A 57,516-nucleotide genomic window follows, 5' to 3' on the forward strand; every position below is an offset into this window, starting at 1 on the left:
GCTCACCGTTCTGGGCGGCGGCGAGTCCTCCCGCCTCTACAACCGCCTGGTGCGCCGTGACCGCAGCGCCGTCGCGGCCGGCTTCGGGCTGCTGCGGCTGGCCGGCGCGCCGTCGCTCGGCTGGCTGGACGTCAAGACGTCCGGTGGGGTTGAGGTCCCGGACATCGAGCGTGCGGTCGACGAGGAGCTGGCCCGGTTCGCCGCCGAGGGGCCGACCCCGGAGGAGATGGAGCGTGCGCAGGCCCAGTTGGAGCGCGAGTGGCTGGACCGCCTCGCGACGGTCAGCGGCCGCGCCGACGAACTCTGCCGGTTCGCCGTCCTGTTCGGCGACCCGCAGCTCGCGCTGACCGCCGTGCAGCGCGTCCTGGAGATCACCCCGCAGGAAGTGCAGGCGGTGGCCAAGGCTCGGCTGCGTCCCGACAACCGCGCGGTGCTCGTGTACGAGCCCACCGAGCCGGCCGACGCGGCCGCCGGCACCGCTGAGAACGACGACGAGGAGGCGGCCCAGTGAGCGACGCCGTGACCAGCGCAGATTCCACCATGACCAGCATGGAGTTCCACCCCAGGCCGCAGGGTGGCGCGCCCCGGCCGTGGGCCTTCCCGGCACCGGACCGCGGCCAACTGCCCAACGGGCTCACCCTCCTGACCAGCCACCGCCCCGGTCAGCAGGTCGTCGCCGTCGAGATCAACCTCGTCGCGCCCCTGGAGGCCGAGCCCGAGGGCCTGGACGGCGTCGCCACGATCATGGCCCGCGCGCTGTCCGAGGGCACCGACAAGCACGACGCCGAGGAGTTCGCGGCCGAGCTGGAGCGCTGCGGCGCCACCATGGACGCGCACGCCGACCACCCCGGTCTGCGGGTCTCCCTCGAAGTGCCGGCGTCGCGGCTGGACCACGCCCTCGGCCTGCTCGCCGACGCGCTGCGCGCGCCCGCCTTCCCGGACAGCGAGATCGAGCGGCTGGTGCGCAACCGCCTCGACGAGATCCCGCACGAGCTCGCCAACCCCGCCCGGCGGGCCGCGATGGCCCTGTCCAAGGAACTGTTCCCGGCGACCTCCCGGATGTCGCGGCCCCGCCAGGGCACCGAGGAGACCGTCGAGCGGATCGACGCCGCGGCCGTGCGAGCCTTCTACGCGGCGCATGTACGGCCCGCGACGGCCACCGCCGTCATCGTCGGTGACTTCACCGGCATCGACCTGGACGCGTCGCTCGCCGGCACCCTCGGCGCCTGGACGGGTTCGACCGCCGAGCCGGTGAAGGCCTCGCCGATCACCGCGGACGACACCGGCCGCGTGGTGATCGTGGACCGCCCCGGCGCCGTCCAGACGCAGCTGCTCATCGGCCGCATCGGTGCCGACCGGCACGACCGGGTCTGGCCCGCGCAGGTCCTCGGCACGTACTGCCTGGGCGGCACCCTCACCTCCCGCCTGGACCGCGTCCTGCGCGAGGAGAAGGGCTACACGTACGGGGTGCGTGCGTTCGGCCAGGTGCTGCGCTCCACCGCGGACGGCAGCGGCGCCGCGATGCTCGCCATCAGCGGCTCGGTCGACACCGCCTCCACCGGCCCGGCGCTGGAGGACCTGTGGAAGGTGCTCCGCACCGTGGCGGCGGAGGGACTCACGGACGCCGAGCGCGATGTCGCCGTGCAGAACCTCGTGGGGGTCGCGCCGCTGAAGTACGAGACGGCTGCCGCCGTCGCGGGCACCCTCGCCGACCAGGTCGAGCAGCATCTGCCGGACGACTTCCAGGCGCAGCTGTACGCGCGGCTGGCCGAGACCGGCACGGTCGAGGCGACCGCCGCGGTGGTGAACGCCTTCCCCGGGGACCGGCTGGTGACGATCCTGGTGGGCGACGCCGCGCAGATCGCCGAGCCCGTCAAGGCACTGGGCATCGGTGAGGTGAAGGTCGTCGGCGGCTGACCTGCCGTTGGTGACACCGCGGCGGTCCGGCGGGGGCCGGTGACCGTCGCTCATATGGCATGAAAAGGGATCCCGTGACGCTCGCTCGTCACGGGATCACCTTTATGTCCGGATTGTTGTGGCTGGTTGCGTGGTGCCCCTGTGGCGTGCCGCACAAAGTGCCGGTTCTGTTTGCCGATTGAAAGATGTCCCGTTTAGCGTCAGTCCGGCTGTTCGTCAGAAGTACGCCGCAACCGTGGCACCGGGCAGTCATCGCCGAGTCCCCGTACGGCGCGAGCCAGGGGAGCCGGGGACCCACATGTCCCCTGGGGTGAATCGGATCCCTCCTCGGAGGGGGCCGTAGGAGACCTTCCTGCTCCGAACCCGTCAGCTAACCCGGTAGGCGAGAAGGAAGGAAAGGACAAGCCAGCACATGGCGTTCACCCGTGCCACCGGGAAGCATCGTGGTGCGAGCCGCACTGCTCGCACGACCCGCAAAATCGCCGGCATAGCCACCCTCACCGCCACCGGCGTCGTCGCCTCCGTGGCCTCGCCGGCGCTGGCCGCCACGGACGCGGCCCCCACCCAGGGCACCGGCCTGCAGCAGGCCGTCGTGGCCGGCGACCAACTCGCCGGCCGCATCGCCGCCCAGGCCGACGCCCAGCAGGCGGCCGCCGAGGCCGCCGCCGCGAAGGCCAAGGCCGAGGCCCTGGCCGAGAAGGTGGCCGAGGAGGCCAAGCAGCGCGCCGAGGAAGCCAAGAAGAAGGCCGAGGCGAAGGCCAAGGCGGAGCGCGAGGCCAAGGAGCGCGCCGCGCGCGAGGCGGAGCGCAAGCGCCTCAACGCCTTCGTCGCGCCCGTCGAGGGCTCCTACGTCTCCACCCCGTACAAAGCCACCAGCGGTCTGTGGTCCTCCGGCAGCCACTCCGGCATCGACTTCCACGCCGCCTCGGGCAGCTCGGTGCACGCCGTGGGCCGTGGCACCGTCGTCGAGGCCGGCTGGGGCGGCGCGTACGGCAACAACATCGTGATCAAGATGAACGACGGCACGTACACCCAGTACGGCCACTTGTCGTCGCTGGGCGTCTCGGTCGGCCAGACCGTCACCCCCGGCCAGCAGATCGGCCTCTCCGGCGCCACCGGCAACGTCACCGGGCCGCACCTGCACTTCGAGGCCCGCACCGGCCCCGACTACGGCTCGGACATCGACCCGATCGCCTACCTCCGCGGCCACGGCGTCAACGTCTGACGCGTACGGCACCGCAGCCTCTCCGAAGCCCCGGCCACGGCCGGGGCTTCGGCGTTATCGGTGCACGCCGCTCACCGGACAGGCCGATGGCCAAAAAATATCCATGAATACCCGAAGCCCGTCGGAAAACCCGTCCCGGTCGAATAGAGTCACGGAAATGTCGCCGATCGGCGGCGTTTCCAGGGGATTACGGCGGAGGCACGGACGATGCGAGGCCATATTTCCGCGCAGGCGGTATGCACGGCGATTCGCGACGACATCGTCTCCGGTGTGCTCGCGCCGGGGAGCAGGCTGATCGAGGACATCCTGGCGGCCCGTTACGGCGTCTCCAGGGTCCCCGTCCGGGAGGCGCTGCGGACCTTGCAGTCCGAGGGGTTCGTCACCACCCGGCATCATGCGGGCGCCTGCGTCGCCGAGCCGACCGAGCAGGAGGCCGCCGATCTGCTGGACATCCGCGCCCTGTTGGAGCCCCTGGGCGCCGCCCGCGCGGCCACCCGCCGCAGTCCCGCCCACCTCAAGGTGCTGCGCGGCCTCGTCCGGCTGGGCCGGGAGCGCGCCCGCCACGGCCACCCCGCGGACCTGCGTCAACTGGACGGCTGGTTCCACGAAACCCTCGCCCAGGCGGCCGGCAGCCCCAGCTTGACGGCGCTGCTCACACAGCTGCGGCGCAAGATCGAGTGGATGTACGTCGTGGAACTGCCCGTCCGAGTCGCCGAGTCGTGGGACGAGCACGGCGCGGTGTTGGACGCGGTGGCCCGGGGTGACGCCGAGCGCGCCCGCGTCTTGATGGCCGCTCATATCGAGCGGTCCCTGCCCGTGCACCGGCTGCGCAGGCCCGGCGCGGCCGAGGTGAGGAAGCCGAAACAGCCCGTCAACACGGCGCGCGCCCGACATTAACAAAGGCCCTGTATACAAAGAAGGCGCGTAATGCGTTGCGCACGGGGAAACGGCGGCCGGCATTCGGCTTGTTTTCTCACGGCCGGGCCCGGAATTCGGTGCACCGGATATTCGGCATGCCTGCGTGGCGGCGCCGAATTACCGTCGCAATGCCTTGGCATAATGCGCGGCGCTGATTATCCCGCGCCATTTTTCTGCCGGTTCCACCGAAGCTGACCGCCCGAACCTGGCCGCCGAGGCTCTTGGGTGCTTAACAGGGAACGCCCCGCTTCGCCGGGAGCTACGAGCTCCCGTCGGAGGCTTCGAGGCTTCTGCCGGCGCCGGCACGCCCCGGCAACGGGACTGTCCCGGAGACGGAACGGCCGAACGGCGAAAACGGCCCGGGCAACGAAAACGGCCCCGCCGTGGCGACCGTTGGCCGGTCGCCACGGCGGGGCCGTGGACGCTTGGGGTCCCCAGGGACTCAGACGGTCTCGGGGAGCTCCTCAAGGCCGTCCGCGACGAGCTTGGCCAGGCGGTCGAGCGCGGCGTCGGCGCCTTCGGCGTCGGAGGCCAGCACGATTTCCTCGCCACCCTCGGCGCCGAGGCCCAGGACCGCGAGCATGGAGGCGGCGTTGACCGGGTTGCCCTCGGCCTTGGCGATCGTCACCGGGACGCCGGCCGCGGTGGCGGCACGGACGAAGATCGACGCGGGACGGGCGTGCAGGCCCTCGGCCCATCCGACATTGACGCGGCGCTCAGCCATGGTGTTGCCCTTCAAGTCGTGACTGTTGTCTAGACCAGTCTCTCACGGTGCCGGGATGTCCCGGCGGCCCGTCGGCCTGGCCTTCCTGCGTGTGGCCCCTCCCCGGGGGAGGCACCGGCGAACGGGCCGTGGCCCGCGCCGGGCACGGTAGCCGTGCCTGTTCCGCTTCCAGAGGGTACGCATGCCGAGCCGGTTGTCGGTGCCCGGCCGTACCCTGGCCGCATGCAGACGCCGCCGGACCTCGCCTACCCGACCCACTGGGAAGCCGATGTGGTGCTGCGCGACGGCGGCACGGCGCGCATCCGCCCCATCGCCGCCGATGACGCCGAGCGGCTGACCTCCTTCTACGAGCAGGTCTCGGACGAGTCGAAGTACTACCGCTTCTTCGCGCCCTACCCGCGTCTGTCCGACCGCGATGTGCACCGCTTCACCCACCACGACTACGTCGACCGGGTCGGCCTGGCCGCCACCGTCGGCGGCGAGTTCATCGCCACCGTCCGCTACGACCGGATCGACGACCAGGGGCTGCCCGCCAAGGACCCCGAGGACGACCAGGCCGAGGTGGCCTTCCTGGTCCAGGACGCCCACCAGGGCCGCGGCGTCGCCTCCGCCCTCCTGGAACACATCGCCGCCGTCGCCCGCGAGCGCGGTATCCGCCGCTTCGCCGCCGAGGTGCTCCCCGCGAACACTAAAATGATCAAGGTGTTCACCGATGCCGGCTACACGCAGAAGCGCACCTTCGAGGACGGCGTGGTGCGCCTCGAATTCGACCTGGAACCGACCGAGCAGTCCATGGCCGTGATGCGCGGTCGTGAGCAGCGCGCCGAGGCCCGCTCCGCCCAGCGGCTGCTGGCCCCCGGCTCGGTGGCCGTCATCGGAGCCGGCCGCGCCCCCGGAGGCATCGGCCGCACCGCCCTGCGCAACGTCCTCGACGCCGGCTTCACGGGCCGTCTGCACGCCGTCAACCACGCCTTCGCCGACGGCACGGACCGGCTGGAGCCCGAGGGCGTGCCGGCCGTCCGCTCCCTGAGCGAGATCCCCGACCCGGTCGACCTCGCGGTCATCGCCGTCCCCGCCGCCCGCGTCCCCGAGGTGGTCCGCGACTGCGGTGAGCACGGAGTGCAGGGCGTCCTGATCCTCTCCTCCGGCTATGCGGAGGCCGGCCCCGAGGGCCGCGAGCGGCAGCGGGCGGTGCTCCAGCAGGCCCGCTCCTACGGCATGCGGCTGATCGGCCCCAACGCCTTCGGCCTGATCAACACCGCCCCCGACGCCCGGCTGAACGCCTCCCTGGCACCCCGGATGCCCGGCGCCGGCAACATCGGCCTGTTCACCCAGTCCGGCGCGATCGGCATCGCCCTGCTCAGCGGGCTGCACGCCCGCGGCCCCGGCGACGGCGGCATCGCCGGGATCTCCACCTTCCTCTCGGCGGGCAACCGCGCCGACGTCTCCGGCAACGACCTCCTCCAGTACTGGCACGACGATCCGCTCACCGACGTCGTGATCCTCTACCTGGAGTCCATCGGCAACCCGCGCAAGTTCACCCGGCTCGCCCGTCGCACCGCGCTCGTCAAACCGGTCGTGGTCGCCAAGGGCGCCCGCCATACCGGCGTCGCGCCCCAGGGCCACGCCGTACCCACCGTCCGCATCCCCGACAGCACCGTCGCCGCCCTGATGCGCCAGGCCGGCGTGATCCGCGTCGACACGGTCACCGAACTGATCGACGCCGGACTGCTGCTGGCGTCCCAGCCGCTGCCGGCCGGCCCGCGTATCGCCATCCTCGGCAATTCCGAGTCGCTCGCCCTGCTCGCCTACGACGCCTGCCTGACCGAGGGGCTGCGGCCGATGAGCCCCCGGGTGCTGGCGTCCGCGGCGACGCCCGACGACTTCCGCGCGGCCCTCGCCGAGGCGCTCGCGGCCGACAGCTGCGACGCCGTCGTCGTCACGGCCATCCCGTGGGTGGGGGAGGAGACACCCGGCTCCCCCGAAGAAGGGGAGGGCACCGCGCTCGCCGTCGCCCTGCGCGCGGCCGCCGAAGCGGCCCCGGACAAGCCGGTGACCGTCGTCCACCTCGCGATGGACGACCTGGCACGGACGCTGGCCGCCCCGGGCGAGCCGGCCTCAGAGCCGGTGGACGCGTCCCAGGCGGACGCACCGGCCGACTCCGAGAGCCAGGCCCCGCCCACACCACGCCCCCCGGCCCCGCCCTCGCCCCGGCCCCCGGCATCGCGGCACGCGACACACCCGCAGCGGCCCCAGGTCCCGCCGGGCCCTCCGCCCAGCCCGTTCGCCTCCCGGCCCCCGCAGGTCCAGGAGGACGCCGCGCCCGCCCCCGCCCGCCGCCCCGCTCCCGTCCGGATCCCCGCCTACCCGGCGGCCGAGCGCGCCGTGCGTTCGCTGGCCGAGGCCGTCCGGTACGCCGCCTGGCGCCGCGAGGCCGCCGAACCGGGCCGGGTGCCCGCATACGACGACATCGAGGAGGCAGCCGCCGGCGCCGACATCGACCGGCTGCTCGACCGCCTCGTCCCCGACACCGACGCCGGCCGGTCGGTCCCGCTGTCCCCGGATCACGCCGCGGACCTCCTCGCCCGGTACGGCATCCGTACCCACCCGGTCTTCCCGGCCCCCGATCCGGACACCGCGGTCCGAGCCGCCGCCCGGATCGGCTATCCGGTCGCCCTCAAGACCACCGCGCCCCACCTCCGGCACCGCGCCGACCTCGGCGGCGTCCGCCTCGACGTGGCCAACGAGACGGAACTGCGCCGGACATACGCGGAACTGACCGATTTCCTCGGCTCCGCGGAAGAGCTCCGCCCGGTCGTCCAGGCCATGGTCCCGCGCGGGGTGGACACCGTCATCCGCGCCGCCATCGACCCGGCCGCCGGTGCCGTCCTCTCCTTCGGCCTGGCCGGCGCCCCCTCCCAACTGCTCGGCGACGTCGCCCACCGCCTCATCCCCGCCACCGACCGCGACGTCGCCGACCAGATCCGGTCGATCCGCACCGCGCCCCTGCTCTTCGGCTGGCGCGGCTCCCAGCCCGTCGACACCGCCTCGCTCTCGGAGCTCCTGCTGCGGGTCTCCCGGCTCGTCGACGACCATCCCGAGGTCGTCGCCGTCGACCTCGAACCGGTCGTCGTCGCCCCGAGCGGCCTCTCCGTCCTGGGAGCCGCCGTCCGCCTCGCCCGCCCCCCTGTCACCACCGACCTCGGTCCCCGCCGTCTGCCCGTCTACTGAGGCTCTTCAAGCCCGGCACGCCCCGTAAGATGGACCCCATGGCTAAGACCGGTACGACGACCCAGGGGCTGCGCGCGGCGATCGAGCGCAGTGGCTACTACCCGACGCTCGTGGCCGAGGCGGTGCAGGCCGCGGTCGGCGGCGAGCCCGTGGTGTCGTACCTCGTGCACCAGGAGACGACCTTCGACGCCAACGAGGTCCGCCGTCACGTCACGGTCCTGGTCCTGACCGGCACCCGCTTCATCGTCAGCCACACCGACGAGCAGGCCGCCGACGCCACCTCCCCGTCGCCGTACGCCACCACCTCCACCGAGTCCGTGAAGCTCGGCCGGATCTCCTCGGTGGTACTCAGCCGGGTGGTCGCCAACCCCGAGTCCTACACCCCCGGGCAGCTGCCCCGCGAGGTCGTCCTCACCATCGGCTGGGGCGCCGTCGCCCGCCTGGACCTGGAGCCCGCCACCTGCGGCGACCCCAACTGCGAGGCGGACCACGGCTACACGGGCAGCTCCACCGCCGACGACCTCTCGCTGCGGGTCAGCGAGGCGGGCGACGGGCCGGACTCCGTGCGCGAGACGCTCACCTTCGCCCAGGCGCTCTCCGAGGCCACCGCGGCCACCACCAGCACCCGCTGATGGTGCACGCCGCCCCCGCCTGGCCGGAGCCGGAACCCCTCGACCCGCTCACCGCCCCGGTGCCCCGCTACGGCGCCGGGTCGCTCGCCGACCTGCTGCCCGCCATCGTCGCGGGCCAGGGGCTGGGAAACCCCGGCTCCCCGATGGAGCTGGCCCCCGCCGACCGCGCCTGCGTCTTCCTGATCGACGGCCTCGGCTGGGACCTGCTGCGCGCCCACCCCGACGAGGCGCCGTTCCTGACCTCCCTGCTGGGCACCTCGTTCAACGGCAGCGGACGTCCGCTCACGGCGGGCTTCCCCTCCACCACCGCCACCTCGCTCGCGTCGGTCGGCACCGGACTGCCGCCCGGCGCGCACGGCCTGCCCGGATACACCTGTGAGGACCCGGACACCGGCGCGCTGATGAACCAGTTGCGCTGGCACCCGTGGACGGATCCCCATGTCTGGCAGCCGTACCCCACGGTCTTCCAGCTGGCGGACGCCGCGGGCATCCACACCTGCCAGGTCTCCGCTCCGAACTTCCAGCACACCCCGCTCACCAAGGTGGCGCTCAGCGGCGGCACGTTCCACGGCCGGCTCTCCGGCGAGGAGCGGATGGACTTCGCCGCGTCGCAACTCGCCGCCGGTGACCGCTCGCTGGTCTACACGTACTACTCCGAGGTGGACGGCAAGGGGCACCGCTACGGCGTCGACTCCGATGCCTGGCGCGGCCAGCTGATGTATGTCGACCGGCTCGCGCAGCGGCTGGCCGAGCAGCTCCCGCCCCGCACGGCCCTCTACATCACCGCCGACCACGGCATGATCGACATCCCCTTCGACCCGGACTCCCGGGTCGACTTCGACGAGGACTGGGAACTGCGCGCCGGCGTGCGCCTGTTGGGCGGCGAGGGCCGGGCGCGGCATCTGTACGCCCACCCGGGCGCGGCCGCCGATGTGCTCGCCGTGTGGCGTGAGGTGGTCGGCGAGCAGATGTGGGTGGCGAGCCGTGAAGAGGCCATCGCCGCCGGGTGGTTCGGCCCGCGGGTCGACGACCGGGTCCGCGGCCGTATCGGCGATGTCGTCGCGGCCGCACACGCCGATATGGTGATCATCGCGACCGAACGCGAGCCCCGTGAGTCGGAGATGGTCGGGATGCACGGTTCCATGACCCCGGTGGAGCAGCTGGTGCCGCTCCTGGAAGTCCGTACCTGACGCACGGCGTTGCCCGCCCCGCCCGCCGCACACGAGCCCGAAAGGCCCGCAACTTCCCATGCCCGAGTTGGTGTTCTTCTCCGGAACGATGGACTGCGGAAAGTCGACACTCGCTCTGCAGATCGAGCACAATCGATCGGCCCGCGGCCTCCAGGGCATGATCTACAGCCGCAACGACCGGGCGGGGCACGGCAAGCTCTCCTCCCGTCTCGGGCTGGTGACCGAGGCCGTCGAGGCCGCGGACGACATGGACTTCTACGCGCACGTCGTCGGCCATCTCAGCTCCGGTGGCCGGGTCGACTACGCCATCGTCGACGAGGCCCAGTTCCTCGCCCCGCAGCAGGTCGACCAGCTCGCCAGGGTGGTGGACGACCTCGACCTGGACGTCTTCGCTTTCGGCATCACCACCGACTTCCGCAGCAAGCTCTTCCCGGGCTCCCAGCGGCTCGTGGAGCTGGCCGACCGCATAGAGGTCCTGCAGGTCGAGGCGCTGTGCTGGTGCGGCGCCCGCGCCACGCACAACGCCCGCACCGTCGACGGCCGGATGGTCGTCGAGGGGGAACAGGTCGTCGTCGGTGATGTCGTCGGCGACGTGGACAGCCCGCAGGCGGAGGTGGGCTACGAAGTGTTGTGCCGGCGCCATCACCGCCGTCAGCAGACCTCCGCCGCCGCTCGCGCGGCCGCGCTCTCGCCGGACGTCCTGCCGGTCGACGCCCCGAGGTAGCCGGCTCGCACACCGCGACGCCGGTGCAACTGCCCTGTCAGCGCGGCTGGATGACGGTGAAGACGGCGCCTTCGACGTCGGCGACCGTGGCGAGCCGTCCGTGTGCGGAGTCCCGTGCGGGCCGCAGCACATGTCCGCCGAGTTCGGTGACGCGGCGCGTGGCGGCGTCGGTGTCCGGGACGGCGAAGTACGTCATCCAGTGCGGGCCGCGGTCGCGTGGCAGGTCGGCGCCCACGCCGTGGATGCCCGCCACCGCCCGTCCCTTGAGGTGCAGCGTCAGGTAGTCGAAGCCGGGTGGGTCCGCGGCTTCGGCCTCGAAGGCAAAGACGTGCTCGTAGAACGTGCGGACGGAGTCGGTGTCCTGGGTGACCAGTTCGTTCCACACCGGGGTGCCGGGCTCTTCGCTGAGCGCGGTGCCCATCATCGTCCGGCCCTGCCAGATGCCGAAGATGGCGCCGTGCGGGTCGGAGGCGATCGCCATCCGACCGGCCGAGTCGGCGTCCAGGGGGCCGACGGCCACGGTGCCGCCGCAGGAACGGATCTGCTCGGCGGTGGTGTCAGCGTCGTCGCTCGCCAGGTAGGTGGTCCAGGCGACGGGAAGATGCCGGTCGGGCGCCAACTCGCCCAGGCCGGCCACTTCCCGGCCGTTGAGGAAGGCGCGGGCGTACGGACCGAAGTGCTGCGGCCCCGGGCGGAACTCCCAGCCGAAGAGCGCGCCGTAGAACTCCTGGGTCGCGGACAGGCTGTGCGCCAGGAGGCTCACCCAGCAGGGCGCACCGGGAATCCGCCGGGTCGCTGCCTCGGTCGTCATCGTTATTCTCCTCGGACCATCGGATGTGGCCATGTGCGGATACCGCGGGGGTCTGGAGCAGATGCTCGCACCCCGTGTCCTGGTGTATGCCTCGGCCGCGCCGACCGCGAGACGTTCGCGACGGAGAATGCCCGTTTTGATGTTTCGCATCCGTTTCGGCGGCGTTGCGCTTCGACATAACTCCGTCATACGGAGGGTGGGCACCCGCCTTCTGTGCGTAGCCGTCCCTACGCAAGGATGAGTCCCATGAATGCCATCATCACCGCTACCGAACTCGCGAGCGAGTTGGCGGGGTCCGCCACTCCGGTACTCCTGGACGTCCGTTGGCAGCTCGGCGGGCCCTCCAGCCGCCCCGACTACGAGGCCGCGCACCTGCCCGGCGCGGTCTTCGTCGACCTCGATACCGCCCTGGCCGGGACGGCCGGCCCGGCCGGCAGGCACCCGCTCCCCGACGTCGCCGTCTTCGGCGACGCCATGCGCGCGGCCGGTGTGCGCGCCGACCGCCCCGTGGTCGCCTACGACGGCGGGCTGGGCTGGGGTGCCGCCCGCGCCTGGTGGCTGCTGCGCTGGGCCGGTCACCCTGATGTGCGGGTCCTGGACGGCGGTCTTTCCGCCTGGCAGGCGGCGGGCGGGGAAGTGACCGACACGATCCCCGTCCCGCAACCCGGCGACTTCCGACCCGCGCCGGGCGCGCTGCCGCTGCTGACGGCGAAGGACGCCGCCGAGCTGGCCCGCCGCGGCGTCCTGCTCGACGCGCGGGCGGCCGCGCGGTACCGCGGGGACGTCGAGCCCATCGACCGGATCGGCGGGCACATCCCTGGTGCCGTGTCGGCACCGACGACGGAGAACGTCTCCCCGGACGGCACCACCTTCCGTGCCGCGCCGGAACTGGCTGAGCGGTTCGCGTCGCTGGGTGCCACCGCAGACGCCGAGGTCGGTGTCTACTGCGGCTCCGGCGTCTCCGGAGCCCACCAGGTCCTCGCGCTCGCCGTTGCCGGTGTCCCCGCCGCGCTCTACGTCGGCTCATGGAGCGAGTGGTCCGCGGACCCGGCCCGCCCGGTCGCCAGGGGCCCCCAGCCGGGCTGAGCAGCCCACAGAGGGCAACGCAACGCCCGCTGCCGGCCCCGGTACAGGGCCGACAGCGGGCGTTGCCACGCGATTGCCGCGAGCCGTTCGACCCGCTTGCGCTACTCCGGTTCTACTCCGGCTTCTTGCGCCGGGTGCCGAAGACGATCTCGTCCCAGCTCGGCACCGCGGCCCGGCGCCCGGGGCGTACGCCGTCGGCCTCGGCCTGGCGGTCCGTCGTCCCCGTCAGCCGGTCGCGGTGGCCGCCGACGGCCCTGGGCATCAGCACATCGGCGTACGCCGAGCCGGCGCCCGCGCTGGCCGCGGGCGGCTCCTCGACATCGGCCTCCGCCGCCGCCTCGTCGCTCTGCGGTGCCTTGGGTGTCTCCGGCACGATCATGTCGCCGCGGAAGCTCGGTACCGCCTCCAGCAGGCTGGTCAGCGAGTCGCGCTCGCGGTCCCGCTCGCCGACGGCCTCCTCCGCGTGCGGTGTCTCGGTCTCCTCGCCACCGGCCGGTGCGGCACGGTCACCGCGCTCGGACGACGACTGGCGGTCCAGGGCACGGTCGAGCGGCCGGTCGCGCGGCAGCCGCGCGATCCGGGGCACGAACGGGAAGCTCGGCTCGGGGGTGTCGTCGGTCTCGCCGATCAGCGCCCGCGCCTCGTCGTCCACGGCCTGCACGAGCCGCCGGGGCGGGTCGTAGGTCCAGCACGCGGAGTGCGGCTCGGTCGCGACGCGGTAGACCAGCAGCACCTCCCAGGTGCCGTCATCGCGGCGCCAGGAGTCCCACTGGACGCTTTCCTTGTCGGCGCCGCGCAGCAGCAGCCGCTCCGCGACCGCCTCGCCGAGCTGCGGGCCGGCGTTCTCGCCGGGCCGGCGCACCGGGGTCTTCCGGGCGCGCTCGGCCATGAACGCGCGTTCCGCCAGCACTGGGCCCTCGAAGCGGCGCACGCGGTCAACCGGGATGCCGGCGAACTGGGCGACCTCTTCCGCGGAGGACCCGGCACGTATGCGCGCCTGGATGTCCCGCGGGCGGAGGTGGCTCTCGACCTCGATCTCGATCTGGCCGAGCCGCGCACGGTCGTTGCGGACGGCGGCGCGCAGCCGCTCGTCGATCGGAAGCGTGTACTCGGTGCTGTCCGCAGCTTTGAGCACCAGCCGTGTGCCGTCGTTGGAGACGGCCACGACACGCAGTTCGGGCATGGGGACCTCCCGGGTGGTGCCTGCCGACGTCACGTGCGTCGCTGCTTCCGCTAGTCGAGTGTGACCTGCCCGGGTGCAGCCTGCCACAACATTGCCGAGTTGCCCGGCGTGTCCGGGCTTGGCCCGAAAACGCCGCTATGACACGGTTACCGGTTCACAACGCTCGGTCACCATGTCGTTGGTCCTGTCGCCGATCACCCGTTCCGAGCGGCGGCGCCCCAGGTCGGGTGCCGCCTCCAGGGCCCCTCCCGCGGGTCCGGGCAGCCGGACGGGAACCGGGGCCAGGGCTCGCCACAGTACTCCATTCGGGCCACCGAGGTGGACCGCCGCGCCGCTGAACTTCTGGTGGGGTAACGGAGTTGGTCGCCTTGTCGATCTCTCTACCGGTCTCGCGGGTGGCAAGATTCACAGATTCCCCGGAATCGGAACTATTGGCTCCGCCAAATGGTCCCTTCTCCATGCAAGATGGATCGAAGGGGCGATCAAAGGCTGGAGATGGACGAAGAAACCAAAACCGACACGAAGAAGAAGGAGAAGCGGATCGACCTGAGCCTGGCTCAGGTCGCGGGCAGTGCTCTCGCAGCGGCCGCCGCCGCATACCTCGCGGGCCGGCTGGGCGTCTACGGAACCATCATCGGCGCGGGTGTGGTCAGTGTCGTGGCCACCACCGGCGGCTCGATATTCCAGCATCTGTTCCGGCGCACCGGCGAGCAGCTCAAGGAAGCCACGGTCACCACTCGGCCGAAGCCGCGCCGCTTCTCCACCACCACTCGATCCACCACAGGGGAGGCGCATCGCGCCGACCCCACGATGGTGTTGCCCACCTTCGACAAGCAGGGCGCGGAGGACGACGTCACGTCCGTCGCGGCCAGGAAAACCGGTCCCGGCACGGACCGTACTCAGCTGATCCCGCGGGCCGAAGCGGTGCACCGCCGGGATCCGGCCGGCGCGCACCCCCTCCCGGACGCCGACGGCACGCGGCGGCTGCCGGGGCGCGCCGGCGCGGAGGGTCCGGTCCCATCCGCCGATGCCGACGGGTTTGCCGATGCCTACGGGTCGGTCGATTCCGTCGAGGCCGGCGGTTCCGACGAGACCCGTGTGCTGCGCCCGGCGTACGCGGGTGCTCAGGGGCGGCCCACCGACCGGACCCAGATGGTGCCGCGCCTCGATGCGCGGGCCGTCAGGCAGGGCGGGCCCGTGACACCTCCGGCGGACGCCACCGTGGCGATGCCGGGGGCGCACCCGGCCGAAGAGGTCAGCGCCGCGACGTACGGCACCCGGCTGCGCGGCTGGAAGCGGCCCGCGCTCGGCGCCCTCGCAGTCTTCGTACTGGCCATGGGCGCGGTGACGGCGACCGAGCTGATCACGGGGCAGACGCCGAGCGGCGACAAGGGCACCACGCTCTCCAACATCACCCACACCGGTGGCTCCGGCCGGCATCAGCCCGATCTCCCGCAGTCGCCCGATCCCGGCCACTCCACCGGCGACGGAACGCGCGGCGGCAGTGACGAGCCGTCGCCGGACCCCAGTACCTCCGGTAAGAGCGGCACCGACCCCGACCGCGGGACGAAGTCCCCGTCGCCGACCCCGACGGACGGCGGCAAGACCTCGCCCGACCCCGATTCCTCGCCGAGCACCGGCCAGTCCCCGGACGACCCCACCGGAACCGGTGGCGACACCGGAGACGGCTCGACCGGCGATCAGGACGGGGGAGCCCAGCAGAACCCCAACGACTCCGACGCACAGCAGGCCCCTGCTCCGGACGCCTCCTGACAAGGAGGGAACCGGCCGACGGCCGCGCCCCGGTGCCCCGCCCAGAGGCCTCCGGGGCGCGGCCGTCGTCGGTCAGTCGCCCAGTACGCGCCGCAGATAGCCGTTGGCGAAGCGGCGATCGGGGTCCAGCCGGTCGCGCAGCGCGGTGAACTCACCGAACCGCGGATAGGCGGCGGCGAGGTGCCCGGCATCCCGGGTGTGCAGCTTGCCCCAGTGCGGCCGCCCGTCGTGCGCCGTCATGATCCGCTCGGCGGCGGCGAAGTACGCCTCGTGCGGGGTGCCGCGGTACAAGTGCACCGCGATGTACGCGGTGTCGCGGCCCGAAGCCGTGGACAGGGGGATGTCGTCGGCCGGCGCGGTGCGCACCTCCACCGGGAAGCTGACCTTGAAATCCGCGCGCTCGACGAGCGTCCGCAGCTCGCCCAGCGCGGCGACGGCGGCCTCGCGCGGCACCGCGTACTCCATCTCCACGAAACGCACCCGCCGCGGCGAGGTGAACACCCGGTAGGGGATGTCGGTGTACGTGCGGGCCGACAGGGCGCGGCTGGAGATCTTGGCTATGCCCGGAATGGCTGCCGGTACGGCCCGGCCCACGCTGCAGGCGATCTGGAAGACGCCGTTGGACAGCAGCTCGTCCTCGATCCAGCCGCTGACCCTGCCGGGCGGCGCGGACGGGCCCTGGCTGCGGTTGTTGCGCTTGGTGTTGCAGCTGCCGGTGTGCGGGAACCAGTAGAACTCGAAGTGTTCGTTCTCGGTGACCATCTCGTCGAAGCGGCCGGTCACCTCGTCGTAGGACATCGGCTCCTCGCGGGCGGTCAGCAGGAACTCCGGCTCCACAGCGAAGGTCAGCTCGGTGATCACGCCCAGCGCGCCCAGGCCCAGCCGGGCCGCGGCGAAGACGTCCGGGTTCTCCTTCGCCGAGCAGGTGAGCACCGAGCCGTCGGCGGTGACCAGTTCGAGGCCGGTGACCTGGGCGGCGAGCGAGGCGGAGTCGCGGCCGGTGCCGTGGGTGCCGGTGCTGGTGGCCCCGGAGACCGTCTGCTCCATGATGTCGCCCATGTTGGTCAGCGACAGCCCGTGCGCGGCCAGGGTCTCGTTCAACACCTTGAGGGGGGTGCCGGCGGCCACCGTCACCGTCCCGGCCTCGCGGTCGATCTTCCGTACGCCGGTCAGCCGCTCGGGGCGGATCAGCAGTCCGTCGGTGGCGGCCGCGGCGGTGAAGGAGTGGCCGGTGCCGGCCGCCTTGACCGTCAGTCCGTCCGCGGCCGCGCCCCGCACGGCCGCCGCCAGTTCCTCGGCGGACGCCGGGGCCACGGTGCGGGCGGGACGGGCGGTGACGTTTCCCGCCCAGTTGCGCCACGGCCCTCCCGAGCCGCGCCCTCCCGAGCCGCCGTCGGCGTTGCTGGCTGCCATGGTGACGTCCCCTCCCCTCCGCGCGGGCAGCCCGCGTTCGGCCGCCGTTGGTGTGAGCGCATGATGTCAGTCACCGACGCGACATCCAGGCGGGGTGACGCGAATCACAGAGGTGCGGATCGGCTGCTGTCGCCCGGCTTCCGGACATGTCGCCTCGGGTGCCGGCCACGCGCCGCGGCCGGCCCTCCGTCGTGGCCGGTCGGTCGGAGATGCATACCGCCCGGGGCGTACGCCGGGACTAGCCGACGCGCTCGCCGTCCTGTTCCTCCGAGGCCAGGCGCGTTCCGAGAAGGGGAGCAGCGGACGCCGACGGCACGGCCGGTACGAGGGGCTGAGGACGGAGCCTGCGCCAACCCGCGAAGGCGACCAGTGCGGCAAGGGCCCCCGCCGCACCCGGCACGAGATAGCCACGCCCCGCCCCGGCGACGTCCACGACCCAGCCCGCCGCCGACGAACCGAGCGCGACACCCACGGCGAGGCCGGTGCCCGTCCAGGTCATCCCCTCGGTCAGCTTCGACCGCGGCACATGCTCCTCGACCAGGGCCATGGTGGTGACCATCGTCGGGGCGATGGACAGTCCCGCCACGAACAAGGCGACCGCCATCAGCGGGAGCGAGTTCACCAGTTGCAGCGGCACCATGCTGACGGCCATCGCGCAGACGCCCACCACCCACCGGCGTGAGGCGTGCCCCTTGAGGTGGAGCAGTCCGAAGACCGCGCCCGCCACGCACGAGCCGAGCGCGTAGACGGCCAGCACCAGGCTCGCGGCGGCCTTGTGGCCCCGTTCCTCCGCGAACGCGACGGTCACGACGTCGATCGCCCCGAAGATCGCGCCGGTCGCCACGAACGTCACCACCAGCACCTGCAGGCCCCGCGAGCGCAGGGCCGAGCCCGTGGAGTGCTGCTCGCGGGGATGCGGCACCGGCTCCGTCGCGCGCTGGGCGGTCAGCCAGAAGACGCCGACGCCGAGGAAGGCCGCGGCCAACAGCGGTCCGGCCTCCGGGAACCACGCCGTCGACAGCCCGATGGAGAGGATCGGGCCGAAGATGAAGCACGTCTCGTCGACGATCGACTCCCAGGAGTACGCGGTGTGCAGCTCCCGGGGGGAGCCGCGGTAGAGCTCAGCCCAGCGCGCCCGGATCATCGACCCGACGCTCGGCACACACCCCGCGCAGGCCGCGAACACGAACAGCGTCCAGTCCGGCCAGCGCTGCTGCGCGCTCAGCAGCAGACCGGCGACCGCGGCGATGGACACCAAGGTGGCCGGGCGCAGCACCCGGCGTTGGCCGTGCCGGTCGACCAGCCGGGAGATCTGCGGGCCGAGGACGGCCGCGGACAGCGCGACGGCGGCGGACAGCGCGCCCGCCAGGCCGTAGCGGCCGGTCAGTTGGGAAACCATCGTGACGATGCCGATGCCCATCATCGACAGCGGCATCCGGCCCAGCAGTCCGGCGGCGGAGAAGGACAGGGTGCCGGGGCGGCCGAAGATGGCGCGGTAGGGACTGGGCAACGGGGGCTCCGCCGGGTGAGGACCGAATCTCGGTAAGCAATGTCTGTGGCCGATACAGCTTACGGGCGCGAAGCCCCGCGCGCTGCCGGATTTCCGCCCGCTGGACGGCGGCCCCTGGGGGAGGGACAGCCGGCCCCGACGGCCCCCGACGGCCGCTCGGGGGCCTGCACGTCACAACCGCAGCCGGGGTGGCAGGATCGATGACATGCCCGAACAGTGCGATTCACGTCCTTACGACGCCCTGCTGCTGCTGTCCTTCGGAGGCCCCGAGGGCCCCGACGACGTCGTCCCGTTCCTGGAGAACGTCACCCGCGGCCGCGGCATCCCGCGAGAGCGCCTCAAGGAGGTGGGTCAGCACTACTTCCTGTTCGGCGGCGTCAGCCCCATCAACGCCCAGAACCGCGAGCTGCTGGACGCGCTGCGCAAGGACTTCGCCGAGCACGGCCTGGACCTGCCGGTCTACTGGGGCAATCGCAACTGGGCGCCCTACCTGGCCGACACCCTGCGCACGATGGCGGCCGACGGCCACCGCCGTATCGCCGTGCTGGCGACCAGCGCCTACGCGTCGTACTCCGGGTGCCGGCAGTACCGCGAGAACCTCGCGGACGCGCTCGCCGAACTCCGGGCCGAGGGCCTGCCGGTGCCCCGGGTCGACAAGCTCCGGCACTACTTCAACCACCCCGGGTTCGTCCGCCCGATGATCGACGGCGTGCTGGCCTCGCTGGCAGAACTGCCCCAGGACGTGCGGTCCGGCGCGCACCTCGCCTTCACCACGCACTCCATCCCCCTCGCCGCGGCCGACACCTCCGGGACGCCCGAGGACCACACCCGGGACGGCCACGGCGGCGCCTACGTCGCCCAGCACCTGGACGTGGCACGCACGATCGCGGACGCGGTGCGTGCCGAGACCGGTGTGGACCACCCCTGGCGGCTCGTCTACCAGTCCCGCAGCGGCGCACCGCACATCCCGTGGCTGGAGCCGGACATCTGCGACCACCTGGAGGAGGTGCACCGCGAGGGCGCCCCCGCCGTCGTCATGGCCCCCATCGGCTTCGTCTCGGACCACATGGAGGTCAAGTACGACCTCGACACCGAGGCCACCGCCAAGGCGGCCGAGCTGGGTCTGCCGGTCGCCCGATCGGCCACCGTCGGCGCCGACCCGCGGTTCGCCGCCGCCGTCCGCGACCTCCTCCTGGAGCGTGCGGCCACCGAACGGGGCCACGCTCCGGAGCGCTGCGCCCTGGGTGCCCTGGCGGCCTCCCACGACCTGTGCCCGGTCGGCTGCTGTCCCGCGCGGGCGCCCCGCCCGGCCGCGGCCGGCGCCGACCGGCAGGGCCCGGTCGCCGAAGCCCCCGCGTAGGGCGACGCCCGCCCACCCGACCACCGCTCGCCGAGCAAGGAGCATCGTGCCCGACCCGCTGCACTCCGACCCGTTGAACGACGAACTTCTGGAACTGGCACTGGAAGCCGCCCGCCGCGCCGGCACCCTGCTGCGCGACGGCCGCCCCGCCGACCTCGGCGTGGCCTCCACCAAGACCAGCCCCATCGATGTCGTCACCGAGATGGACATCGCCTCCGAGAAGCTGATCACCGGCTTCCTCGCGGAACACCGGCCGGACGACGGTTTCCTGGGGGAGGAGGGCGCCAGCGTCCCCGGCAGCAGCGGTGTGCGCTGGGTCATCGACCCGGTCGACGGCACCGTCAACTACCTCTACGGCCTGCCGTCCTGGTCGGTGTCCATCGCCGCGGAGCGGGACGGCGAGACGGTCGTCGGCGTCGTCGCCGCCCCGATGCGCGGCGAGACCTACCAGGCCGTCGTGGGCGGTGGCGCGTTCAACAACGGGGAGCGCCTGCACCACCGGCCCGCCCCACCGCTGTCCCAGGCGCTCGTCGCGACCGGCTTCGGCTACCTCGCCGAGCGCCGGGCCGGCCAGGCGGAGGTGCTGCGCACCCTGATCCCGCAGGTCCGCGACATCCGCCGGGGCGGCTCGGCCGCCATCGACCTGTGCGACGTGGCATGCGGCCGGGTCGACGCCTACTACGAGCGCGGCCTGAACCCCTGGGACCTGGCCGCCGGCGTGCTGATCGCCCGCGAGGCGGGCGCGCTCACCGGCGGACGCCCCGGGCAGCCCGCCTCCCACGAGCTGACCGTCGCCGCGGCCCCTGCGCTCTTCGAGCGGCTCCAGCCCCTGCTGGACGAACTCGGCGCCTGGCACGACTGACCGGACACGACAGCGCCCCGGCACCGTCCACTGGGTGCCGGGGCGCTGTGCGGCCGGAAGGTCAGGCGGGCGTCGCCGCGCCGACGTGTACTCCGTGCTCGGTCGCCAGGCGCTGCAGGTCCTCGAGCTCTGCCTGCTCGACCTCGGCGAGGAAGTCGTCGCCCGTCGCGCGGGCCCTGTCCAGATCAGCTTCGGTGTTCCGTATGCGCTGCAGAATGCCTGCGGTGAACGCGTCCATGGTGCGCCCCCTCGTCGTGGGTCGGTGGCACAGGGGAGTGCCGACGGGTGGGTCGATCACGGCGTGGTCCCTGTGGTGGATCGGTCGTGACAAAGCGCCGTACAGGGCGTGATCGCGGGTGTGCAATCGTCCTCCCCCTGTGCCACCTCAGGGAAACCTCAACGCGTAGAAGAAATCTGGCAATCGAGCGACGGGGGCCGCCCTCCACCCCCTCGCACCCCCCTTACCGCCGGTTTATGGCTCTTCGGGGCAGGATGGAAGGGCTCTGTGACATGACCTTTGGTTACACCTGCCCGAACGGGCTCTGAGGAAGGACTAGCGACGTGCGTGTTCTCGTCGTCGAGGACGAGCAGCTGCTCGCCGATGCTGTGGCCACCGGACTGCGCCGGGAGGCAATGGCCGTCGACGTGGTCTACGACGGCGCTGCCGCCCTGGAGCGGATCGAGGTGAACGACTACGACGTCGTGGTCCTCGACCGCGACCTCCCGCTGATCCACGGTGACGACGTCTGCCGCAAGATCGTCGAGCTGGGGATGCCGACCCGCGTGCTGATGCTGACCGCTTCCGGCGACGTCAGCGACCGCGTCGAGGGCCTGGAGATCGGCGCGGACGACTACCTCCCCAAGCCCTTCGCCTTCACCGAGCTGACCGCCCGGGTGCGCGCGCTGGGGCGGCGTACGACCGTCGCCCTGCCGCCCGTCCTGGAGCGGGCCGGTATCAAGCTCGACCCCAATCGCCGCGAGGTCTTCCGGGACGGCAAGGAGGTCCAGCTCGCGCCCAAGGAATTCGCGGTGCTGGAGGTGCTGATGCGCAGCGAGGGCACGGTCGTCTCAGCCGAGCAGCTCCTGGAGAAGGCGTGGGACGAGAACACCGACCCCTTCACCAACGTCGTCCGGGTCACGGTCATGACGCTCCGCCGCAAGCTCGGCGAACCCGCGGTGATCGTGACGGTCCCCGGGTCGGGATACCGGATCTGACCGGCGATGCCTTCCCTGCCCTCGTTCTCCAAGCCGTCCGCCCCGCCGCCCGGCACCCCGCCCAAGCCCACCTGGGACCCCAGGCCGATGCACGTCCGGCCGTTCCCCTGGCTGCGCCCGACCATCCGGATACGGCTCACCCTGCTGTACGGCGGCATGTTCCTGATGGCCGGCATCGTGCTGCTGACGATCATCTACATGCTGGCCGCGGACGCACTGCACGACGGCAGTGCGCTGCCGCTGAAGATTCTCGGGGGCAAGTTCCAGTCCACCAGTGACATCTGCGATCTGCCCACCGAGACCTCCGGGCAGATGCTTCAGGAGGCGGTCAACAGCTGCCTGGAGCACCAGCGGGCGGTGGCGCTCAACAGCCTCCTCAACCGCTCCCTGCTGGCCCTGCTCGGCCTGACCGTGGTCGCCTTCGCCTTCGGCTACGCCATGGCGGGGCGCGTGCTGTCGCCGCTGGGCCGCATCACGCGCACGGCCCAGCGGGTGGCCGGCTCCGATCTGCACCGCCGGATCGAGCTGGGCGGGCCCGACGACGAGCTCAAGGAGCTGGCCGACACCTTCGACGAGATGCTCGACCGCCTCGACAGGGCCTTCGAGTCGCAGCGGCGCTTCGTCGCCAACGCCTCGCACGAGCTGCGCACACCCCTGGCGATCAACCGCACCCTGCTGGAGGTCCAGCTCGCCGACCCGGACGCCTCTCCCGAGCTGTCGCAGCTCGGCAAGACGCTGCTGGCGACCAACGAGCGCAGTGAGCAGCTGGTGGAGGGCCTGCTGCTGCTCGCCCGCAGCGAGAACAAGATCGTCGACAAGAAGCCCGTCGACCTGGCCGAGGTCGCCTCGCAGGCCGTCGACCAGACCCGCGAGGAGGCGCAGGGCCGGGGCGTGGAGTTCCGCGGAGTGCGCCGGCAGGTGTTCGTCCAGGGCAATGGGGTGCTCCTGGAGCGGATCGCGCTGAACCTCGTGGAGAACGCCGTGCGCTACAACGTCCCCGAGGCGGGCTGGGTGGAGGTCACCACGGATCCGCAGCCCGGCTGCGCGGTCCTGGTCGTCGCCAATACCGGCCCGGTGGTCCCCGCCTACGAGGTGGAGAACCTCTTCGAGCCGTTCCGGCGCCTGCGTACGGAGCGCACCGGCAGCGACAAGGGCGTGGGGCTCGGGCTGTCCATCGTGCGCTCGGTGGTGCGGGCGCACGACGGCAGCATCACGGCCGAGCCGCGCGAGGGCGGCGGACTCGTGATGCGGGTCGTCCTGCCGCTTTGAGCGTGGGTTTCCCCGGGGGCTCCCGTTCCGGGAGCCTCGCGGGACAGCCCAGCAGGGGCCGCAGAGGGGCTGTGCGGCCCGTGGAGGCTCGGCGGGGGCGCGCGGGTGACCTCGGACATCTGTGCGTAGAGTCGCCCGCCGAACGCCCGTACATCACCTCGCCTCCCGGTTTGACGTGGCGGCGGGTGGGCGTGGATCCTTCGCCCAAGTTCGCTTTGCGCGGAATTCGGGTGGTCCACCCACCGGTCCGACCGTGTGTGATCCCTCACAGGTGCGCTTTTCCGGCCATCTACGCTCCGTGATCGAAACTCCCGGTGGAAAGCCGGGAAAATCCGGGTTTCCCGGGGCCCTGATCACGGGAAGTACACGGGATGGGCTGCGCGAGGTGCGACATTCGGACCGTGTACGGTCCTGATCGCATCCAAACCGATCGCCTCTTCAGAGGCGCGGTTGGGTGTCGATTGAGTAACAGACCTTGATGTGAGGCAAAATCTCCGCCTCAGGTCGGGCACAAGTCCGGCCTCTCACGCGTTACGAGCGCTGAGACACCGCAGACACCCAGAGGGGGAGAGCGACTAATGGCTACGGATTACGACACCCCACGCAAGACAGATGATGACCTCAACGAGGACAGCATCGAAGAGCTGAAGGCCCGGCGGAACGACAAGTCCACCTCGGCCGTCGACGTCGATGAGTTCGAGCAGGCCGAGGGCCTGGAACTCCCCGGCGCCGACCTGTCCAACGAAGAACTGGCCGTGCGCGTGCTGCCCAAGCAGCAGGACGAGTTCACGTGCATGAGCTGCTTCCTGGTGCACCACCGCAGCCAGCTCGCTGCCGAGGACAAGAACGGCCAGCCGATCTGCCGCGACTGCGCGGCCTGAGGAACGGTCGACGCCGTGGCAGGCGTGAACCCGTTCCGTAAGGGCCACAAGGGCGAGAAAGGCTCGGCGGCCGGCGCACGATCACGCGAGGAAACCGCGCCCGTGCCCGCCGACCCGACCGCCCTCCCCGCGGAGCGGACGACCGATCCACTGCAGGAGCGAGGCCGCACGGCCTCGCTCGCGGCTGCTTTCGGCCGTGGCGCCAAGAAGGGCGGAAGCGGCGCGCGCGCCGGTCTCGCCGCCATCGCCGACCGGATCATCGACGTCACCCCGCGGATCCCGGTCCGCGATCTCGCCACCCTGCGCGCGCAGTTCCCCGGTCTGACCCCCGAGGAACTCGCCGACAAGCTCGTCGCGGGCGCCCGGCGGGGCACCGGCACCGTCGGCGCGAGCATCGGCGCGGCAGCGATGCTGCCCACGCCTCCCGCCATGCCGGCCGAACTGGCCGCCGAGGTCGTCGGAGTCGCCTCGGTCGAGATCAAGCTGATCGCCGAGCTGCACGAGGTCTACGGCCTGAGGCCCGCAGGCAGTCGCACGCAGCGCGGGATGGCCTATCTGACGTCCTGGACCGAGGAACGCGGCATCGAGATCGCCAACCCCGCGTCGCTGAACATCGCGCTCGGCGGGCAGATGAAGCGGGAACTGCGCCAGCAGATCATGAAGCGCACCCTGCGCAACCTCCCCAGCCTCACCCCGTTCATGATCGGCGCCGCGGTCGGCGCGTTCATGAACCGCCGGGACACCGGCAAACTCGCGGAAAAGATCCGCAAGGACCTGCGCCCCCGGCAGATTCCCTGGGACGCCCTCCCCGACTCCGCGCCCCGCATCCTGCCGACCGGCAGACGGGCAGGGACGGACCTCCCCGCAGCGGGCAGCTGAGCCCCGCCCCCCGCGGGGCCCCTCCGGCGCGTGAAGCCGTCAGATCAGGCGCGTACGGCCGTCAGTGCCGCCACCAGACGCTCCGGCTCCCGCGTCGAGAGATACGCATACGGCGTCGGGTCCTGGGGATCCGTGATCTCCACCCGCACCGCGGTCCGCACATAGCCCCGCAGCAGCATGAACGCACGGGCGTCGGCCTTGTGCGTACGCCAGGCCAGCGCCTCGTCGGCGTCCAGAGCCCGTGCCTCGCCCAGCGCCGACGCCGGGATCTTCGCGTCGCCCGCGATCAGCGCGTCGCCCACCACCCTGACGCGCACCGAGCCGTACGCGCTCACCGCCACCGCGGCCGCAGCGGCCCCGGCGATCAGCCCGCCGAGCATCGGCAGCGTCCCCAGCGGGAGCAGCATCAGGGCACAGGCGACACCGATCAGGGCCGCGATCACCCACCAGGAGCGGGGCGCGGTGAGGCGTTCTTCGTACGACTGCATGGCTCCAGCTTGGCACGGCGGCGCGGGCCCCCTACGCGCGCGGGTAGGGTCTGCACTCGTGAGTGGAACTGACAGAACGAGGACGGAACCGCCGCGGCTGACGCCACCGAAGGACGCCGTCGCTCCGGTCCGGCATCCCGATGCGCCGGCGCCCGGAGAACTCCTCGGCGCGCACTACGACCGCTGCTTCGGTTGCGGCGACGGTCAGCCCCACGGCCTGCACCTGGAGGCGCGGGCCGGTGACGGTGTGAGCGTGAGCGCAGAGTTCACCGTCAAGGAGGCCCACCAGGGCGCTCCGGGCCTGGCGCACGGCGGTGTGCTGGCCACCGCGCTGGACGAGACGCTCGGCTCGCTGAACTGGCTGCTGCGGGTGATCGCGGTGACCGGCCGGCTGGAGACCGACTTCGTGCGACCGGTGCCGGTGGGCACGCTGCTGCGGCTGGACGCGCAGGTCACGGCGGTGCACGGCCGGAAGATCTACTCCACGGCCGTGGGGCGGATAGGCGGCGCCGACGGGCCGGTCGCGGTGCGTGCGGAGGCCGTCTTCATCGAGGTGAAGGTCGACCACTTCATCGACAACGGACGGCCCGAGGAGATCCAGGCGGCGATGGCCGACCCGGACCAGCTCAAGCGAGCGCGTGCTTTCGAGGTGAACCCGTGACCCAGGTACGCAATCCGGTGGACGTGCTGCTGCGGCGGCTGGACGCGGACGTGCCCGTCCCGTCCTACGGGCACCCGGGCGACGCCGGCGTGGATCTGGTGACCACGCAGGCCGCCGAACTGGCCCCGGGGGAGCGCGCCGTCCTCCCCACGGGAGTGTCGATCGCGCTCCCCGACGGCTACGCCGCATTCGTGCACCCCCGGTCGGGCCTCGCCGCCCGCTGCGGACTGGCACTGGTGAATGCCCCTGGGACGGTGGATGCCGGGTACCGTGGGGAGATCAAGGTGATCGTGGTCAATCTGGATCCGCGCGAGAGCGTGCGGTTCGAGAGGCTCGACCGGATCGCCCAACTGGTCGTCCAGCAGGTCGAGAAGGTGCGCTTCCACGAGGTGGCGGAACTTCCCGGCTCGGCGCGGGCCGAGGGGGGATTCGGTTCCACCGGCGGCCATGCGGCGGTGGGCGGCTCCACGGGCGGGAATGGATACGCATCGGTCGGTGCCGACCGGGAAGGACAGTGACGTGTTCGGACGTCGCAAGAAGAACGAGGCTCCTGAAGAGTCGGCGGAGGACACGACGCTCGCCGAGGAGGAAGCGGTGAGCGACGCCGACGAGGACGAGGCGACGGGTGAGCGGCTCAACCTCCCGCCCGCGCCGCGGCCGGACGGTCCCTGGGACGTGTCCGAGGTCAAGGACCCGGGCGAGGGCAGGGTCGACCTCGGTGGCATGTTCGTGCCCGGCGTCGAGGGCATGGAGCTGCGGGTGGAGGTCGCCGGTGACGCGATCGTCGCCGCGACCGTGGTGCTGCAGGACAGCGCCGTGCAGCTGCAGGCGTTCGCCGCCCCCAGGAACGAGGGGATCTGGGGCGAGGTCCGCGAGGAGATCGCCTCCGGCATCACCCAGCAGGGTGGGATCATCGACGAGGTCGAGGGCCCGCTGGGCTGGGAGCTGCGCGCGCAGGTGCCGGTACAGCTGCCGGACGGGACGAACGGCGTCCAGGTCGTGCGTTTCGTCGGCGTCGACGGTCCGCGGTGGTTCCTGCGCGGTGTGATCTCCGGGCAGGGGGCGGTGCAGCCGCAGGCTGCCGGGATCCTGGAACACATCTTCCTGGACACCGTCGTCATCCGCGGCGACGCCCCGATGGCGCCGCGTGACCCGATCGTCCTGAAGCTGCCGGACGACGCCCAGATGGTGCCGGACGGTGTGCAGCAGGAGCCGGCCGAGGGCTCGCGCTTCAGCGGTGGCGTGGAGAGGCTGGAGCGGGGACCGGAGATCACCGAGATCCGCTGACTCGACCCGCGAGGGCCGCGCGGGCGCACGGAGCGCCGGGCGACGGCTCGACGTGAGCATTACGAGGGGCCGTACTCCCTGAGGGGGTGCGGCCCTTTTCGGCTTTTTGCGGTCAGGCCGGGGCAGCGACGTCCTGTAGCAGGGGGCAGGGGGCAGGGGGCAGGCGGGCGCGTCTTCGGTTTCATGGGTGAACCGTGGGTCATGGGCGTGGAGTTGGCCGCCGGGCTGACGGAAGTCGCGCGCCGAACGGTGGCGGGCGGTGTGCCGGAACCAGGCGTCGATCGGGCGGCCCCCGGGAGATCTTCCCGGGGGCCGCCCGTTTTCGCCTTCCCAGCAGGTGGTGCGCGGGTTTGCGCAGCATGGATCGCGCCTCGGCCGCTCAACGGGCCCGCCGTGAAGGGTGGTTGTGGTCGCGCGACATTGACGCCGGGCCTTGACGGCGCGCGTGCTTGCCCTTACGTTCGCCAGCCATCGCAGGTGTTCATGTCAACGCTTGTCGTTCATGTACGAGAACAGCTCTCCTTCATCGAGCATCTCGACAGGAAGGCACACCCCCCATGCGCAGAAAGTTCACCCTGGTCGCCGGCGCGCTGCTCGGCGCCCTCACGGCCGGCCTCCTCATAGGCGGCCCGTCCTCCGCGGCCCCGGCCGCCTTCACCCACCCCGGAGTCCTCGTCGGGACCGCACAGCTCGACCTCACCCGCAGCAAGGTCAACTCCGGCGCCCAGCCCTGGAAGAGCGCCTACGACAGCATGATGGCGAGCAAGTACGCCTCGCTCTCCCGTACCCCCAAGCCGCGCGCCGTCGTCGAGTGCGGCTCCTACTCCGACCCCAACCACGGCTGCACCGACGAACGCGAGGACGCCCTCGCCGCGTACACCCTCTCGCTGGCCTGGTACATCACCCGCGACAGCAAGTACGCCGAGAAGGCCATCGCGCTCATGGACGCCTGGTCCGCCACCCTCAAGGACCACACCAACAGCAACGCCCCGCTGCAGACCGGCTGGGCCGGCTCCTCCTGGCCGCGGGCCGCCGAGATCATCCGGTACACCTACGACGGCTGGCCCGAGGACCGGGTGGACCGCTTCGCCGGGATGCTGCGCGATGTGTACCTGCCGGAGGTCATCAACGGCTCGCACAGCAACGGGAACTGGGAACTGAGCATGATGGAGGCGGCCGTCGGCATCTCGGTCTTCATCGAGGACAAGGCGTCCTACGACAAGGCCATCGCGAAGTTCCGCACCCGCGTGCCCGCGTACATCTATCTGAAGTCGGACGGCGCTCTGCCCAAGACCGCCCCGGGCAGCGGCCTCGACAGCCGGGACAAGATCATCAAGTACTGGCAGGGGCAGTCCACCTTCGTGGACGGACTCAGTCAGGAGACCTGCCGCGACTTCACCCACACCGGATACGGTCTGTCGGCCATCTCCCACATCGCCGAGACCACCCGCCTCCAGGGCCAGGACCTCTACCCCGAGGTCGCCGACCGGCTGCGCCACGCGCTCGGCTTCCATTCCACCTACCAGCTGGGCACCGCCCCGCCGTCCTGGCTGTGCGGCGGCAGCGTCAAGCGGGGCCTGGGGCCGGTCACCGAGGTCGGCTACAACGCCCTGCACAACCGGATGGGCCACGAGATGACCAACACGCAGAAGCTGACCGGGCAGCAGCGGCCCGCAGGCTCCAACAACCTCTTCGTCGCCTGGGAGACGCTCACGCACGCCGAAAACCCCAGCTGAGTCGCGCCGGGGACCTCATGCCCGCCCGCACGTGGGAGTGCCGGGCGGGTCGGGGCCGGACGGGACCGCGCAGAGGCGGGGCCGCTCGGCCCCACCTCCGCCGCCCCCGGCCGCAGTCGGGATCCATACCTCCGGCCGATTCCGCTACCAGACGTCGCCGTCGCGCCAGTCGCAGATGAGGTCGCCGTCGAGGTCGAGGGGTACGGCCCCCGGCAGGACGTAGAGGGAGCCGTCCTCGTCGGCCGTGCGGCGGATGCCATCGGGGGTGAACGCCCAGGACGGGCCGCGCCACACCTGCCAGCCACGTGCCGCGTAGAAGTCCGCGGCCTCGTCGGAGGCGCCCAGCGCGCCGAGCTCATAGGCACCGCGCACCACTCGCTCCAGGGCCGCCATCAGCGCCGCGCCGTGTCCGCGTCCACGCCGGTCCGCGCGGACCCCCACACCCTCCACGTACCCGCAACGCAGTGCCCGGCCGCCGTGCAGCAGTCGGCGCTGGACCACGGACGCGTGCCCGATCAGTTCGCCGCCCTCGTGGATCAGCGCGTGCACGCCGCCGAGCGCGTGGTCCCAGTCCTCCGCGGTCATGTCGTCGAAGACGTCGTAGAGCAGGGCGCGGGCCGCATCGAGGCCGGCGGCGTCCAGATCGGCGGTATGGGCGATGCGTACCTCGGTCATGCGCGTCATCCTCGCAGCCGAGGCGCGCCCTGACGACGGCGTTTCCGCGGGCGCGGCAGGGACTGCCCACCGGGCGGGCCGGGTGCGTGCGGCGGAAACCCGAAGCCCGCCCGGCCGTATCAGGGTCGCGTCAAGACCGGGGGCCCGGCCGCCGTTCACCCCATTCGTCCCGTTACCGGGTCGGTAGTGTCGGATCCGAGGCAGCCCGCCGGGGGAGGCGCTTCACCCAAGTCAACGCAGGACAACGTAAGACAATGGGGCCATGGCACGCGGCAAGCTACGGATCTACCTCGGTGCGGCACCGGGCGTCGGCAAGACCTACGCGATGCTGTCCGAGGCGCATCGGCGCGTGGAGCGCGGCACGGACGTCGTGGTGGCATTCGTCGAGCACCACGGCAGGACCCGTACCGAAGTGATGCTGGCCGGGCTCGAGGCGATCCCGCGACGGGAGCTGGAGCACCGCGGCACGACCTTCACCGAGATGGACGTGGACGCCGTCCTCGCGCGCGAGCCGGCCGTCGCGCTGGTGGACGAGCTGGCCCACACCAACGTCCCCGGATCGCGCAACGTCAAGCGCTGGCAGGACATCGAGGAGTTGCTCGCGGCCGGGATCGACGTGGTGTCCACGGTCAACATCCAGCATCTCGAATCGCTGGGCGACGTCGTCGAATCGATAACGGGCGTCCGCCAGCGGGAGACCGTCCCCGACGAGATCGTCCGCCGCGCGGACCAGATCGAACTGGTCGACATGTCGCCACAGGCGCTCCGCCGCCGGATGGCGCACGGCAACATCTACCGCTCCGACAAGGTCGACGCCGCGCTCTCCAACTACTTCCGGCCCGGCAACCTCACGGCGCTGCGCGAACTGGCGCTGCTGTGGGTCGCCGACCGGGTCGACGAGTATCTGCAGCAGTACCGCGCCGAGCACTCCATACGCTCCACCTGGCAGGCACGCGAGCGCATCGTCGTCGGGCTCACCGGCGGGCCCGAGGGACGTACGCTGATCCGCCGCGCCGCCCGGATGGCGGCCAAGGGCTCGGGCAGCGAGGTGCTCGCCGTGTACATCGCCCGCAGCGACGGGCTGACCTCCGCCTCGCCCAAGGAACTCGCCGTGCAGCGCACCCTGGTCGAGGACCTGGGCGGAACGTTCCACCACGTCATCGGCGACGACATCCCCCACGCCCTGCTGGAGTTCGCGCGCGGGGTGAACGCCACACAGATCGTGCTGGGCTCCAGCCGACGCAAGACCTGGCAGTACATCTTCGGGCCGGGCGTGGGAGCCACCGTCGCCCGGGATTCCGGGCCGGACCTCGATGTGCACATCGTGACCCACGAGGAGGTCGCCAAGGGCCGGGGGCTGCCGGTCGCCCGCGGGGCGCGGCTGAGCCGGGCGCGGACCGTCGCCGGATGGCTCGTCGGCGTGGCGGGCCCCGCGCTGCTCTCGGTGCTGCTCACCGGCGTCGAGAACGGCCCCGGCCTGGCCAACGACGTGCTGTTGTTCCTCTTCCTGACCGTGATCGCGGCGCTGCTCGGCGGGCGCTGGCCGGCGCTGGCCTCGGCCGCGGTCGGCTCCCTGCTCCTGAACTACTACTTCACGCCTCCCACCCGCACCCTCACCGTCAGCGACCCCCAGAACCTCGTCGCCATCGTGATCTTCTTCGCGGTGGGCGTGTCGGTCGCCTCCGTGGTCGATCTCGCCGCCCGCCGCACCCAGCAGGCGGCACGGCTGCGTGCCGAGTCGGAGATCCTCTCCTTCCTCGCGGGCAGTGTGCTGCGCGGCGAGACGACGCTGGACGCCCTGTTGGAGCGCGTCCGGGAGACCTTCGGGATGGACACGGTGGCCCTGCTGGAGCGCAGCAGCGACGTCACCCCGTGGACCTGCGCGGGCCGGGTGGGCGAGGCACCCGATGGCAATGCGTTGCTGCGTCCCGAGGACGCGGACGTCGACATGCCCGTCGGCGACCACATGGCGCTGGCCCTGTCCGGCCGGGTGCTGCCGGCAGAGGACCGCCGGGTGCTGGCCGCGTTCGCCGCGCAGGCCGCCGTCGTACTGGACCGGCAGCGGTTGGTGGGCGAGGCGGAGCGGGCGAGGGAGCTGGCCGAGGGCAACCGGATCAGGACCGCGTTGCTTGCCGCGGTCAGCCACGATCTGCGAACCCCCCTGGCGAGCATCAAGGCATCCGTCACCTCCTTGCGCTCCGACGACGTCGCCTGGTCCGAGGAGGACGAGAGCGAGCTGCTGGCAGGCATCGAGGCGGGCGCGGACCGGCTCGACCACCTCGTGGGCAACCTCCTGGACATGTCACGCCTGCAGACCGGCACGGTCACACCGCTGATCCGCGAAACGGACCTCGACGAGGTGGTGCCGATGGCGCTGGGCGGCGTCCCGGAAGGCAGTGTCACGCTCGACATCCCCGAGGAACTGCCGATCGTCGCGGTCGACCCGGGGCTCCTGGAGCGCGCGGTCGCCAATCTCGTCGAGAACGCCGTGAAGTACAGCCCGGAGGGCGCGGCGGTGCTGGTCGCGGCCAGTGCGCTGGGTGACCGCGTCGAGCTGCGGATCGCGGACCGCGGGCCGGGCGTCCCCGACAGCGCCAAGGACCGGATCTTCGAGCCGTTCCAGCGCTACGGTGACGCGCCTCGCGGGGCGGGTGTGGGCCTTGGCCTGGCCGTCGCCCGCGGTTTCGCGGAGGCGATGGGCGGCACCCTCGCCGCCGAGGACACCCCGGGCGGCGGGATGACGATGGTCCTGACGCTGCGCGCGGCGGCCGGCCCGTCGGCGGCCCCGGCCGCCCTTCCGGCGCAGGCCATCACATGATCCCGGCCGTCGTACCCGGCCCCACCCCACACCCCGCAGGCACCGACCGGCGGGAACCGACCCCACGAGGAGAACGCCAGTGAACCGGGTGCTTGTGGTCGATGACGAGCCGCAGATCGTCCGCGCCCTCGTGATCAACCTGAAGGCGCGCAAGTACGAGGTGGACGCGGCCCCGGACGGGGCCACCGCCCTCAAGCTGGCCGCCGCGCGCCATCCCGACGTCATCGTCCTCGACCTCGGTCTGCCGGACATGGACGGCGTCGAGGTGATCAAGGGGCTGCGGGGCTGGACACGGGTGCCGATCCTGGTGCTGTCCGCCCGGCAGACCTCCGACGAGAAGGTGGAGGCGCTGGACGCGGGGGCGGACGACTACGTCACCAAGCCCTTCGGGATGGACGAGCTGCTCGCGCGGCTGAGGGCGGCCGTACGCAGGGCCGAGCCGGCCGGGCCCGCCGGGGACGACGTGATCGTGGAGACCGAGGGGTTCACCGTCGACCTCGCCGCGAAGAAGGCCAACCGCGACGGCCGGGACATCCGGCTGACGCCCACCGAGTGGCATCTGCTGGAGGTCCTGGTGCGCAACGCGGGCCGCCTGGTCAGCCAGAAGCAGCTGCTCCAGGAGGTCTGGGGCCCCTCGTACGGCACCGAGACCAACTATCTGCGGGTCTACATGGCCCAGCTCCGCCGCAAACTGGAGAGCGACCCCTCGCACCCCCGGCACTTCCTCACCGAGCCGGGGATGGGCTACCGGTTCGAGCAGTGACGTCGCCGACGGGTGACGCCCGTGCGGAGGACGGGCGCGGCGCTGGGGAGGAGGTGTGCGGACAGTGATGGACCAGCGGGCGCACCGGTACGCTGGGGTTATGAGTGCTGGGACCCGATCCGAGAAGCCGGCCGGTCGCTTCCGCCGGATGCTCGACAGGCTGTCCTCCTCCGAGGAGGAGCTGCAGAGCGCTGAGCTGCAGCAGGACACGCAGGCGACGGGGTGTACCCGTATCTGCGACTGCGACGATCGCCAGATAGTCAAGGTCACCGGCACTCTGCGGCATGTGACGCTGCGGCCGCGCGCCGGTGTGCCCGCGCTGGAGGCGGAGCTGTTCGACGGCTCCGCCGCCCTCGACGTGGTGTGGCTCGGACGCCGCTCCATCGTCGGGATAGAGCCGGGACGTAAGCTCATCGCCTCGGGCCGGGTCTCCATGAGCCACGGGCGCCGGGTGCTTTTCAACCCGAAGTACGAACTCCGACCGCTCGGACAGGAGTAGCCGGTGACGTCTCACGACCGACCGACCACTGACGCTTCCGCAGATCATTCGTCCACTCCGCCCGCCTCCGGCGCGGGCGAGGACGCCGACGGCAGAGCCGTCACCGAGGCGGCGCTCTTCGAAGCGTTCGGTGGCGTACGCGGCATGGTGGAGACCGTTCTCCCCGGCCTGCTGTTCGTCACGATCTACACGATCAACAAGGACCTGCACCTCTCGGCGATCGCGGCGCTGGCCGTCGCGCTGGTGATGGCGGCGGTACGGCTGGTCCGCAAGGACACCGTCAAGCACGCCTTCAGCGGTGTTTTCGGGGTCGCCTTCGGCGTGGTCTTCGCGATGATGACCGGCAACGCCAAGGACTTCTACCTGCCGGGCATGCTCTACACGCTCGGCCTGGCCCTCGCCTACATACTGACCACGCTCGCGGGCGTCCCGCTGATCGGCCTGATCCTGGGCCCGGTCTTCAAGGAGAACCTCTCCTGGCGGACCCGCAATCCCGGCCGGAAGAAGGCGTACGCCAAGGCCAGCTGGGCGTGGGGCCTGATCCTCCTCGCCAAGTGCGCGATCCTCTTCCCGCTGTACTGGTGGGCGAACACCTCTCAGCTGGGCTGGGTGCTGATCGCGCTCAAGATTCCACCGTTCCTGCTCGCGGTGTACCTCACCTGGGTCTTCCTGGCGAAGGCGCCGCCGCCCATCGACGTGTTCGCGGAGATGGAGGCGAAGGAGAAGGAGGCGGAGCAGGCCGAGGAGGAGCGCAAGGTGCTGAGCCGGGTCGCTGACGACCTGTCGCAGGGCATCACGCCCGAGGCGGTCGCCGAGCGGCCGGCGGAGGGTCCGCGCCACCGCCGCTGAGGCGTCCGGCCACCGCCGGGCCGCCTTCGCCGCGCTCGTCGCCACGCACGAGGCCCCTGGGACCACTGGTCCCAGGGGCCTCGGCCGTTTCGGCGCGGACTCAGTCCGAGGCGTCCTCGCGGCGCATCGACAGCAGGTCCTCCAGCTGCTCCTCACGCGACTGGGCCGCGACGAACAGCAGCTCGTCGCCCGCCTCCAGCGCGTCCTCCTTGTTGGGCGTGAGCACCCGCGTACCACGGATGATCGTGACCAGCGAGGTGTCCACGGGCCACTCCACATCGCCGACGCGGGTCCCCGCCAGAGCCGCCTCAGGGGGCAGCGTGAGCTCGACGAGGTTGGCGTCGCCGTGGCTGAAGCGCAGCAGCCGGACGAGGTCGCCGACGCTCACCGCCTCCTCGACCAGGGCCGACATCAGGCGCGGCGTGGAGACCGCGACATCGACGCCCCAGGCCTCGTTGAACAGCCACTCGTTCTTCGGGTTGTTGACGCGGGCGACCACCCGCGGCACGCCGTACTCGGTCTTCGCCAGCAGCGAGACGACGAGGTTGACCTTGTCGTCGCCGGTCGCCGCGATGACGACGTTGCAGCGCTGCAAGGCCGCCTCGTCGAGCGAGGTGATCTCGCAGGCGTCGGCCAGCAGCCACTCCGCGAGCGGCACCCGCTCGACCGAGATGGCGGTCGGCGCCTTGTCGATGAGCAGGATCTCGTGACCGTTCTCCAGGAGCTCGCCGGCGATGGAACGACCCACCGCACCCGCGCCCGCAATCGCGACCCTCATGCGTGCGCCTCCTCAGGACCTTCGGCGAATGCCGCTTCGACCGTCTCGACGTCGTCGGTGCGCATCATCACGTGCACCAGATCGCCTTCCTGCAGCACCGTCTGCGAGGTGGGCAGCGTCGCCTCGCCCAGCCGGGTGAGGAAGGCGACGCGGACGCCGGTCTCCTCCTGCAGCGTGCTGATCTTGTGCCCGACCCAGGCCGGCGAGGTGTGCACCTCGGCGAGCTGGACGGCGCCGCTGGGGTCCCGCCACAGCGGCTCGGCACCCGACGGCAGCAGCCGGCGCAGCATCTGGTCGGCCGTCCAGCGGACGGTGGCGACGGTGGGGATGCCGAGGCGCTGGTAGACCTCGGCGCGGCGCGGGTCGTAGATCCGGGCCGCGACGTTCTCCACGCCGAACATCTCGCGGGCCACCCGGGCGGCGATGATGTTGGAGTTGTCGCCGCTGGAGACGGCGGCGAAGGCGCCCGCCTCCTCGATGCCCGCCTCACGCAGCGTGTCCTGGTCGAAGCCGACGCCGGTCACCCGGCGGCCACCGAAGGACGAGCCCAGGCGGCGGAACGCGGTCGGGTCCTGGTCGACCACCGCGATGGTGTGCCCCTGGCTCTCCAGGGTCTGCGCGAGCGCGGAGCCCACGCGACCGCACCCCATGATGACGATGTGCATGCTGATTACCCCGTGCCCTGGACTAGCGCGCTGACCTGCACAAACACCCTGCTCACTACTTTCTTCTCCCAGTACCGGCGACACGAAGCTACGGCTCGCGACAGTGACCTGGTGCGTCAACGGGCGGGTTGGGTGCACCGCGGTCCGGTACAACCGTAGCTGTATTGCCGTCCCTGGTAGGGGGCGCGGTCGGCGCTCGTCGGGTGCGGTCGGCCGGGGCGCTGCTGGCTTCTCCCGCGCCGGGCTGCGCCGCCGTGCGCCGGTAAGGCACGCTACGAGGTGTGCCCAACCTGCCTCAGCAGCCCCAACAGGGCTCTCCCGCCCCGCACATGGTGATTTGCGGTGACGATGCGCTCGCGCACCGGCTCGCCGCCGAACTCCGCGACCTCTACCGCGAACGGGTGACCCTCGTCGTGCCCTCGGCACGGGAGCCGCACCGGCCACGCATCCCGCCACCGGCGCGCGGCGGACTGGGCAGAGCCACCGCGCTGATCGGCCGGGTGTCGGCGGCGATGGCCCGTACCTCGCCGCTGGCGGCCGAGGCGGACGCGGACGACGGCGAGCCGCCCGAGGAAGCGCTGCGGATCCTGGAGGCGGCGGAGGCCGACGACGCCGCGCTGATGGCGGCCGGCGTCCCCGAGGCGGGCGCGCTGGCACTCGTCTACGACGACGACGAGACCAATATTCACGCCGCGCTGCGCGCCCGCCGTCTCAACCCCCGCCTGCGTCTGGTCATCCGGCTCTACAACCGCAAACTGGGCCAGCACCTAGAGGAACTGCTCGACCAGGCGGCGGCCGTCGCGGCTCTCGGCACCGACGACGCCGAGAGCGTCGATGCCTCCACCACGGTGCTCTCCGACGCCGACACCGTCGCCCCGGCACTGGCGGCCACCGCCGTCGCCGGCACCAGCAAGGTCATCGAGGCGGACGGCCTGATGCTGCGGGCCGTGGAGCGGATGCCGGTGCCGCCGGGCCGGCCCGGTGAGCCCGGACTGTGCACCCTGGCGCTGCTCTCCGCCTCGGCCACCGACCCGGCGGAGGTGCCGAGCCCCGCCGCCGGTGACGAGGGGCCCGTACTGCTGCCGGACGACGCGGCGATCGCGGCCGCCGAGGGCTGCGGCACCGTCGTCCTGGAGACCGTTTCCTACACCGGCCGCCCGGTGCGTCCCGGCGGTCTTCGGGGGCGCGGAGCCCCACTCACCTCGTTATTCTCCCGCCGGCTGCGCTGGTCGCTGGGCGGCGTCATCGGCGCGGTGCTGGCGCTTGCCGTCGCCTCTTCCCTGACCACAGGCGACGACCCGGTGCACGCCGCCTATCTCTCCCTGCTCGACCTCTTCGGCATCAACGACCCCGCGATCGGCGATTCACCCGCACGCAAGGTGCTGCAACTCCTGTCCGGCCTGACCGGGCTGCTGCTCCTGCCGGTGCTGGTCGCGGCGGCGTTCGAGGGGCTCGGCACCTTCCGCAGCGCCTCCGCGCTGCGTCGCCCCCCGCGCGGCCTGACGGGGCATGTGGTGCTGCTCGGACTCGGCAAGGTCGGCACCCGCGTACTGGCCCGGCTGCACGAGATGGGCATCCCGGTGGTCTGCGTCGAGTCCGACCCCGAGGCGCGGGGCGTCGCACTGGCCCGCCGGCTGCGAGTGCCGACGGTCCTGGGGGACGTCACCCAAGAAGGTGTCCTGGAGGCCGCCAAGGTCGACCGGGCACGGACACTGCTCGCCCTGACCAGCGAGGACACCACGAACCTGGAGGCCGCCCTGTACGCGCGGTCGGTCAAGCCCCGGCTGCGGGTGACGCTGCGGCTGTTCGACGACCGCTTCGCCACCGCCGTCTACCGCACGCTGCGCGCCGCGCACCCCGGGGCGTTGACCCGCAGTCGCAGCGTCTCCTTCCTGGCCGCGCCCGCCTTCGCCGGCGCCATGATGGGCCGTCAGATCCTCGGTGCGATCCCCGTCGAGCGCCGGGTGCTGCTGGTCGCCCGTGTCGAAGTGCGCGGCCAGCGAGCCCTTGAGGGCCGCACCATCGCTCAGGTGCTCCGCCCCGGACGACTGAGGGTGCTGGCCGTCGACAACTCGGCGCCCGACGAACCGGCGCCGAACACCGCCGCCGCACCGCCGCCGCAGGGCAAGGAGCGCGAACCCGCGCGCCTCGTCCACGAGCTGGGGGACGACTACATCCTGCGCCCACAGGACCGCGTTCTGCTGGCCGCGACCCGCCAGGGTCTGGGCGATCTGCTGGCCCGGCGTCCGCACACTGCCGGGATCCGGCAGGATTGACCCCGTCCCGGTGGCCGGGACCCGGCAATTCCAGGGTGCGAGGAGTGCGCGACGTGGTGGGCGTGAACGGCGGAGAGCGGCTTCGGCTGTTGCGGCGGTCGCCGCGGACGGTCGGTGCGTTTGCGGTGTGCGGCGGCGTCCGATGAACCGACACAGCGCCTCCGCCGCCCCCCTCCCCGCCGACTTCGTCGACGGGTACGCCGCGCTCCTCGGCGAGGTCTCCCTGACCGGCCGTCTGCCGCGCCGCCCCGAACTCGACGCCCTGCGCGACCTGGGCGAGCGCGCGGCCGAGGCCGGCCACGGCCTGCGCGAACTGGTCGGCCTGTTCCTGGGGGAGACCCGCCGGGCGTGGGGCACCCTGCCGGGCGTCGCGCGGGCGTCCGGCGTCGCCGATCACGTCAGGACCGGCGACGCGGTGCTGGGCGCCGTCGACGCGGCCATCGCGGCACTCGGCGAGGGCCACGAGCGCGCGCAACGGCTGGCGGTGCGTCAGGAGGAGGCCGCCCGGCGCGAGTTCGTCGACGATCTGCTGTACGGGCGCAGCGACCTGGGCCGGCTGGCCGAGCGTGCGGAACGGTTCGGACTGCGGCTTGCCCATGAGCACGCCGTCGCGGTCGCCGAGGGCGACGAGCCGTTCGACGACGTCCACCCCGTCGCCCGGCGGGTCGAGCGCGAACTCATCGGCCGCTTCGGCGACCGCGATGTGCTGATCACCACGAAGGGAGGACGGCTGATCTGCGTCGGCGCTAGCAGCGAGCGCAGCGTCCTGGACGCCTTCGCCGCCGGCGCGCAGCGCGTCGACGGGCGGCAGCCGGGCGCCGGGCGGGTGGCCATCGGCAGGCCGCATTCCGGTGCCGGGGGTGTGGTGCGCTCCTATGAAGAGGCACTGTCCGCCCTGGAACTGGCCGAGCAGCTGGAGCTGACCGAGCCGGTGCTGCGCGCAGCGGATCTGCTGGTCTTCCCTGTGCTGCTGCGTGACCGCGCCGCCATGGCCGATCTCGTACGGACCGTGCTGGAGCCCCTGACCCGGAGCCGCGGCGGGGCGGGGCCGCTGCTGGAGACGCTGCGCGCGTGCGCGGCGGCCGGCTACGTCAACGCCGAGGCGGCCCGCCGGCTCAAGGTGAGCGTGCGCACCCTTTCCTACCGCCTGGACCGCATCAAGATCCTCACGGGTTACGACCCGGCCGACGGATTGCAGCGCTTCACCCTGGAGACCGCGGCGCTGGGCGCGCGGCTGCTCGGCTGGCCCGACAAGCCGCTCTAGGGCGGCGGGGGAGGCGGGCGCCGCTGGGTCGGTGCGCCGGGCCCGCGGCGATACCGGTGTGGCCGGCGGGACGGCGAGGCCGCGGACCTGTGCGTCGGGAGCAGGACATCAAAGGTGCGTTAAGACTGCCGGGTTCTTGCAATGCGCGCGCCCCCACCGCACCGGCAGGATCAGCACATCGACAAAGCAGCACGTCATCGGCGGTACAGCCGCTGTATGACCGCCACGGACCAGGCACCTTTGGCCGTGTCGGCCTGCGAGCGGCACCGTTCCGTTCCGTGCTGCTGATCGTCGCCGACACCGGCTCCCGGCCGGCATCGGAGGCGTCCGCGGGCACACCCTCGACGGGGGTGAGGGTGTGCCCGCCGACACCCCGACCGGCCGGGCCGCCGGGGTGGTGATCCGCCGCTGAGCTGCACCTTCGGGGCTCCGCGTGAAAAACGCCACGTCGTCCGCCGGGCCCGGCCCGGACCCGTCCCTCCCGGCAGGGTGGGGTGCCATGCGGGAACGACGTGCTGATCGTGTGCAGGTTGGGGGGCTCCCGTGGGCGCGGAGCAGGCCCGATGTACGCCCCCACGCTGCTCCGACCCCCATGCGGGTGGCGGGTGGGCGTCGACCTTGACGAAGGCTTAGCATCCTCTGCGTGTCCAAACTGACCGACGTGCCCAAACGGATCCTGATCGGGCGCGCGCTGCGCAGCGACAAGCTGGGGGAGACCCTTCTTCCCAAGCGCATCGCCCTCCCCGTTTTCGCCTCCGACCCGCTCTCCTCCGTGGCCTACGCGCCGGGCGAGGTGCTGCTCGTCCTGTCCGTTGCGGGTGTGTCGGCGTACCACTTCAGCCCCTGGATCGCGGTCGCGGTCGTCGTGCTGATGTTCACCGTCGTGGCGTCGTACCGGCAGAACGTGCACGCCTACCCCAGCGGTGGCGGCGACTACGAGGTCGCCAACACCAACCTCGGCCCCAAGGCCGGCCTCACCGTGGCCAGCGCCCTGCTGGTCGACTACGTACTGACCGTCGCCGTCTCCATCTCCTCCGGAGTGGAGAACCTCGGCTCGGCGATCCCCTTCGTCGTCGAGCACAAGACGCTCTGCGCGGTCGGCACGATCGTCCTGCTGACCTTGATGAACCTGCGGGGCGTCAAGGAGTCGGGCAAGCTCTTCGCGATCCCGACGTATGTGTTCGTCGCCGGCGTCTTCATCATGATCATGTGGGGCGCGATCCGCGGCCTGGTCATGGGCGACACGATGAAGGCCCCCACCGCCGACTACACCATCCACGCCGAACAGGGCGGTCTGGCCGGCTTCGCGTTGGTCTTCCTGCTGCTGCGGGCGTTCTCCTCCGGCTGTGCCGCTCTCACCGGCGTCGAGGCCATCAGCAACGGCGTCCCCGCCTTCCGCAAGCCGAAGTCGAAGAACGCCGCGACCACCCTCGCGCTCATGGGCGGCCTGGCCGTCACGATGTTCTGCGGCATCATCGGCCTGGCCATGGCCACCGACGTGAAGATGGCCGAGAGCCCGGCCAAGGACCTGCTGCACAACGGCACCCCCGTCGGCGCAGGCTTCACCCAGGACCCGGTGATCTCCCAGGTCGCGGCCGCGGTCTTCGGCAGCGGCTCGTTCCTCTTCGTGGTCCTGGCCGCTGCCACCGCGCTCGTGCTGTTCCTGGCCGCGAACACCGCGTACAACGGCTTCCCGCTGCTCGGCTCGATCCTGGCCCAGGACCGCTACCTGCCGCGCCAGCTGCACACCCGCGGCGACCGGCTGGCCTTCTCCAACGGCATCGTGCTGTTGGCCGGCGCCGCCGCCGTCCTCGTCTACATCTACGGCGCGGACTCGACCCGGCTGATCCAGCTCTACATCGTCGGCGTCTTCGTCTCCTTCACCCTCAGCCAGATCGGCATGGTCCGTCACTGGAACCGCCACCTGCTGACCGAGAAGGACCCGGCCAAGCGCCGCCGTATGCACCGCTCGCGCGCCATCAACGCCTTCGGCGCCACCTTCACCGCTCTGGTCCTCGTCGTCGTCCTGCTGACGAAGTTCACCCACGGCGCCTGGGTGGCCCTGCTCGGCATGGTCATCTTCTTCGTCACGATGAGCGCCATTCGTCGGCACTACGACCGGGTCTCCGACGAGATCGCCGCCGAGGACACCGCCGACGAGGTCGTACGTCCCTCCCGGGTGCACTCCATCGTCCTGGTCTCCAAGGTCCACAAGCCCACCCTGCGGGCAGTGAACTACGCCAAGCTGATGCGCTCGGACACCCTCGAAGCGGTCAGCGTGGACGTCGACCAGGCCGACACCAAGGCGCTGCGCGCCGAGTGGGAACGCCGCGGCATGGAGGTCCCCCTCAAGGTCCTCGCCTCCCCCTACCGCGAGATCACCCGGCCGATCATCGACTACGTCAAGTCGCTGCGCCGGGAGAGCCCGCGCGACGTCGTCTCCGTCTACATCCCCGAATACGTCGTCGGCCACTGGTACGAACACCTCCTGCACAACCAGAGCGCCCTGCGACTGAAGGGCCGGCTGCTGTTCACCCCCGGTGTGATGGTGACCTCCGTGCCCTGGCAGCTGGACTCCTCCGAAGCCGCCAAGAAGCGGGCCCGCAAGCGTGCGGAGTGGAACGCTCCGGGTGCGGTGCGCCGTGGGCCGGTCACCCAGCCGAAGAAGGAGAAGGCGGCCACGAAGAAGTAGCCGCCACACGGCCGCGCCCCTCGGCAGCGGCCCATGTCGCCGCTTACGAAGCGGCGGCCGCATGTCCCCGTCAGCGGCGGGCGCCCTCCCGGCGCCCGCCGCTGAGACGTTCCCGGCCTGTCGCCGACCGCCCCCGACCCGGCTCCCGCCGCACGGCGCGGGCACCGGACAACGGCACGTAGACTTGAAGGCTGTTGTCCCGCCGTACCCCGGTAGCGGCCCCGCCGCACCACCCCACCTCAGGAGCTCCGCCGCCATGCAGACAGAACCGAAGAAGTCGCTGGTCGGCGAGGAGTACGAGGTCGAGGTCGGACCGGTCGCCCACGGCGGCCACTGCATCGCCCGCACCGACGAGGGGCAGGTCCTTTTCGTCCGGCACACCCTCCCCGGCGAGCGCGTCACCGCCCGGATCACCGACGGCGAGGAGGGCGCCCGCTTCCTGCGCGCCGACGCCGTGGAGATCCACACCGCCTCCAAGGACCGCGTCGAGGCGCCCTGCCCGTTCTCCGGCCCCGGCAAGTGCGGCGGCTGCGACTGGCAGCACGCGGCGCCCGGCGCCCAGCGCCGCTTCAAGGGCTCCGTCATCGCCGAGCAGCTGGAGCGACTGGCCGGCCTCTCCCCGGAGGACGCCCGCTGGGACGGCACCGTCGAACCGGCCCCGGGCGACAAGGTCGCCAAGGGCGAGGTGCCGGCCTGGCGCACCCGCGTCCAGTACGCCATCGATGACGAGGGCCGCGCCGGCCTGCGCAAGCACCGCTCCCACGACGTCCAGCCGGTCGACCACTGCATGATCGCCGCGCCCGAGGTCTCCGAACTGGGCATCGAGCAGCGCGAGTGGCCGCAGATCGCCACCGTCGAGGCGATCGCCGCCACCGGCTCCCACGACCGCCAGGTCATCCTCACCCCCAAGCCCGGCGGCCGCCTCCCGATCGTCGAGCTCGACAAGCCCGTCTCCGTCCTGCGCATCGGCGAGAAGGACGAACAGGTCCACCGCGTCCACGGCCGCCCCTTCGTCCGCGAACGCGCCGCCGACCGCACCTGGCGCGTCGGCAACGGCGGCTTCTGGCAGGTCCACCCGAAGGCAGCCGACCTCCTCGTCGAGGCCGTCATGCAGGGCCTGATGCCGAAGAAGGGCGATATGGCCCTCGACCTCTACTGCGGCGTCGGCCTCTTCGCCGGCGCACTCGCCGAACGCGTCGGCGACAAGGGCGCCGTCCTCGGCATCGAATCCGGCAAGCGTGCTGTCGAGGACGCCCGCCACAACCTCCAGGACCTCGACCGCGTCCGCATCGAACACGGCAAGGTCGACGCGATCCTCCCCCGCACCGGCATCACCGACGTCGACCTCATCGTCCTCGACCCGCCCCGCGCCGGCGCCGGCAAGAAAACCGTCACCCACCTCGCCGCCCTCACCCCCCGCCGCATCGCCTACGTGGCCTGCGACCCGGCAGCCCTGGCCCGCGACCTGAAGTACTTCGCCGAGGCGGGTTACGCACCGCGCCGGATGCGGGCGTTCGATCTGTTTCCGATGACGCATCATGTGGAGTGCGTGGTCATCCTTGAGCGGGCCTCAAAGGGCGCCTGATCTGTGGTTTTGCGCGTGAGCGTCCTGTGGGGTGTGGGTGTTGCGGGCGAGGTTCTGACGCTCGGGGCGCTCACTTCGCTCTCGTCCTGATGGGGCGTCACCTGCCTGGTTGTGTCAGTCCTGCCGGGTGATTGAGGTACGCCCCAGGGCTGACTTTCCGGACCCTCGGCGAAGTTCGGCTTGGGGCCGGCGTCGCCGATCGCGGCGGCCGGCGCACCGCGTTGCCGTGCCGCGTGTTGTGCCTTGAGGGGCTGGATACTGGCCGACGCACGAGCTCAGCGGCATCCCGTCCGCACCGCCCACACTGGCGCCGGCGCCACTCGTGGATTGGCGAAGGCCAGTGTCGTCGTCGGCACCCTCGTTGTCGCGCGCCGTCGTGTGTTGGCCGTGGCCCGAGCCGGACGGCAACAGCAAGACCGGCTAACCGAAGGTCATCCCACCGGCAGCAGGCGTGATGCGTCCTGGTGAATGATCTTGTCGCGGGCGCGAATCGCCGGCCTCTCAGGGCCTGTTCGGCGGATCTTGCTGGACAGGCCCTTGGTCCCTGAGAGGGCTCAGCGCCTGAGAGTGAAGGTGAAGTCGCTGGAGAGTTTGCCGCTCAGCCGGGCTGTTGAGACGAGCTTCCCGTCGGCGATCAGTTTCTCGACCCCGGACCGCGAAAGGCCGCAGCCTTCAGCGATCAGTCGCACCGGGCGGACAGGGATCTGTGCCGCGAAGCGGACCGAGACGTCGATCACCTCGCGGTCCGGGTGATCCGAGCCGCCGGTGTCGAGGCGCCAGGCGTCGTCCCAGTCGAGGGCGACGCGATTGCGGCGCCGTACGACCGGGTCCTGGAGCAACTCAGCCGCAAGACGGGGGTCGTTGTCGTGCATCCGGTCCAGCATCTCGGGTCGTACGGATCGCACGTTCATTCGCTCGAAGACCGTGAGTTTTGCGGTTTCCCCGCAGGCGGTACAGAGCACGAGGAGCCAGGCGTCGAGGAGCTTGTGGTTTGCGTTGATGCGAAATTTGCCGTTCGCCCGGTAGGTCTCGGACGCGCACGCGTGGCAACGGCGGAGAACCTTCGGCAGGGAGGTGGGGACGACCACCCAGTTTTCGAGCACAGAAGTACACCTGTTTCAGTGAGAAATCCGCAGCAGAAAGGAGCGCGGCGCTTATGCGCGACGCGCGACGAATTGGCGCTCGGGAGGTCTCACAGGGTGTACAACGGCATGTCCTTGACTAGACCTCTTGGCTCGGCAGCATCGTAGTGACATAGCGGCACTGCTCCGCTGGTTTTCGGACATCTCACCGCCAGGTTCTCTATAGCGTCGGCGTGGCATCCCCGGTGGGGTCGGTGCGACTTGCGCCGGTCCTGCCGGCAAGTACGAGGGACGCTACGGACAAGCCGACACCCTGCGCGTCCGCGACAAGTTCACCCGCAAGGACGCATTGCGTTGACTTTCCTCCGCTGCGGCTACGCATCTCGCTTACCCCGGCCCGAGCCCCGCCGGTGCCACTCTCGAGTGGATCTCGAACACCTGTCGCGGTCATCGATCTGACCGGGGACTTCCGGCTGGACGACAGTGAGGTCCGGCGAGCGCTACTACGGAAGTAGTCGCGAAGTGCCGTAGCTGCTGGCCGACTACGCGCCATGTCTTCTCGAACTCCACTGGGAATCCCTGCGCGGCGCGGACCTCGTCATCGTGCCCGGCTGCCCGGCTGCCCGGCTGCCTGGCGACGGCGGGTGCGCTCGCGCTACACCCGCTCGTGGCAGTCGATTTGAACGCATCAAAGCGGGGCCCAGGTCGACACCCGGACCGGCTCCAGCCGTTCAGGGGCCGCCGTCGGCCATGACCGCCACCGGAGGCGAAGCGGTTCGCGGCGTGCAGGCCACCTGTCACGCCGCCCTCCGCCCCGGCGTGGACCCGCTACACCGACCGGCCACCCTCATGGCCAGACGAATTTCACGGGTGAGGTATAAGGCGGAGACGCGGGCTCCGTAACTGTCGCGGGCTCCGTAACCGGGGATCCGCCGCTATATTGACGTCTCCTGCTTGTCAGAAGCCGAACACGGTGGCATCGACTATTCGTACGCTCGCGCATGGTGTGCGAGTGTCCTCCTCGTTCAGCCGTTGAATTGCGTAGTAGATCGGTGCCGTATTCCTGCAAGTCCGCCAGCGGGCCATGCGATTGCATGTCGAAGCTTCTTCCGGCAATGCCATTGCGGTCCTGGACGTCGGGATCGGGCCGGCCGTCTGGACTCTGTGGAAGGGTCCCAAGGGTGAACTGATGTCCGGGTCCGAGGAGAGCGAGAATGTCAGTCCTTGCGCAGGAGTCCCTCGCCGCACAGGGGACCCAGGTGATCCCTGGGTCCCACATCGTCAGAGCGGATCCCGGGCCGGGGGAAGCCGCTCCGGAAGGAGTGGTCCGGCCTTCCGCCGTCCATTCCGTCCTTCAATGGCTCCTGTTCGTTGTGCGTCACGGCATCGTGACGCTCTTGCGGTGTCGGCTGCCGCCTTCTTGGTCAGATGCCATCGTGGCCTCGCCCGGCCAAGAACCGTCATGGGGCGCTTGAGCTGTCGGCGGGTGAGGTCGCCTAGTGGGGAAGGGAAGGGGAACAGGGCGGGAAGACCGCAATACACAGTGGCGTCCATGTGTGCACACACCCCGAGGAGCTCGCAGTTCAGGCTGCTTCTGGTGATGCCGAATCACCAAGTCATGAGAAAGGGCGCCGAGTTGGGGTTCCGTATCTGGTCGATATGGGATCCGTCGCAGCTCGAGGCCGACTTCGCGCCGCGCGTCGAAGAGGTCTCCGAACAGCTGCTGCTCACCGATTTCGCCGACGTGGCCGGGCTGCGCGAGACCGTCACGCGGACCGCGCGGCGTCATGGCATCGACGCGGTACTGCACTGCGGACACGGCGACACCGTCCAGCCGGTGGTCCAGGAAGCCTGGCGGCTGGGCCTGTCTCCGAACCCCCCAGCGGTGTACGAACGCCTCCAGGCCGATGAAGGCGCTGACCCGGTTCCCGCAGACGTCCCCAGAGTGAGCGTCGAGACGCTGACCGTGAACGGGACTCACCACGTGGTGGGCATGACGGCTCAACGCACCACGGGGCCACCGCACTTCCTCGTGACGGGCTACCTCCATCCGGCGCCGTTGACCGACGATGAACAAAAGTTCATCGGGGCGGTGGTCGAGGAGCGGCTGACGGCGAGTGGATACCGTTCCGGTCCGGCCCACACGCAGGTGGCCTTGCTGCCCCACGGGCCGCGGATCGTGTCCTGCCGAGCGCAGCTGGGCGCCGACCGTATCCCCCTGCTGGTCGAGATCGCGCGCGGGTTCGACCTGGAGGCGGCGGTCTTCACGGGTCTTCTGGGCAGCCGCCCGGTCGTGCCTCGTGCTTATCAGTACGCGGAGGTCGGTTTCTTCCTGCTGCCCGAAGGGCGGCTGGAGACGTACACCGGCACGGAGGACATCGCCGTGACCCCGTGGGTTCGCGGAGCCCGCTTCCCGTACACCGTCGGTGACCGGATCCCTCCCGTCGGCGACCCGCGCGCCCGGCGTGCCTATGTGGTCGTCGAGGGTGACACACCGGAACTCACTCGCGAACGGATCTCCAACGCGCGAAAGGATCTTGTCGCCGAAATCCGGCCGACCGCCCGATGACGCGCGCCGGATAGTTGCGTTCTCCTTCTGAAGCAGTCGAAGGCACGAGGACGGGGCTCGGAAGTGAACAATATCTGGTGCATGTTCTCCAAGAAGTGATCTACTCTCGCGAGGAGGTGTGTCCCACTTCATCACTGGCGGGGGAGGTCAGGGTGCGGGCCGTGACATCGAGACAGGTTGAAGACGACATAAGTCCTCAACCGCAATTCGCCGTCCTGGGATCTCTGGAGGTTCGTAGCGGCAGCGCTCTCATACCGTTGAACGGGGATCTGCAACGACGTGTCCTGGTGACACTGCTCCTGGAGCCCGGGCGCGTCGTGCCCATCTCCCGGCTGGTCATGGCCGCCTGGAACGAAGAACCGCCCGACAGCGCCGAGCACCAGGTGCGCAAGACGGTGGCCAAGCTGCGCAGCCGCATCCCGCACGGCCCCGACATCATCGTCACCGACGGGCCCGGATACCGCGCGGTCGTCGCCCCAGAGCAACTCGATCTGCTGCGCTACCAGAAGCTGCTGCGACAGGCGAGGACCTCACTGGACGCGGGGGAGACGGAGCGGGCCGCCGAACAGTTACGTGAGGCGCTGGCCCTGTGGCGAGGACCGGTGCTGGCCGGCTCCGGCGGCCGTGTGGTCGACGCAGCCTCGACGGCCCTGGAGGAACAACGGCTCACCGCCGCCGAACAGCTCTACGAGCTGTGCATCGACGCGGGTGAGGCAGCCGAGATCACGGGCGAGCTGCGAGCCCTCGTCGACGAGCATCCGCTGCGAGAGACGCTGCGCAGCCGGTTGATGCTCGCCCTCTACCACTCCGGGCAACAAGTCGCCGCGCTCGACGAGTTCGCCCGCGCCCGCGGTCACCTCGTGGACGAACTGGGCATCGACCCCGGCGTGGAGCTGACCGGGCTGCACGAACGCATCCTGCGCCAGGACCCGTCGCTCACCCGTCCGGAGCGCTCCGCGTCCCGTGTCCCGCACCAGGTGACCGAGGCTCCGCACGCGCTGCCGTTCGACGTGCCCGACTTCTCGGGCCGCAGCTCCGAGCTGCAGTGGGTCTGCGAGGCGGCCAGACGTGCCCCGGAGGGGGCACCGACGGTCCTGGCGCTCGACGGCATGGGCGGCGGCGGCAAGACGGCACTGGCCATCCGTGCCGCCCATGAACTGGCCGAGCAGTACCCGGACGGCAGCCTCTTCATCGACCTGCACGGCTTCACGCCGGGCCAGACGCCGCTCAGCGCGTTCCACGCTCAAGGGGATTTACTCGCCGCCGCCGGCATCCCCAGCGATGAGATACCCACGGTGCCGGCGGGTCGTGCCGCGCGGTGGCAGTCCTACATGCGGGGCCGTCACATGCTGCTGGTCCTGGACAACGCCGCCGCATCCGAGCAGGTACGGGCGCTGATCCCCGGCTCCTCCGACAGCCTGGTCCTGATCACCAGCCGCCCGCGGCTGACCGGACTGGACGGAGTCGAGTGGCTTTCCGTGGGCGCCCTTCCGGAGCTGGACAGCCACCAGCTCCTGCGTAACACCCTCGGTGCCGAACGCGTCGAGAGAGAGATGGACGCGGCCCGTGAGCTGCTGCGGCTGTGCGGAGGACTCCCGCTGGCGGTCAGGATCGCCGCCGCCCGGCTGGCGAACCGTCCGCACTGGACCGTGCAGCGACTCGTCGAACGGCTGCGGGATCACGACCGGCGCCTGGACGAACTCACCAGTGAGGGCAGGGGAGTCGCGGGCGCGCTGCTGCTGTCGTACCAGTCCATGCCCCACGACCAGCGAACGGCCTTCCGGCTTCTGGGACACCACCCCGGACGCTATCTGGACGCCGAGGAAGCCGCCGCACTGTTGGACACCGATGTTCTGACGGCCGAGGACGTGCTGGAGGAACTGGTCGACGTACGGCTGCTGGAGGCCCGGGAGCCGGGGGTGTACGCCCTGCACGATCTGGTGCGCAGCTTCGTGCAACGGGTTGCGCAGGGGGAGAAGGTGCCGGAGGACGGGCAGGCGGTGCGGCGACTGCTGGATCACTACCTGAACACGGCGGAGCGCGCGTGCGACACGCTGTTTCCCGGGCGGCGTCGCTTCGGAACCCGCGATGAAAGGGGTCGAATTCGCGCCGAGTTCGACCACAAGGACAAGGCGTTGCAGTGGATCGACCAACACCGCGACGGCCTCCTGGCGGCGGTGGACGCCGCGTATCACGAGGGACTGCTGTGGCACGCCGCGCGACTGCCGCGTGAGTTGGGCTTCCACTCCAGCATCCGCGGCTACGACGTCAGCGCGAACGCGGCGCTGGAGAAGGGTGTCAGCGCGTCGCGAAAGCTCGGGGACCGGCCGTTGACCCGGCTGAACCTGATGAATCTGGCCATGGGCAAGTGGCGCCTCGGGCAGTTGCGCGACACGGTCGCCCGGCTGGAGGAAGCCGTGGACCTGTCCCGGCAGATGGAGGATGTGCACAGCGAGGCGGAGTGCCGGGCTCGGCTGGGACAGGCGTGCAACAGCCTGGGGGAGCTGGAACGCGCGCTGCGGCTGTGCCAGGAGGCCAACGCGTCTGCGCAGGAGCTCGGCTTCACCCGGCTCGACGGCTCGTCGCTGAGCACGCTCAGCCTGGTCCAGGTGCGGCTCGGGCGGTTCGAGGAGGCGGCGGAGTCGGCGGAGCGGGCGGTGGCCATCTTCGACTCGATCAAGGAAGTACAGCTCTCCGTGGACGCGCTGAGCAACCTCTCCCAGGCGAGCGAGCGCCTGGGCCGTTTCGAGGAGTCGCTCGCCTGGGCCGACGCCGCGCTGGAACGATGCCAGCGCATGAGCATGCCCTCGGTGTTGCCGCTCGTGCTCGCCCGCAGGGCCGACGTGTTGGTGCGCATGGGAGCGCTGGAGGAGGCGGCGGACAGCGCCGGCCAGGCACTCGCCAAGGCCACCAGCAACATCGACGACATCCACCGTGCCACCGTGCACCTCTCGGTCGGGCGCGTGCGGTACGCGCTGGGGGACCTGGACACGACGCAGGCTCAGCAGCTTCTGGCCCACGAGATCGCCTGCCGGATGGAGTTGCGCTACGACCAGGCGTGCGCGCTGTGGGGCCTTGCCCGTACCGCCGAGGCCCAGGGACAGCCGCAGATGGCCCTGCAGCATCGCTCAGCGGCGGACAACCTCTTCTCCCTCATGAAGGTGCCGGATACCGCACGGTGAGCCCGGTGCGTCGGGCGGCCCACGGCGTGGGGATCGGGCGGGTGTCCAGAGGGGAACGGGCAGGGAAGACGGATCGGGAGCATCAGCGGAGTCAAAACGGCCTGTCTTTCCGAAGGAGTTCACTCATGCGCTTCACCCCTATCGCCGCCGCCTCCGCCCTCGCTCTCGGGGTCCTTCTGGGGGGAATCACGGCCTCCTCCGGCGCCGACGCGCCGGAGACGGCCCAGCAGCGAACCGTCGCCTCCGCCGTTTCGACGAGCGGTGCCGTTCTCGATGACAACAACGGCAACGGCTGAGCCGGTGGGCCGCAACCACCGGTGGCGGCCCACCAGTCCAGCCACCCGGAAGAGTCACCGCTGAGAGTCGGCACCGCACCGGGCGGTCGACCCGCGTCCGGTCTCCCTTCGCGTCATACGCGTTGCTGGTCATCACGTCGATGAGGCCGAACAGAAGCTATCCGGGGTGTGCCTCGCGCCATCGCGCGCCGCGATCCGGTTCGGGACAGCGAGGCTTCTTCGTCATCCTTATCGAGGGGGAACACAATGACTATTCGGGTGCTCATATGTGACCAGTTGCCTGTCATCGCGGACGGTCTGCGGACCCTTCTCGACGCGGTGCCGGACATCGACGTGATCGGCACGACCGACAACGGCATGGAGGCCATCGTCTCCGTCCGCACCACGCGGCCCGATGTCGTGGTCACGGATCTGAACCTCCAGACCATTTCCGGCCTGGAGATGATCCGTCGACTGGGCAAGGAGGACGAGCCGCCCAATGTCGTCGTGTTCACCGCCTCCGACGCCGACAAGACGGTGAGCGACGTGCTGCACGCCGGTGCGAGCTGCCTGCTCGGCAAGGACGCGAGTCCGCAGGAGCTGATCAGCGCGATCCAGGCGGCCGCCGCCGGGCGGACCATGCTCGCGCCGAACATCGCGGAGCGCCTGGTCACCTGGTTCCGTGCGCAGCCGGAGCCCCAGGAGGCCGCGACGTGCCCGGAGGTGACCGAACTGACGCCGCGGGAACGGGAAGTGACCAGGATGGTGGCGCGCGGTATGTCCACCGAGGAGGTGGCCCGCGAGCTGATCATCGGCGAGGCCACGGTCCGTACCCACCTCTACCGAGTGCGCACCAAGCTCGGCGTCCGCGACCGCGCCGAGCTCGTGTCACTGGCCTACCGGACCGGACTCATCCACTCGGACGGCCGGCCCCTCGGCGCCGAGAGGGTGCTGGCGCCTGGGGGTCTGCGTGCCAGTTGATCCGCTACGGCCCGGATGTCGCCGGGACCGGGAGCTCCGTGCCGGCCGCAGCGCGCTGGGCCGTTCGGATGCGGTCGGCTCCGACCATCCGCCACAGCGCGGCGGGATCGCCGCACCGGGCGGACTCGGCCGCGGTCAGCCGGAAGTACCGATGGAGGCCCAGTTCCGACGTCATCGCGCGCACCCCGCAGCTCTGCATGCTCAGCCGCACCACGTCACGCGCGGTCTCGGAGGCCATCGCCAGTGCCATGAGCGGCGCGGTGCCGACGGCGTCCGGTTCGGAGTCGACCAACCAGGCACCCCGGTACACCGCCGCCCTGGTCGCGCGCAACGCCACCATGGCTCGCGCCAGCGGGAACGAGACCGCGGGCAGATCGCGCAGGCTGGTGCCGAACTGCCGCCGGAAACCGGCGTATCCCACCGCCATCCGCTGCGCGCCGTCGGCGATGCCCAGCAGGTAGGCAGCCTGTCGCAGTCGCGCCCGGGTGAGCGGACCGGTGGGCGAGTCGTCCAGAGTCGCGACCACGTCCGCCGCGGTGACCGGCGTGGCCTCGAAGCGTACGACCGGCGGCCAGCACCCGCTCTCCGTGGTGATGCCGGCCGCCCCGCGCTCCACCGCGACGAGCACCGACTCGCCACCCGTCCTGGTGGCCACCAGAAGCGTCCCGGCACTCACGTCGTCGACCGTGGCCGCGCCGGTCAGCTCCCAGCCACCCGCTCGCGGGGTCGCGGTGATCCCACTGCCGACCGGCAGCGCTTCCAGTCCGGCCAGTGCCGCGCCTGCCGGGCCGCCCACATCGGCCGCCATCGCGTCGGCCCGGTAGGAGTTTCCGCGTGCCGCGCGGCCGAGCTCCTCGCTGACCAGCACCCCGGCGGTCAGGCCGAGGTCGAGGCCGCCGGCGGAGGCCGGCCGTTCGAAGCCGGCCGCGCCCAGCGCGTCGAGCACCGTCCGGGTCGGACCGGAGGCTCCGTCGGCCACCGGTGCGCCGTGCAGTTCGATCCGGGCGGGGACGCCGGCAAGGCCCGTACGCAACGCCTTGCGCAGCGGAGTGACGAGCGGATCGGGGGTGAGGTCCATGTCAGTGCTCTTCCTGTCCGATGGAGTCGAACGCGGCAGCCATGATCTGGAGCATCACCTCGGAGGTTCCCGCCGACAGCGTGAGCCCCGGCGCCTCCCGGTAGGCGGAGTCCAGGGTCACGGCCGCTGTGGCGCGGGTCGCCCGCTGCCCGGGGCTCGGGATGTCGGCGGCCCACGCCGCGATGCTCTGGGCGAGTTCGCTGCTGTGGTACTTGGCGACGGCCGTGGAGACCTGGTCGACCTGGTCCGACGCAAGGCCGGTGAGGACCTCCCAGGCGAGGACGTGGTCGGCCGTCAGCGCGCCGTGCCAGCGGCCGATCTGTTCGAGGCGGTCGTCGTGCGGAGAGTCGGGGCCGCCCTCGATCAGCGCGTCCAGCGCCGCCTGGAGCCAGCGCTCCGCCTTGAGGTAGTAGTCGAGGCCGGTGCGTTCAATGGCCAGTGCCTCGTTGAGCAGTGGCCACCCCTCGTCGCGCGGACCGAGGAGGTTGTCGCCCGACACCGGAACCGAGTCGAGGCCCACCCGGTGGAAATGCTCGTCGCCGACGCCCGGGATCACCGAAACCGTCACGCCAGGAGCGCCCATGTCGACCAGGAACAGACTGATACCCCGGTACTTCCCGGCACCCGGCGTCGTACGGGCGGCGCACAGTCCGAGATCGACGAACCGTGTCTTGAGGCTGAACACCTTCGTGCCGGTGATCCGGTAGCCGTCGCCGTCGGGTTCAGCAACGGCCCGCAGCGCACCGAGATCCGATCCCGCCTCCGGCTCGGTGTAGAGCACAGAGGCGAAGCTCTCACCGCGGGCCAGCGCGGGCAGATACCGGCGCTTCTGCTCGTCGCTGCCCGCCATCAGCAGGAACTGGCCGACGATCTGGATGGTGTTGACGTGGAAGGTGTCCGGCACTCCCGCGCGCACCAGTTCCTCGGCGACGATCGCGGCATCGGTCAGCGGGCGCCCCTCTCCGCCGAACTCGACGGGCCAGTGCACGGCGAGCAGGCCCAGCTTTCCGAGCAGACGGTAGAGCGGACGCGCGTCCGGCTCGACACCGTCCGCGCCGGTGGCCTCCGCCGCCGCGGTACGCACCTCGGCGGAGCGCAGCGCCTTCCGCACGTCCGCCCGGAACCGTTGTTGATCCTCGGTGAATCCGAACCGCATGTACGTCTCCTCAAGTGGCGAGCGTTTCTTCGATCGCCGCGACGACCCGGCTCAACGCCGGTTCCGCGAACAGGGTGTAGTGGTCGCCGGGCACGCTTTCGGCCCGGAACGGTCCCGTGCACACCGTCCGCCACTGCTCTTCCATGGCGATGTGAGGTGAGGCGGTGAGCATGGTGACCGGTCCGCCGTACGGGCCCGGCGGGCGGTACGCCTGCATGGACAGGGCGGAGGAACGGAACGTCTCGAAGCGTGCGGCCAGCTCCTGGTCGCTGAGGCCCAGCTCGACGCCGACGTCCGTCAGCGTCTCCCTGACGTCGGCCACGCCGGCGGCCGGGTCGTCGAGGACCGCGCGCACCTTCGGGCCGTCGCCTCCCGCGAGCCTGGCGACGTCGTGCACGAACCGCTGCCGCACCGTCGCCTCGTCGAGAGGGACGGAGTCCTCGTCGTAGGCGGCGTCCAGCAGGACCACCGGCGGTCGTTCCCCGGTCTTCTGCTCGATCTGCCGGGCGACTTCGAAGGCGAGCACACCGCCGTAGGACCAGCCGGCCAGACAGCACGACTCCGGCAGGCCGCTCTCGATCAGGGACTGCGCGATCCGGGCGGCGGTCGCCGCCATCCCGTCCTGCGGAGCCACGGAGGCGTCGCGTGGATCGGCGGCGAAACCGGTCACACCGATGTCCTGGCGCAGCGCCCTGACCAGCGGTATGTAGCAGAACAGCGCACCGCCTGAAGGATGCAACAGGATCGCCTGCGCCGGACCCGCCGCGCGCATCACCACCGGGGCGCGGTCGTCCACCGGCGCGGCGGTCCGGGCGGCTTCCTGCCCGGACAGGCTCTCCAGCGCATCGAGCGGATCGCCGTCGTCGTCGCGCCGTGCCGTGCGAACGGTGTCGATGGTGGCGGCCAGGTGGGACACGGTGGGCGAGACGAAGAAGTCGCCGAGCGCGATCTCGACCCCGAACCTGCGGTTGATCGCCGACATCAGCTGAACGGCCTGGAGGCTGTTGCCTCCTGCCAGGAAGAAGTCGTCGTGCACGCCGATCCGGTCGTCGCGCAGCAGGGGAGCGAGCACGTCGCGCAGCAGCCCGCGTTCCGTCGCGGTGAGCGACTCGTCGCCGTGCCCCTCGCCCGCGCGGCTCAGGTCCGGCGCGGGCAGCCTGCGCCAGTCGACCTTGCCGCTGCTGGTGAGCGGAAGCTCGTCCAGGACCACGAAGTACGACGGGATCATGTACGACGGCAGGAGCGTGCCCAGATACGCGCGCACCGCCCGGACCTGCTGCGCGGTGACCCCGGTCAGGTAGCCGACCAGGTGTTTGTCCCCGTTGTCGTCGGTCCACGCCTGTACGCTGACCGGCCCGATTCCGTCGAAGCCGGTCAACGCCGACTCCACCTCGCCCAGCTCGATCCGCAGACCGCGGATCTTGACCTGCTGGTCGATCCGGCCGAGGAAGACAAGCCGTCCGTCGGCCAGTCGCTTCACCAGGTCTCCGGTCCGGTACAGCCGTCCGCCGGGCGCGGTGCCGAACGGGTCGGCGATGAACTTCTCGGCCGTCAGCTCCTCGCGGTTGAGGTAGCCGCGCGCCAGCCCGCCACCGCCGATGACCAGTTCACCGGGCACACCGATCGGCACCTGGCGGAGGTCGCGGTCCAGCACGTGTGCCACGTGGTTGGTCATGGGGAGGCCGATCGGCGGCGAGGCGTCCCAGGTGCCCGCGCACTCCTCCACGATCATCGTCACCGTGCACTCGGTCGGCCCGTAGCCGTTGAACAGCCGCCTGCCCGGGTTCCACCGGTTCACCAGCTCACCGCTGAACGCCTCGCCGCCGACGAACGCGATCCGCAGAGCGGTGAACTTCTCGGGCGCCAGCAGCGGCATCACGGTCGGAGGCAGGTCGATGACGGTGATGCCGGCCTGCTCCATCAGCGACTGGAGCCGGTCGATGGACAGCCGTTCGTCGTCGGTCGCCAGGCACAGACGGGCTCCGGTCAGCAGCGCCGAGAACGTCTCGAACACGGAGACGTCGAAGGTCACCGAAGCGAACCCGAGCACCCGGTCGGCCGGTGTCAGGTCGAACAGGTCCCGGGTGGAGTCGATGAAGTTGACCACGCCTCGGTGTTCGAGCAGCACACCCTTCGGCTTGCCGGTGCTGCCGGAGGTGTAGATGACGTACGCGACGTCGCCGGGCCGCGCCGCGAGAGGGGGGTTGTGGCCGGGCAGCGCCGCCAGTTCCCCGCGGACGTCGTCCAGCGTCACCACGGGCGCGTCGACCTCGCTCAGGGTCCTGCCGGCCGCGGCGTGTGCGATCACCAGCCGTACACCCGCGTCGGCGGCGATCTCCGCGACCCGCCCGGAGGGATGCGCCGTGTCGAGCGGTACATAGGCCGCGCCGGTCTTGAGCACCGCGAGGATCGCGGTCGGCACGTCGACGTTCCTGCGCAGACAGAGGCCGATCCGCATGCCCGGTTCGACACCGCGCTCGCGCAGCAGGGCGGCGAGCCGGTTCGCGCGGGCGTTGAGTTCGGCGTAGCTGGTCTCGACGCCGGAGACGACGGCCGCCACGCTGTCCGGAGCCTCCTGGACGCGCGCCTCGAACTCCGCCACGACGGTGGATTCGCGTATCGGCCGCATCGGCCCCTTGCCGACCTCGGCCAGGAACTCCTTGTCCGCCGGGCTCAGCACCTCGGCGGCGGACAACGGAGCGTCCGGGGCGGCGGTCAAGGTGTGCAGCAGTCCGTCGTAGTGCCGGGCGAACCTGGCGATGCTCCCGGCGTCGAACAGGTCGGTGTTGAACTCGATGGCGAGGAGGGCGTCTGCGCCGGGAGCCGTCGGCTCCGCAAGATTCCAGCTCATGTCGAACAGGGAGGCACCGGTCCCGACAGCCTCTCGCGATGTGGCGATGCCGGGCAGGCCCGTCGTGGCTCCCGTGTTCTCCACGCCGAACACGATCTGGAAGATCGGCGAGCGTGACGGGTCGAGGACCGGATCCAGCGCCTCGACCAGCTTGCCGAACGGCAGGCCGCCCTGCTCGTACGCCTCGGAGGACACACGCTTGACCCGCTGCACCACCTCACGGAAGGTCGGGTCGCCGGAGACATCCGCGCGCAGCACCCGCATGTCGGTGAGGAGGCCGACCACCGATGACACGGCGTCGTGCCGCCGGTTCGCATCCGGCGAGCCGATCACCAAATCGTCCAGGCCGGAGTAGCGCTGCAGCAGAATGAAGAACGCGGCGACGAGGACGTCGAACGGGCTCGCATCCTCCTCGCGGGCCAGTCCCCCCGTCCGCTGCAGACCCTCGTGCCCGACGGCGAAGCTGCCGCTCCCGCCTGCGAAGGTCCGTGTGTCACCACGCG

The 57,516-nt window shown here is 71.3% G+C and carries 46 protein-coding genes and 1 riboswitch (2 of these 47 only partly in view); of the genes, 32 read left to right on the forward strand and 14 right to left on the reverse strand.

What is annotated here, in order from left to right; translation table 11 throughout:
* From ACGFZW_RS14190 to ACGFZW_RS14205, 4 genes are all read left to right on the forward strand, one after another.
* Window positions 1-511 carry the end of a M16 family metallopeptidase gene (locus ACGFZW_RS14190; protein ID WP_393893675.1) on the forward strand. The gene continues 842 nt to the left of window position 1, outside the view, so 511 of the gene's 1,353 nt are visible here — the last part of the coding sequence; its start codon lies off the left edge, out of view; its stop codon occupies window positions 509-511.
* A 29-nt stretch (window positions 512-540) separates the two neighbouring features.
* Window positions 541-1,917, forward strand: a complete 1,377-nt coding sequence (locus ACGFZW_RS14195; protein WP_393893676.1) for a M16 family metallopeptidase — start codon at window positions 541-543, stop codon at window positions 1,915-1,917.
* A 243-nt stretch (window positions 1,918-2,160) separates the two neighbouring features.
* Window positions 2,161-2,317, forward strand: a riboswitch (cyclic di-AMP (ydaO/yuaA leader).
* Between the two features lie 12 nt (window positions 2,318-2,329).
* Complete coding sequence (locus ACGFZW_RS14200; protein WP_393893369.1) at window positions 2,330-3,142, forward strand: M23 family metallopeptidase; 813 nt, start codon at window positions 2,330-2,332, stop codon at window positions 3,140-3,142.
* Between the two features lie 207 nt (window positions 3,143-3,349).
* Window positions 3,350-4,039, forward strand: a complete 690-nt coding sequence (locus ACGFZW_RS14205; protein WP_393893370.1) for a GntR family transcriptional regulator — start codon at window positions 3,350-3,352, stop codon at window positions 4,037-4,039.
* Window positions 4,040-4,502: 463 nt separating this feature from the next.
* Here the strand turns inward: ACGFZW_RS14205 and ACGFZW_RS14210 are convergent, their stop codons facing one another.
* The gene (locus tag ACGFZW_RS14210; protein ID WP_393893371.1) at window positions 4,503-4,784 is read right to left on the reverse strand and encodes an HPr family phosphocarrier protein; all 282 of its coding nucleotides are present in this window, start codon (window positions 4,782-4,784) and stop codon (window positions 4,503-4,505) included.
* Between the two features lie 222 nt (window positions 4,785-5,006).
* Here ACGFZW_RS14210 and ACGFZW_RS14215 point away from each other — a divergent pair, with 222 nt between their 5' ends.
* From ACGFZW_RS14215 to ACGFZW_RS14230, 4 genes are read left to right on the forward strand one after another with little or no spacing between them, the layout of a single operon-like run.
* The gene (locus ACGFZW_RS14215; protein ID WP_393893372.1) at window positions 5,007-8,015 is read left to right on the forward strand and encodes a GNAT family N-acetyltransferase; all 3,009 of its coding nucleotides are present in this window, start codon (window positions 5,007-5,009) and stop codon (window positions 8,013-8,015) included.
* Window positions 8,016-8,053: 38 nt separating this feature from the next.
* Complete coding sequence (locus ACGFZW_RS14220) at window positions 8,054-8,647, forward strand: DUF5998 family protein (RefSeq protein WP_393893373.1); 594 nt, start codon at window positions 8,054-8,056, stop codon at window positions 8,645-8,647.
* Window positions 8,647-9,837 (forward strand): alkaline phosphatase family protein, encoded by a 1,191-nt coding sequence (locus ACGFZW_RS14225; protein WP_393893374.1) that lies wholly within the window; start codon window positions 8,647-8,649, stop codon window positions 9,835-9,837. The genes ACGFZW_RS14220 and ACGFZW_RS14225 overlap by 1 nt, the downstream gene beginning before the upstream one ends.
* A gap of 58 nt (window positions 9,838-9,895) precedes the next feature.
* Complete coding sequence (locus ACGFZW_RS14230) at window positions 9,896-10,561, forward strand: thymidine kinase (protein WP_393893375.1); 666 nt, start codon at window positions 9,896-9,898, stop codon at window positions 10,559-10,561.
* Window positions 10,562-10,598: 37 nt separating this feature from the next.
* Here the strand turns inward: ACGFZW_RS14230 and ACGFZW_RS14235 are convergent, their stop codons facing one another.
* Window positions 10,599-11,372, reverse strand: a complete 774-nt coding sequence (locus ACGFZW_RS14235; RefSeq protein ID WP_393893376.1) for a VOC family protein — start codon at window positions 11,370-11,372, stop codon at window positions 10,599-10,601.
* A 246-nt stretch (window positions 11,373-11,618) separates the two neighbouring features.
* Between ACGFZW_RS14235 and ACGFZW_RS14240 the strand changes: the two genes are divergently transcribed.
* Complete coding sequence (locus tag ACGFZW_RS14240; RefSeq protein WP_393893377.1) at window positions 11,619-12,458, forward strand: sulfurtransferase; 840 nt, start codon at window positions 11,619-11,621, stop codon at window positions 12,456-12,458.
* 112 nt (window positions 12,459-12,570) lie between these two features.
* Here the strand turns inward: ACGFZW_RS14240 and sepH are convergent, their stop codons facing one another.
* A complete protein-coding gene (gene sepH, locus ACGFZW_RS14245) occupies window positions 12,571-13,641 on the reverse strand; it encodes a septation protein SepH (protein WP_393893378.1) in 1,071 nt (356 codons plus the stop codon).
* A gap of 495 nt (window positions 13,642-14,136) precedes the next feature.
* On the opposite strand from sepH, the gene ACGFZW_RS14250 reads away from it, so the two are divergent.
* The gene (locus ACGFZW_RS14250) at window positions 14,137-15,414 is read left to right on the forward strand and encodes a hypothetical protein (protein WP_393893379.1); all 1,278 of its coding nucleotides are present in this window, start codon (window positions 14,137-14,139) and stop codon (window positions 15,412-15,414) included.
* Window positions 15,415-15,486: 72 nt separating this feature from the next.
* Here the strand turns inward: ACGFZW_RS14250 and ACGFZW_RS14255 are convergent, their stop codons facing one another.
* Window positions 15,487-16,827: a D-arabinono-1,4-lactone oxidase gene (locus ACGFZW_RS14255; protein WP_393893380.1), complete on the reverse strand. Its 1,341-nt coding sequence runs from the start codon at window positions 16,825-16,827 to the stop codon at window positions 15,487-15,489.
* Between the two features lie 238 nt (window positions 16,828-17,065).
* Window positions 17,066-18,337 carry an MFS transporter gene (locus tag ACGFZW_RS14260; protein WP_393893381.1) on the reverse strand — a complete coding sequence of 424 codons (1,272 nt, stop codon included), beginning with the start codon at window positions 18,335-18,337 and terminating at the stop codon, window positions 17,066-17,068.
* A gap of 205 nt (window positions 18,338-18,542) precedes the next feature.
* Here ACGFZW_RS14260 and ACGFZW_RS14265 point away from each other — a divergent pair, with 205 nt between their 5' ends.
* Together ACGFZW_RS14265 and ACGFZW_RS14270 are read left to right on the forward strand one after the other, a co-directional pair.
* Window positions 18,543-19,697, forward strand: a complete 1,155-nt coding sequence (locus tag ACGFZW_RS14265; RefSeq protein WP_393893382.1) for a ferrochelatase — start codon at window positions 18,543-18,545, stop codon at window positions 19,695-19,697.
* Between the two features lie 46 nt (window positions 19,698-19,743).
* The gene (locus ACGFZW_RS14270) at window positions 19,744-20,559 is read left to right on the forward strand and encodes an inositol monophosphatase family protein (RefSeq protein WP_393893383.1); all 816 of its coding nucleotides are present in this window, start codon (window positions 19,744-19,746) and stop codon (window positions 20,557-20,559) included.
* Window positions 20,560-20,620: 61 nt separating this feature from the next.
* Here the strand turns inward: ACGFZW_RS14270 and ACGFZW_RS14275 are convergent, their stop codons facing one another.
* On the reverse strand, window positions 20,621-20,797 hold the full coding sequence (locus ACGFZW_RS14275; RefSeq protein WP_393893384.1) for a hypothetical protein: 177 nt from the start codon (window positions 20,795-20,797) through the stop codon (window positions 20,621-20,623).
* A 323-nt stretch (window positions 20,798-21,120) separates the two neighbouring features.
* On the opposite strand from ACGFZW_RS14275, the gene ACGFZW_RS14280 reads away from it, so the two are divergent.
* From ACGFZW_RS14280 to ACGFZW_RS14295, 4 genes are all read left to right on the forward strand, one after another.
* Window positions 21,121-21,774: a response regulator transcription factor gene (locus tag ACGFZW_RS14280; RefSeq protein WP_393893385.1), complete on the forward strand. Its 654-nt coding sequence runs from the start codon at window positions 21,121-21,123 to the stop codon at window positions 21,772-21,774.
* A 6-nt stretch (window positions 21,775-21,780) separates the two neighbouring features.
* Window positions 21,781-23,043 carry a sensor histidine kinase gene (locus tag ACGFZW_RS14285; protein WP_393893386.1) on the forward strand — a complete coding sequence of 421 codons (1,263 nt, stop codon included), beginning with the start codon at window positions 21,781-21,783 and terminating at the stop codon, window positions 23,041-23,043.
* 578 nt (window positions 23,044-23,621) lie between these two features.
* Entirely contained in the window at window positions 23,622-23,924 is a 303-nt protein-coding gene (locus ACGFZW_RS14290) for a DUF4193 domain-containing protein (RefSeq protein ID WP_393893387.1), read from the forward strand.
* A gap of 15 nt (window positions 23,925-23,939) precedes the next feature.
* Complete coding sequence (locus ACGFZW_RS14295; RefSeq protein ID WP_393893388.1) at window positions 23,940-24,803, forward strand: hypothetical protein; 864 nt, start codon at window positions 23,940-23,942, stop codon at window positions 24,801-24,803.
* A gap of 44 nt (window positions 24,804-24,847) precedes the next feature.
* Here ACGFZW_RS14295 and ACGFZW_RS14300 read toward each other — a convergent pair whose 3' ends face one another.
* Window positions 24,848-25,291, reverse strand: coding sequence for a DUF3093 domain-containing protein (locus ACGFZW_RS14300; protein WP_393893389.1), 444 nt, complete (start codon window positions 25,289-25,291; stop codon window positions 24,848-24,850).
* 58 nt (window positions 25,292-25,349) lie between these two features.
* Here ACGFZW_RS14300 and ACGFZW_RS14305 point away from each other — a divergent pair, with 58 nt between their 5' ends.
* From ACGFZW_RS14305 to ACGFZW_RS14320, 4 genes are all read left to right on the forward strand, one after another.
* Window positions 25,350-25,952: a PaaI family thioesterase gene (locus ACGFZW_RS14305; protein ID WP_393893390.1), complete on the forward strand. Its 603-nt coding sequence runs from the start codon at window positions 25,350-25,352 to the stop codon at window positions 25,950-25,952.
* Window positions 25,949-26,470 (forward strand): dUTP diphosphatase, encoded by a 522-nt coding sequence (gene dut / locus ACGFZW_RS14310; protein ID WP_393893391.1) that lies wholly within the window; start codon window positions 25,949-25,951, stop codon window positions 26,468-26,470. Before ACGFZW_RS14305 ends, dut begins: the two co-directional genes overlap by 4 nt.
* 1 nt (window position 26,471) lies before the next feature.
* Window positions 26,472-27,239, forward strand: a complete 768-nt coding sequence (locus ACGFZW_RS14315; protein WP_393893392.1) for a DUF3710 domain-containing protein — start codon at window positions 26,472-26,474, stop codon at window positions 27,237-27,239.
* Window positions 27,240-27,796: 557 nt separating this feature from the next.
* The gene (locus ACGFZW_RS14320; RefSeq protein ID WP_393893393.1) at window positions 27,797-28,975 is read left to right on the forward strand and encodes an alginate lyase family protein; all 1,179 of its coding nucleotides are present in this window, start codon (window positions 27,797-27,799) and stop codon (window positions 28,973-28,975) included.
* Between the two features lie 144 nt (window positions 28,976-29,119).
* On the opposite strand, the gene ACGFZW_RS14325 is transcribed toward ACGFZW_RS14320, so the two are convergent.
* Entirely contained in the window at window positions 29,120-29,659 is a 540-nt protein-coding gene (locus ACGFZW_RS14325; RefSeq protein ID WP_393893394.1) for a GNAT family N-acetyltransferase, read from the reverse strand.
* A gap of 253 nt (window positions 29,660-29,912) precedes the next feature.
* Between ACGFZW_RS14325 and ACGFZW_RS14330 the strand changes: the two genes are divergently transcribed.
* The 4 genes from ACGFZW_RS14330 (at window position 29,913) to ACGFZW_RS14345 (ending at window position 34,579) form a co-directional block, all read left to right on the forward strand.
* On the forward strand, window positions 29,913-32,468 hold the full coding sequence (locus ACGFZW_RS14330) for a DUF4118 domain-containing protein (protein ID WP_393893395.1): 2,556 nt from the start codon (window positions 29,913-29,915) through the stop codon (window positions 32,466-32,468).
* A 79-nt stretch (window positions 32,469-32,547) separates the two neighbouring features.
* Window positions 32,548-33,231 (forward strand): response regulator, encoded by a 684-nt coding sequence (locus tag ACGFZW_RS14335; protein ID WP_393893396.1) that lies wholly within the window; start codon window positions 32,548-32,550, stop codon window positions 33,229-33,231.
* A 100-nt stretch (window positions 33,232-33,331) separates the two neighbouring features.
* Complete coding sequence (locus tag ACGFZW_RS14340; RefSeq protein ID WP_362711830.1) at window positions 33,332-33,730, forward strand: OB-fold nucleic acid binding domain-containing protein; 399 nt, start codon at window positions 33,332-33,334, stop codon at window positions 33,728-33,730.
* Between the two features lie 3 nt (window positions 33,731-33,733).
* Window positions 33,734-34,579: a DUF3159 domain-containing protein gene (locus ACGFZW_RS14345; protein WP_393893397.1), complete on the forward strand. Its 846-nt coding sequence runs from the start codon at window positions 33,734-33,736 to the stop codon at window positions 34,577-34,579.
* 100 nt (window positions 34,580-34,679) lie between these two features.
* Here the strand turns inward: ACGFZW_RS14345 and ACGFZW_RS14350 are convergent, their stop codons facing one another.
* Both ACGFZW_RS14350 and ACGFZW_RS14355 read right to left on the reverse strand, forming a co-directional pair.
* Window positions 34,680-35,357: a potassium channel family protein gene (locus ACGFZW_RS14350; RefSeq protein ID WP_393893398.1), complete on the reverse strand. Its 678-nt coding sequence runs from the start codon at window positions 35,355-35,357 to the stop codon at window positions 34,680-34,682.
* Window positions 35,354-36,022 (reverse strand): potassium channel family protein, encoded by a 669-nt coding sequence (locus tag ACGFZW_RS14355; protein WP_393893399.1) that lies wholly within the window; start codon window positions 36,020-36,022, stop codon window positions 35,354-35,356. Before ACGFZW_RS14355 ends, ACGFZW_RS14350 begins: the two co-directional genes overlap by 4 nt.
* Before the next feature lie 329 nt (window positions 36,023-36,351).
* Between ACGFZW_RS14355 and ACGFZW_RS14360 the strand changes: the two genes are divergently transcribed.
* The 4 genes from ACGFZW_RS14360 (at window position 36,352) to ACGFZW_RS14375 (ending at window position 43,839) form a co-directional block, all read left to right on the forward strand.
* Window positions 36,352-38,298 carry an NAD-binding protein gene (locus tag ACGFZW_RS14360; protein WP_393893677.1) on the forward strand — a complete coding sequence of 649 codons (1,947 nt, stop codon included), beginning with the start codon at window positions 36,352-36,354 and terminating at the stop codon, window positions 38,296-38,298.
* Between the two features lie 142 nt (window positions 38,299-38,440).
* The gene (locus tag ACGFZW_RS14365; RefSeq protein ID WP_393893400.1) at window positions 38,441-39,562 is read left to right on the forward strand and encodes a PucR family transcriptional regulator; all 1,122 of its coding nucleotides are present in this window, start codon (window positions 38,441-38,443) and stop codon (window positions 39,560-39,562) included.
* Between the two features lie 643 nt (window positions 39,563-40,205).
* Window positions 40,206-42,254, forward strand: a complete 2,049-nt coding sequence (locus ACGFZW_RS14370) for an APC family permease (protein ID WP_393893401.1) — start codon at window positions 40,206-40,208, stop codon at window positions 42,252-42,254.
* A gap of 256 nt (window positions 42,255-42,510) precedes the next feature.
* A complete protein-coding gene (locus ACGFZW_RS14375; protein ID WP_393893402.1) occupies window positions 42,511-43,839 on the forward strand; it encodes a class I SAM-dependent RNA methyltransferase in 1,329 nt (442 codons plus the stop codon).
* 554 nt (window positions 43,840-44,393) lie between these two features.
* Here the strand turns inward: ACGFZW_RS14375 and ACGFZW_RS14380 are convergent.
* Window positions 44,394-44,942 (reverse strand): DUF1062 domain-containing protein, encoded by a 549-nt coding sequence (locus ACGFZW_RS14380; RefSeq protein WP_393893403.1) that lies wholly within the window; start codon window positions 44,940-44,942, stop codon window positions 44,394-44,396.
* A 1,597-nt stretch (window positions 44,943-46,539) separates the two neighbouring features.
* Here ACGFZW_RS14380 and ACGFZW_RS14385 point away from each other — a divergent pair.
* The 4 genes from ACGFZW_RS14385 (at window position 46,540) to ACGFZW_RS14400 (ending at window position 51,928) form a co-directional block, all read left to right on the forward strand.
* The gene (locus ACGFZW_RS14385) at window positions 46,540-47,490 is read left to right on the forward strand and encodes a phosphoribosylglycinamide synthetase (protein ID WP_393893404.1); all 951 of its coding nucleotides are present in this window, start codon (window positions 46,540-46,542) and stop codon (window positions 47,488-47,490) included.
* Between the two features lie 287 nt (window positions 47,491-47,777).
* The gene (locus ACGFZW_RS14390; RefSeq protein ID WP_393893405.1) at window positions 47,778-50,672 is read left to right on the forward strand and encodes a BTAD domain-containing putative transcriptional regulator; all 2,895 of its coding nucleotides are present in this window, start codon (window positions 47,778-47,780) and stop codon (window positions 50,670-50,672) included.
* A 125-nt stretch (window positions 50,673-50,797) separates the two neighbouring features.
* A complete protein-coding gene (locus tag ACGFZW_RS14395) occupies window positions 50,798-50,968 on the forward strand; it encodes a hypothetical protein (protein WP_393893406.1) in 171 nt (56 codons plus the stop codon).
* A 246-nt stretch (window positions 50,969-51,214) separates the two neighbouring features.
* Window positions 51,215-51,928: a response regulator gene (locus tag ACGFZW_RS14400; RefSeq protein ID WP_393893407.1), complete on the forward strand. Its 714-nt coding sequence runs from the start codon at window positions 51,215-51,217 to the stop codon at window positions 51,926-51,928.
* Window positions 51,929-51,932: 4 nt separating this feature from the next.
* On the opposite strand, the gene ACGFZW_RS14405 is transcribed toward ACGFZW_RS14400, so the two are convergent.
* The 3 genes in view from ACGFZW_RS14405 to ACGFZW_RS14415 are tightly spaced (at most 10 nt apart) and all read right to left on the reverse strand, a layout consistent with a single transcriptional unit that may run on beyond the window.
* Complete coding sequence (locus ACGFZW_RS14405; protein ID WP_393893408.1) at window positions 51,933-53,006, reverse strand: acyl-CoA dehydrogenase family protein; 1,074 nt, start codon at window positions 53,004-53,006, stop codon at window positions 51,933-51,935.
* Between the two features lies 1 nt (window position 53,007).
* On the reverse strand, window positions 53,008-54,162 hold the full coding sequence (locus ACGFZW_RS14410; RefSeq protein WP_393893409.1) for an acyl-CoA dehydrogenase family protein: 1,155 nt from the start codon (window positions 54,160-54,162) through the stop codon (window positions 53,008-53,010).
* Window positions 54,163-54,172: 10 nt separating this feature from the next.
* Window positions 54,173-57,516, reverse strand: the 3' portion of a protein-coding gene (locus ACGFZW_RS14415) for an amino acid adenylation domain-containing protein (protein WP_393893678.1). 751 nt of this gene lie beyond the right edge of the window; the window shows 3,344 of its 4,095 coding nt (coding positions 752-4,095); its start codon lies beyond the right edge, outside the window; it ends in the stop codon at window positions 54,173-54,175.

Origin of the sequence: Streptomyces sp. NPDC048248, from assembly GCF_043201875.1 — a bacterium.
Taxonomy (GTDB): Bacteria; Actinomycetota; Actinomycetes; order Streptomycetales; family Streptomycetaceae; genus Streptomyces.

Excerpts from the sequence above, each read along its gene's own strand:
- ACGFZW_RS14410 (WP_393893409.1), bottom strand. The coding sequence starts at position 54,162 with ATGCGGTTCGGATTCACCGAGGATCAACAACGGTTCCGGGCGGACGTG.
- ACGFZW_RS14215 (WP_393893372.1), top strand. The coding sequence starts at position 5,007 with ATGCAGACGCCGCCGGACCTCGCCTACCCGACCCACTGGGAAGCCGAT.
- ACGFZW_RS14205 (WP_393893370.1), top strand. The coding sequence starts at position 3,350 with ATGCGAGGCCATATTTCCGCGCAGGCGGTATGCACGGCGATTCGCGAC.
- sepH (WP_393893378.1), bottom strand. The coding sequence starts at position 13,641 with ATGCCCGAACTGCGTGTCGTGGCCGTCTCCAACGACGGCACACGGCTG.
- ACGFZW_RS14210 (WP_393893371.1), bottom strand. The coding sequence starts at position 4,784 with ATGGCTGAGCGCCGCGTCAATGTCGGATGGGCCGAGGGCCTGCACGCC.
- ACGFZW_RS14375 (WP_393893402.1), top strand. The coding sequence starts at position 42,511 with ATGCAGACAGAACCGAAGAAGTCGCTGGTCGGCGAGGAGTACGAGGTC.
- ACGFZW_RS14285 (WP_393893386.1), top strand. The coding sequence starts at position 21,781 with ATGCCTTCCCTGCCCTCGTTCTCCAAGCCGTCCGCCCCGCCGCCCGGC.
- ACGFZW_RS14195 (WP_393893676.1), top strand. The coding sequence starts at position 541 with ATGACCAGCATGGAGTTCCACCCCAGGCCGCAGGGTGGCGCGCCCCGG.
- ACGFZW_RS14325 (WP_393893394.1), bottom strand. The coding sequence starts at position 29,659 with ATGACGCGCATGACCGAGGTACGCATCGCCCATACCGCCGATCTGGAC.
- ACGFZW_RS14405 (WP_393893408.1), bottom strand. The coding sequence starts at position 53,006 with ATGGACCTCACCCCCGATCCGCTCGTCACTCCGCTGCGCAAGGCGTTG.
- ACGFZW_RS14275 (WP_393893384.1), bottom strand. The coding sequence starts at position 20,797 with ATGGACGCGTTCACCGCAGGCATTCTGCAGCGCATACGGAACACCGAA.
- ACGFZW_RS14290 (WP_393893387.1), top strand. The coding sequence starts at position 23,622 with ATGGCTACGGATTACGACACCCCACGCAAGACAGATGATGACCTCAAC.
- ACGFZW_RS14225 (WP_393893374.1), top strand. The coding sequence starts at position 8,647 with ATGGTGCACGCCGCCCCCGCCTGGCCGGAGCCGGAACCCCTCGACCCG.
- ACGFZW_RS14200 (WP_393893369.1), top strand. The coding sequence starts at position 2,330 with ATGGCGTTCACCCGTGCCACCGGGAAGCATCGTGGTGCGAGCCGCACT.
- ACGFZW_RS14230 (WP_393893375.1), top strand. The coding sequence starts at position 9,896 with ATGCCCGAGTTGGTGTTCTTCTCCGGAACGATGGACTGCGGAAAGTCG.
- ACGFZW_RS14350 (WP_393893398.1), bottom strand. The coding sequence starts at position 35,357 with ATGAGGGTCGCGATTGCGGGCGCGGGTGCGGTGGGTCGTTCCATCGCC.
- ACGFZW_RS14265 (WP_393893382.1), top strand. The coding sequence starts at position 18,543 with ATGCCCGAACAGTGCGATTCACGTCCTTACGACGCCCTGCTGCTGCTG.
- ACGFZW_RS14235 (WP_393893376.1), bottom strand. The coding sequence starts at position 11,372 with ATGACGACCGAGGCAGCGACCCGGCGGATTCCCGGTGCGCCCTGCTGG.
- ACGFZW_RS14360 (WP_393893677.1), top strand. The coding sequence starts at position 36,352 with ATGGTGATTTGCGGTGACGATGCGCTCGCGCACCGGCTCGCCGCCGAA.
- ACGFZW_RS14250 (WP_393893379.1), top strand. The coding sequence starts at position 14,137 with ATGGACGAAGAAACCAAAACCGACACGAAGAAGAAGGAGAAGCGGATC.
- ACGFZW_RS14395 (WP_393893406.1), top strand. The coding sequence starts at position 50,798 with ATGCGCTTCACCCCTATCGCCGCCGCCTCCGCCCTCGCTCTCGGGGTC.
- ACGFZW_RS14255 (WP_393893380.1), bottom strand. The coding sequence starts at position 16,827 with ATGGCAGCCAGCAACGCCGACGGCGGCTCGGGAGGGCGCGGCTCGGGA.
- ACGFZW_RS14355 (WP_393893399.1), bottom strand. The coding sequence starts at position 36,022 with ATGCACATCGTCATCATGGGGTGCGGTCGCGTGGGCTCCGCGCTCGCG.
- ACGFZW_RS14340 (WP_362711830.1), top strand. The coding sequence starts at position 33,332 with ATGAGTGCTGGGACCCGATCCGAGAAGCCGGCCGGTCGCTTCCGCCGG.
- ACGFZW_RS14220 (WP_393893373.1), top strand. The coding sequence starts at position 8,054 with ATGGCTAAGACCGGTACGACGACCCAGGGGCTGCGCGCGGCGATCGAG.
- ACGFZW_RS14385 (WP_393893404.1), top strand. The coding sequence starts at position 46,540 with ATGAGAAAGGGCGCCGAGTTGGGGTTCCGTATCTGGTCGATATGGGAT.
- ACGFZW_RS14320 (WP_393893393.1), top strand. The coding sequence starts at position 27,797 with ATGCGCAGAAAGTTCACCCTGGTCGCCGGCGCGCTGCTCGGCGCCCTC.
- ACGFZW_RS14400 (WP_393893407.1), top strand. The coding sequence starts at position 51,215 with ATGACTATTCGGGTGCTCATATGTGACCAGTTGCCTGTCATCGCGGAC.
- ACGFZW_RS14300 (WP_393893389.1), bottom strand. The coding sequence starts at position 25,291 with ATGCAGTCGTACGAAGAACGCCTCACCGCGCCCCGCTCCTGGTGGGTG.
- ACGFZW_RS14240 (WP_393893377.1), top strand. The coding sequence starts at position 11,619 with ATGAATGCCATCATCACCGCTACCGAACTCGCGAGCGAGTTGGCGGGG.
- ACGFZW_RS14365 (WP_393893400.1), top strand. The coding sequence starts at position 38,441 with ATGAACCGACACAGCGCCTCCGCCGCCCCCCTCCCCGCCGACTTCGTC.
- ACGFZW_RS14330 (WP_393893395.1), top strand. The coding sequence starts at position 29,913 with ATGGCACGCGGCAAGCTACGGATCTACCTCGGTGCGGCACCGGGCGTC.